The 51,692-nt window shown below is 51.6% G+C and carries 55 protein-coding genes; 23 read left to right on the top strand and 32 right to left on the bottom strand.

What is annotated here, in order from left to right; all coding sequences use genetic code 11:
* The 4 genes from VFG09_02580 to VFG09_02565 form a co-directional block, all read left to right on the top strand.
* A partial coding sequence (locus VFG09_02580) for a hypothetical protein (GenBank protein HET6514019.1) occupies positions 1–196 on the top strand: 196 nt, incomplete at its 5' end.
* Between the two features lie 64 nt (positions 197–260).
* Entirely contained in the window at positions 261–941 is a 681-nt protein-coding gene (locus VFG09_02575) for a hypothetical protein (GenBank protein ID HET6514018.1), read from the top strand.
* Positions 942–946: 5 nt separating this feature from the next.
* On the top strand, positions 947–1,252 hold the full coding sequence (locus tag VFG09_02570) for a restriction endonuclease (protein ID HET6514017.1): 306 nt from the start codon (positions 947–949) through the stop codon (positions 1,250–1,252).
* On the top strand, positions 1,249–1,824 hold the full coding sequence (locus tag VFG09_02565) for a DUF4928 family protein (protein HET6514016.1): 576 nt from the start codon (positions 1,249–1,251) through the stop codon (positions 1,822–1,824). The genes VFG09_02570 and VFG09_02565 overlap by 4 nt, the downstream gene beginning before the upstream one ends.
* 87 nt (positions 1,825–1,911) lie before the next feature.
* Here VFG09_02565 and VFG09_02560 read toward each other — a convergent pair whose 3' ends face one another.
* Positions 1,912–2,088 carry a hypothetical protein gene (locus tag VFG09_02560; protein ID HET6514015.1) on the bottom strand — a complete coding sequence of 59 codons (177 nt, stop codon included), beginning with the start codon at positions 2,086–2,088 and terminating at the stop codon, positions 1,912–1,914.
* Between the two features lie 130 nt (positions 2,089–2,218).
* Here VFG09_02560 and VFG09_02555 point away from each other — a divergent pair, with 130 nt between their 5' ends.
* The gene (locus VFG09_02555; GenBank protein HET6514014.1) at positions 2,219–2,506 is read left to right on the top strand and encodes a hypothetical protein; all 288 of its coding nucleotides are present in this window, start codon (positions 2,219–2,221) and stop codon (positions 2,504–2,506) included.
* The gene (locus VFG09_02550) at positions 2,503–2,955 is read left to right on the top strand and encodes a putative toxin-antitoxin system toxin component, PIN family (GenBank protein HET6514013.1); all 453 of its coding nucleotides are present in this window, start codon (positions 2,503–2,505) and stop codon (positions 2,953–2,955) included. The genes VFG09_02555 and VFG09_02550 overlap by 4 nt, the downstream gene beginning before the upstream one ends.
* Positions 2,956–3,010: 55 nt before the next feature.
* Here VFG09_02550 and VFG09_02545 read toward each other — a convergent pair whose 3' ends face one another.
* The gene (locus tag VFG09_02545; protein ID HET6514012.1) at positions 3,011–3,895 is read right to left on the bottom strand and encodes a phosphoribosylaminoimidazolesuccinocarboxamide synthase; all 885 of its coding nucleotides are present in this window, start codon (positions 3,893–3,895) and stop codon (positions 3,011–3,013) included.
* A 71-nt stretch (positions 3,896–3,966) separates the two neighbouring features.
* On the opposite strand from VFG09_02545, the gene def reads away from it, so the two are divergent.
* From def to VFG09_02495, 10 genes are read left to right on the top strand one after another with little or no spacing between them, the layout of a single operon-like run.
* Complete coding sequence (gene def, locus VFG09_02540) at positions 3,967–4,476, top strand: peptide deformylase (protein ID HET6514011.1); 510 nt, start codon at positions 3,967–3,969, stop codon at positions 4,474–4,476.
* Positions 4,477–4,493: 17 nt separating this feature from the next.
* The gene (gene fmt / locus VFG09_02535) at positions 4,494–5,414 is read left to right on the top strand and encodes a methionyl-tRNA formyltransferase (protein ID HET6514010.1); all 921 of its coding nucleotides are present in this window, start codon (positions 4,494–4,496) and stop codon (positions 5,412–5,414) included.
* Positions 5,411–5,935, top strand: coding sequence for a DUF116 domain-containing protein (locus VFG09_02530; GenBank protein HET6514009.1), 525 nt, complete (start codon positions 5,411–5,413; stop codon positions 5,933–5,935). The genes fmt and VFG09_02530 overlap by 4 nt, the downstream gene beginning before the upstream one ends.
* Before the next feature lie 3 nt (positions 5,936–5,938).
* Positions 5,939–7,285 (top strand): 16S rRNA (cytosine(967)-C(5))-methyltransferase RsmB, encoded by a 1,347-nt coding sequence (gene rsmB, locus VFG09_02525; protein HET6514008.1) that lies wholly within the window; start codon positions 5,939–5,941, stop codon positions 7,283–7,285.
* 11 nt (positions 7,286–7,296) lie between these two features.
* Positions 7,297–7,968 (top strand): PASTA domain-containing protein, encoded by a 672-nt coding sequence (locus tag VFG09_02520; protein HET6514007.1) that lies wholly within the window; start codon positions 7,297–7,299, stop codon positions 7,966–7,968.
* A gap of 7 nt (positions 7,969–7,975) precedes the next feature.
* Positions 7,976–8,635 (top strand): ribulose-phosphate 3-epimerase, encoded by a 660-nt coding sequence (gene rpe / locus VFG09_02515; GenBank protein HET6514006.1) that lies wholly within the window; start codon positions 7,976–7,978, stop codon positions 8,633–8,635.
* Complete coding sequence (locus VFG09_02510) at positions 8,625–9,710, top strand: tetratricopeptide repeat protein (GenBank protein HET6514005.1); 1,086 nt, start codon at positions 8,625–8,627, stop codon at positions 9,708–9,710. The genes rpe and VFG09_02510 overlap by 11 nt, the downstream gene beginning before the upstream one ends.
* A gap of 9 nt (positions 9,711–9,719) precedes the next feature.
* Positions 9,720–10,256, top strand: coding sequence for a CDP-alcohol phosphatidyltransferase family protein (locus VFG09_02505; protein ID HET6514004.1), 537 nt, complete (start codon positions 9,720–9,722; stop codon positions 10,254–10,256).
* Positions 10,249–11,580: a DUF512 domain-containing protein gene (locus VFG09_02500; protein ID HET6514003.1), complete on the top strand. Its 1,332-nt coding sequence runs from the start codon at positions 10,249–10,251 to the stop codon at positions 11,578–11,580. Before VFG09_02505 ends, VFG09_02500 begins: the two co-directional genes overlap by 8 nt.
* Positions 11,577–12,401: a shikimate dehydrogenase gene (locus VFG09_02495; protein HET6514002.1), complete on the top strand. Its 825-nt coding sequence runs from the start codon at positions 11,577–11,579 to the stop codon at positions 12,399–12,401. Before VFG09_02500 ends, VFG09_02495 begins: the two co-directional genes overlap by 4 nt.
* 547 nt (positions 12,402–12,948) lie before the next feature.
* Here the strand turns inward: VFG09_02495 and VFG09_02490 are convergent.
* The 4 genes from VFG09_02490 to VFG09_02475 form a co-directional block, all read right to left on the bottom strand.
* Positions 12,949–13,605: a hypothetical protein gene (locus VFG09_02490; protein ID HET6514001.1), complete on the bottom strand. Its 657-nt coding sequence runs from the start codon at positions 13,603–13,605 to the stop codon at positions 12,949–12,951.
* Between the two features lie 444 nt (positions 13,606–14,049).
* Positions 14,050–14,259, bottom strand: a complete 210-nt coding sequence (locus tag VFG09_02485; protein ID HET6514000.1) for a pyrimidine/purine nucleoside phosphorylase — start codon at positions 14,257–14,259, stop codon at positions 14,050–14,052.
* A 47-nt stretch (positions 14,260–14,306) separates the two neighbouring features.
* Entirely contained in the window at positions 14,307–14,498 is a 192-nt protein-coding gene (locus VFG09_02480) for a hypothetical protein (protein HET6513999.1), read from the bottom strand.
* Between the two features lie 16 nt (positions 14,499–14,514).
* Positions 14,515–15,147 carry a DUF2301 domain-containing membrane protein gene (locus VFG09_02475; GenBank protein ID HET6513998.1) on the bottom strand — a complete coding sequence of 211 codons (633 nt, stop codon included), beginning with the start codon at positions 15,145–15,147 and terminating at the stop codon, positions 14,515–14,517.
* Between the two features lie 98 nt (positions 15,148–15,245).
* On the opposite strand from VFG09_02475, the gene VFG09_02470 reads away from it, so the two are divergent.
* Positions 15,246–17,069, top strand: coding sequence for a M3 family oligoendopeptidase (locus VFG09_02470; GenBank protein HET6513997.1), 1,824 nt, complete (start codon positions 15,246–15,248; stop codon positions 17,067–17,069).
* A gap of 476 nt (positions 17,070–17,545) precedes the next feature.
* Here the strand turns inward: VFG09_02470 and VFG09_02465 are convergent, their stop codons facing one another.
* The 3 genes from VFG09_02465 to rsmD are packed head-to-tail and all read right to left on the bottom strand — an operon-like array spanning position 17,546 to position 19,684.
* On the bottom strand, positions 17,546–18,580 hold the full coding sequence (locus VFG09_02465; protein ID HET6513996.1) for a hypothetical protein: 1,035 nt from the start codon (positions 18,578–18,580) through the stop codon (positions 17,546–17,548).
* A gap of 34 nt (positions 18,581–18,614) precedes the next feature.
* Positions 18,615–19,109 carry a pantetheine-phosphate adenylyltransferase gene (gene coaD / locus VFG09_02460; GenBank protein HET6513995.1) on the bottom strand — a complete coding sequence of 165 codons (495 nt, stop codon included), beginning with the start codon at positions 19,107–19,109 and terminating at the stop codon, positions 18,615–18,617.
* On the bottom strand, positions 19,106–19,684 hold the full coding sequence (rsmD, locus tag VFG09_02455) for a 16S rRNA (guanine(966)-N(2))-methyltransferase RsmD (protein HET6513994.1): 579 nt from the start codon (positions 19,682–19,684) through the stop codon (positions 19,106–19,108). The genes coaD and rsmD overlap by 4 nt, the downstream gene beginning before the upstream one ends.
* A gap of 296 nt (positions 19,685–19,980) precedes the next feature.
* On the opposite strand from rsmD, the gene VFG09_02450 reads away from it, so the two are divergent.
* On the top strand, positions 19,981–20,424 hold the full coding sequence (locus VFG09_02450; GenBank protein HET6513993.1) for an arsenate reductase ArsC: 444 nt from the start codon (positions 19,981–19,983) through the stop codon (positions 20,422–20,424).
* Here the strand turns inward: VFG09_02450 and VFG09_02445 are convergent.
* The 3 genes from VFG09_02445 to VFG09_02435 are packed head-to-tail and all read right to left on the bottom strand — an operon-like array spanning position 20,414 to position 23,626.
* On the bottom strand, positions 20,414–21,178 hold the full coding sequence (locus VFG09_02445) for a DUF3786 domain-containing protein (GenBank protein ID HET6513992.1): 765 nt from the start codon (positions 21,176–21,178) through the stop codon (positions 20,414–20,416). The two genes, VFG09_02450 and VFG09_02445, sit on opposite strands and share 11 nt — an antisense overlap.
* On the bottom strand, positions 21,175–22,716 hold the full coding sequence (locus VFG09_02440; GenBank protein ID HET6513991.1) for a 4Fe-4S binding protein: 1,542 nt from the start codon (positions 22,714–22,716) through the stop codon (positions 21,175–21,177). The genes VFG09_02445 and VFG09_02440 overlap by 4 nt, the downstream gene beginning before the upstream one ends.
* 7 nt (positions 22,717–22,723) lie before the next feature.
* Positions 22,724–23,626, bottom strand: a complete 903-nt coding sequence (locus VFG09_02435) for a DUF362 domain-containing protein (GenBank protein ID HET6513990.1) — start codon at positions 23,624–23,626, stop codon at positions 22,724–22,726.
* Positions 23,627–24,031: 405 nt separating this feature from the next.
* Here VFG09_02435 and VFG09_02430 point away from each other — a divergent pair, with 405 nt between their 5' ends.
* Positions 24,032–24,460, top strand: coding sequence for a LytTR family DNA-binding domain-containing protein (locus VFG09_02430; protein ID HET6513989.1), 429 nt, complete (start codon positions 24,032–24,034; stop codon positions 24,458–24,460).
* 309 nt (positions 24,461–24,769) lie between these two features.
* On the opposite strand, the gene VFG09_02425 is transcribed toward VFG09_02430, so the two are convergent.
* Entirely contained in the window at positions 24,770–24,979 is a 210-nt protein-coding gene (locus tag VFG09_02425; GenBank protein HET6513988.1) for a type II toxin-antitoxin system HicA family toxin, read from the bottom strand.
* A 1-nt stretch (position 24,980) separates the two neighbouring features.
* On the bottom strand, positions 24,981–25,178 hold the full coding sequence (locus VFG09_02420) for a type II toxin-antitoxin system HicB family antitoxin (protein ID HET6513987.1): 198 nt from the start codon (positions 25,176–25,178) through the stop codon (positions 24,981–24,983).
* Positions 25,179–25,996: 818 nt separating this feature from the next.
* On the opposite strand from VFG09_02420, the gene VFG09_02415 reads away from it, so the two are divergent.
* A complete protein-coding gene (locus tag VFG09_02415; protein ID HET6513986.1) occupies positions 25,997–30,055 on the top strand; it encodes a DUF4082 domain-containing protein in 4,059 nt (1,352 codons plus the stop codon).
* Positions 30,056–30,637: 582 nt separating this feature from the next.
* Here VFG09_02415 and VFG09_02410 read toward each other — a convergent pair.
* The 7 genes from VFG09_02410 to galU form a co-directional block, all read right to left on the bottom strand.
* A complete protein-coding gene (locus VFG09_02410; protein HET6513985.1) occupies positions 30,638–31,480 on the bottom strand; it encodes a site-2 protease family protein in 843 nt (280 codons plus the stop codon).
* Positions 31,477–32,868: a 30S ribosomal protein S12 methylthiotransferase RimO gene (gene rimO, locus VFG09_02405; protein HET6513984.1), complete on the bottom strand. Its 1,392-nt coding sequence runs from the start codon at positions 32,866–32,868 to the stop codon at positions 31,477–31,479. The genes VFG09_02410 and rimO overlap by 4 nt, the downstream gene beginning before the upstream one ends.
* Entirely contained in the window at positions 32,861–33,289 is a 429-nt protein-coding gene (locus tag VFG09_02400) for a DUF2062 domain-containing protein (protein ID HET6513983.1), read from the bottom strand. The genes rimO and VFG09_02400 overlap by 8 nt, the downstream gene beginning before the upstream one ends.
* On the bottom strand, positions 33,280–34,263 hold the full coding sequence (gene thiL / locus VFG09_02395; GenBank protein ID HET6513982.1) for a thiamine-phosphate kinase: 984 nt from the start codon (positions 34,261–34,263) through the stop codon (positions 33,280–33,282). The genes VFG09_02400 and thiL overlap by 10 nt, the downstream gene beginning before the upstream one ends.
* A gap of 73 nt (positions 34,264–34,336) precedes the next feature.
* Positions 34,337–36,706 carry an endopeptidase La gene (lon, locus tag VFG09_02390; protein HET6513981.1) on the bottom strand — a complete coding sequence of 790 codons (2,370 nt, stop codon included), beginning with the start codon at positions 36,704–36,706 and terminating at the stop codon, positions 34,337–34,339.
* 23 nt (positions 36,707–36,729) lie between these two features.
* Positions 36,730–37,119 (bottom strand): Hsp20/alpha crystallin family protein, encoded by a 390-nt coding sequence (locus VFG09_02385; protein HET6513980.1) that lies wholly within the window; start codon positions 37,117–37,119, stop codon positions 36,730–36,732.
* 48 nt (positions 37,120–37,167) lie between these two features.
* On the bottom strand, positions 37,168–38,082 hold the full coding sequence (gene galU, locus VFG09_02380; protein HET6513979.1) for a UTP--glucose-1-phosphate uridylyltransferase GalU: 915 nt from the start codon (positions 38,080–38,082) through the stop codon (positions 37,168–37,170).
* A 193-nt stretch (positions 38,083–38,275) separates the two neighbouring features.
* Between galU and VFG09_02375 the strand changes: the two genes are divergently transcribed.
* On the top strand, positions 38,276–38,833 hold the full coding sequence (locus tag VFG09_02375) for a LemA family protein (protein ID HET6513978.1): 558 nt from the start codon (positions 38,276–38,278) through the stop codon (positions 38,831–38,833).
* A 20-nt stretch (positions 38,834–38,853) separates the two neighbouring features.
* Here VFG09_02375 and fabD read toward each other — a convergent pair whose 3' ends face one another.
* The 11 genes from fabD to VFG09_02320 all read right to left on the bottom strand — a co-directional run bounded on the left by fabD (position 38,854) and on the right by VFG09_02320 (position 50,193).
* Positions 38,854–39,789: an ACP S-malonyltransferase gene (fabD, locus tag VFG09_02370; protein HET6513977.1), complete on the bottom strand. Its 936-nt coding sequence runs from the start codon at positions 39,787–39,789 to the stop codon at positions 38,854–38,856.
* Between the two features lie 5 nt (positions 39,790–39,794).
* Positions 39,795–40,997 carry an FAD-binding protein gene (locus tag VFG09_02365; GenBank protein HET6513976.1) on the bottom strand — a complete coding sequence of 401 codons (1,203 nt, stop codon included), beginning with the start codon at positions 40,995–40,997 and terminating at the stop codon, positions 39,795–39,797.
* Positions 40,988–41,770, bottom strand: a complete 783-nt coding sequence (locus tag VFG09_02360; GenBank protein ID HET6513975.1) for an electron transfer flavoprotein subunit beta/FixA family protein — start codon at positions 41,768–41,770, stop codon at positions 40,988–40,990. The genes VFG09_02365 and VFG09_02360 overlap by 10 nt, the downstream gene beginning before the upstream one ends.
* A gap of 326 nt (positions 41,771–42,096) precedes the next feature.
* Positions 42,097–42,627 (bottom strand): NADH-quinone oxidoreductase subunit B family protein, encoded by a 531-nt coding sequence (locus tag VFG09_02355; protein ID HET6513974.1) that lies wholly within the window; start codon positions 42,625–42,627, stop codon positions 42,097–42,099.
* Positions 42,624–44,195: an NADH-quinone oxidoreductase subunit C gene (locus VFG09_02350; GenBank protein HET6513973.1), complete on the bottom strand. Its 1,572-nt coding sequence runs from the start codon at positions 44,193–44,195 to the stop codon at positions 42,624–42,626. The genes VFG09_02355 and VFG09_02350 overlap by 4 nt, the downstream gene beginning before the upstream one ends.
* Entirely contained in the window at positions 44,192–45,640 is a 1,449-nt protein-coding gene (locus tag VFG09_02345) for a hydrogenase 4 subunit F (protein ID HET6513972.1), read from the bottom strand. Before VFG09_02345 ends, VFG09_02350 begins: the two co-directional genes overlap by 4 nt.
* Before the next feature lie 48 nt (positions 45,641–45,688).
* Entirely contained in the window at positions 45,689–46,354 is a 666-nt protein-coding gene (locus VFG09_02340; GenBank protein ID HET6513971.1) for an NADH-quinone oxidoreductase subunit K, read from the bottom strand.
* A 1-nt stretch (position 46,355) separates the two neighbouring features.
* Complete coding sequence (locus VFG09_02335) at positions 46,356–47,270, bottom strand: NADH-quinone oxidoreductase subunit H (GenBank protein HET6513970.1); 915 nt, start codon at positions 47,268–47,270, stop codon at positions 46,356–46,358.
* Positions 47,271–47,296: 26 nt separating this feature from the next.
* Positions 47,297–49,342 (bottom strand): hydrogenase 4 subunit B, encoded by a 2,046-nt coding sequence (hyfB, locus tag VFG09_02330; GenBank protein HET6513969.1) that lies wholly within the window; start codon positions 49,340–49,342, stop codon positions 47,297–47,299.
* A complete protein-coding gene (locus tag VFG09_02325; protein ID HET6513968.1) occupies positions 49,339–49,488 on the bottom strand; it encodes a hypothetical protein in 150 nt (49 codons plus the stop codon). Before VFG09_02325 ends, hyfB begins: the two co-directional genes overlap by 4 nt.
* 297 nt (positions 49,489–49,785) lie before the next feature.
* A complete protein-coding gene (locus tag VFG09_02320; protein HET6513967.1) occupies positions 49,786–50,193 on the bottom strand; it encodes a bacteriohemerythrin in 408 nt (135 codons plus the stop codon).
* A gap of 202 nt (positions 50,194–50,395) precedes the next feature.
* On the opposite strand from VFG09_02320, the gene VFG09_02315 reads away from it, so the two are divergent.
* Both VFG09_02315 and VFG09_02310 read left to right on the top strand, forming a co-directional pair.
* Complete coding sequence (locus VFG09_02315) at positions 50,396–50,971, top strand: rubrerythrin family protein (GenBank protein HET6513966.1); 576 nt, start codon at positions 50,396–50,398, stop codon at positions 50,969–50,971.
* Positions 50,972–51,088: 117 nt separating this feature from the next.
* Positions 51,089–51,436 carry a hypothetical protein gene (locus VFG09_02310; GenBank protein ID HET6513965.1) on the top strand — a complete coding sequence of 116 codons (348 nt, stop codon included), beginning with the start codon at positions 51,089–51,091 and terminating at the stop codon, positions 51,434–51,436.
* Positions 51,437–51,692 lie beyond the last annotated feature (256 nt).

Raw genomic sequence — 51,692 nt, 5'->3', positions numbered from 1 at the left:
GGAAGTCGCCCTGCGCAGGGCGCTTGCGGAAACTGGTCTGCGTCTCAGTGATAACGGAGGGGATAGTCTGCCGGGAAAACCTGATCTTGTAATGCCTGAAGAGCGTATCGCTATTTTCATCGACGGAGATTTTTGGCATGGAGGCCAATGGAGAAAAAGAAAGCTTGCCTCGCTGGAGCAGCAATTTGCCTGGTAAGTAAAGGTTTTCACGAAAAAGAATTCTCAGCCTCTTGGGCTAGTGTTTTAGAATTATGAACGTTGTGAAGGAATTTCACATAGGCGAAGAATACACAAATGATCAAGTTCGATTCGCCTTAGACCTAGAAAATCTCGGTGGGATTCGTCCGTCAGTGGATGCCAGAAAGCATTTGCGCCATTTGGCAATTATGACGGCGGCTGAGGAATCGGGTCGTATACTTTCAGAAAACCCTTATAATGACCGAATAGAAGGCGATATCCTCACCTATACTGCTCAGGGCCGTGAAGGCGACCAACAGCTTTTAGGTAGAAACAAAAGGCTCATCGAGCAATATTCCAATCCGGTGCCCTTCTTCGGATTCATCAATGTGGGCCGCCAAACGTACCGCTTCTTAGGTCTCTTGGAACTTCTCCGTCATTATCAGGAGATTCAGGCTGATAAACGCGGTGTTTTGCGAAAAGTATGGTTGTTTGAATTCCGTATTCATGGGAATCCAAGTATTGTACCTATTGAACAAGCTGCAGCCATCTCCGGCCATCTGCTAAGCGAATCTCGCACGAAGAATACTTTTGCGGACCTTGAACGAGAAGTGGCGGAGATCGACGAAGCCGTTTCCAATAATACACGCGATCTTTACAAGATTGAAAACGTACGAAGTCTGTTAGTACGGGTGCCACCCTACAGCTTTGAGCATCTTGTAAAAGAACTCATGGAGAAAAACGGCTTTCAAGATGTTCCCTAACTGCTATGTCCGGCGATGGAGGTATTGATATTAATGCCTATGTCGATAATGCGAACGATTTTTTTGCCGGTACGCATGTGCAGGCGCAAGTAAAACGCTGGCGACATGCCATTGGTAATGTCGAGATTAACAATTTCAGAGGAGCGCTCAGTACTACAGCTAAAGGCATATTTATCACGACGAGTCATTATACACGCGCCGCTGTTATGGAAGCGCAGCATAAGTCGAAGCTTTCTATAACTCTCATTGATGGGCCGAGGCTTTCATCGATGGTTATCAGGAGCGGCTTAAACGTCGAAACCTTTAGATGAGAGGTGCTTATGTCTCCAACACAGACAGCAGGAAAACAGTTATAAACTTTGATTTGAAGTTGCCGACATGGTATAACGTCCATAATCTTTTGGAAGAGGCACGGAAGAACGGGAAGGAAGGCGAGGCCGCATATCATCTGATCGGTGCGAGCCTCCAAATGACATTTCCTGACATCCTGCTAAGAAATGCACCCTATGACAGCGCCGCTGATACGAGGGGCAAACCCGGAGACTTTTTTGTCGGCGACACTGCCTTTTGTGTGACGGCCTCGCCCTTTATCAGTATTTTTGAGAACTATCGACAGACTCTTGATGATGGCTATAGAGTCTTTGTCCTGGTACCAGACAGGGTTCTCGCCGCGGCCCGTCTAAATGCCGACCTTACGGTGGAAGGCCGCATTGACGTCTGTTCAATAGAGTCGTTTGTCAGTCAAAATATCGAATGGTCCTCATGTTTTGATAGAGACAAGAGGAAAAGTGCTTTCAGACGCCTTCTTGTAACCTATAATGATCGCATCAACACGGCTGAGAAGGACAAGTCGATGTTGGTTGAGATACCAAGGAATTTGTGACGGAAGGTGTAATTGTGAAATTTTGAAATTTAGACAAAAGGCTTCTCTAATTTGCTCTCATACCTTCCTTCCCAAAGCCGCCACCTTCTATCCCGTCAATATCTCCATGATCTCCCTGTACCGCTCAGCAGTCTTTGCTATAATTTCATCGGGAAGGACAGGACCCGGAGGCGTCTTGTCCCAGTCGAGGGTGAGGAGATAGTCACGGACGATCTGCTTGTCAAAACTATCCTGTACCTTGCCGGCCAAGTTTCGTATCTGCAATGATGATGCCCTTCTTCTCCGCCATTTTTCTTACCTTTGAATAGACCTTCAGGCTCAATTCTCTTGCCCAAACAGATTGACTCGGATGACAGTTGTGTACATAATAGAATATACAAAGGAGGACACGGTTATGAAATTCTTGAGCGTTAGAGATTTGAGGGGCAAGTCGGCACAGGTTTGGAAAGAGCTTCCGAAGGAGAGGGAGATGGTCGTCACGAGCAACGGACGCCCAATAGCCATACTTGCGGCTATTAACGAGTCTAATCTTGAAGAGTCGCTTGCGGCTTTCCGCCGGGCGCGCGCGGTCGAGGCGGTCACATCGTTACAACGCAGCTCTGTAGAGCAGGGAAAGGACAAGCTGCTCATGAAAGATATAGATGCGGAAATAAAGACGGTCCGTAAGAAGCGGACTCGATGAACATCGTGCTCGACACTAACGTCCTCGTTGCGGGCCTTCTGTCTCCATTCGGCGCCTGCGGAGAGATTGTACTCATGGTTTCTTCCGGCGAGATCACGCTTTCCTTCGATGCCCGTATAATCTCAGAGTATGCTGAAGTCTTACGCAGGCCGAAGTTCGGCTTTGAGGAAGAGAAGGTTGCCGCGCTTCTCGACTATATTGTTCATCAGGGTAAGGCGGCGGCATCCTCGCCCCTTGCCTTCTCCCTTCCCGATCCCGACGACGAACCGTTCCTTGAGGCCGCTGTGGCGAACGGGGTGGCATGCCTTGTCACGGGAAACCGAGATCATTTTCCTTATGAGAAGTGTCAAGATGTCAATGTTCTTTCGCCTAAAGAATTCCTGACGTTCTACAAGAAAGAAAAACTTAAGAAGGAGCGGAAGAGACCGTCACCGGGGAGGCATAAATAATAAGAGATTCCCTTTCTACGAATCTCTTCCCTTCCTTTCAAACCCCTTCAGCCTTCTATCCCGTCAGTATCTCCATGATCTCCCTGTACCGCTCAGCAGTCTTTGCTATAATTTCATCGGGAAGGACAGGACCCGGAGGTGTCTTGTCCCAGTCGAGGGTGAGGAGATAGTCTCGGACGATCTGCTTGTCAAAACTGTCCTGCCCCTTGCAGGGCCGGTAATCACGGATCGACCAGAACCGGGAAGAGTCGGGGGTGAGGACTTCGTCTATGAGGATCAATTCACCATCATGAATACCGAACTCGAATTTGGTATCGGCAATGATGATGCCCCTCTTCTCGGCAATTTCCCTTGCCCTTGAATAGACACTTAGACTCAATTCTCTTGCCTTCTCGGCGACCTCCTTTCCGACGATCTTCGCGGCCTCTTCAAAGGCGATATTCCTATCATGGCCTTCTTCCGCCTTTGTGCTGGGGGTAAAGATCGGTTCGTCGAGGCGGCCTGATTCAACAAGACCCTTCGGCAGAGAAATACCGCAGACCGTACCGTTGTCCCTGTATTCCTTCCATCCGCTTCCGGAGAGATAGCCTCTTACGATACATTCGATCGCCAGGGGCGCTGCCTTCTTCACGAGCATGCTTCTCCCTTCGAGGATGCCACGATATTTCTGGAGGATCGCCGGAAAGTCGGACACCTCGGTGGCAACGATATGGTTCCCGACGATCCCTTCCATCTGCCTGAACCAGAAGATCGATATCTGCGTCAGAACCCACCCCTTTCCGGGAATTCCGCTCGGAAGGACAACATCGAAGGCAGATATCCTGTCGGTTGCTATAAGGAGGAGATGTTTTCCGAGGTCGTATATATCCCTGACCTTGCCCCTCCTTGGTTCTCCAACATCAGGCATCTCTGTTCGTAATACAATTTTATGGTTGGACATTGTTCCTCCGTCTGCGGATCATGGTGTCTTGCGTCCTCGATTTTAGCGAACTGGTTTTGATATAATACTTTATGGCAGTGCTCGAAATCAAAGAATATCCTGAAAAGGTCCTCTCGCAGAAGGCCGCGCCGATAAGCGAGATTAACAAGGCGGTACAGCGTCTCATAGACGATATGATCGAGACGATGTATGCTGCGCCGGGTATCGGCCTCGCAGCCCCTCAGGTAGGAGTATCAGGCAGGCTGATCGTTATCGATGTAAGCATCAGGGAAGAGGAAAGGACCCCGCTCATCGTATTGATCAATCCCGAGCTCGTCAATGCGCAAGGGGAGATCGAGAGCGAGGAGGGATGCCTCAGCCTTCCCGAATATCACACGACGGTAAAGAGAAGTGAAAGGATTACGGTGAGGGGCCTTAGCAGAGAGGGAAAGGCTGTCGAGATTGAGGCCGAAGGGCTGCTCTCCCGGGCTTTTCAACATGAAATCGATCACCTCAACGGTATATTGCTCATCGACAGAATCAGCAGCATCAAGAGAGAGTTTTTCAAGAAACGCTTCCAGAAGGCCCTTTCGAAGGTCTAATCTCTTCAGGAGGCAAGTTGTCCATCATTTTTTTCGGCACGCCTGACTTTGCCGTTCCCTCACTCAGGGCCTTACTCGGGGAGGGCGAAGATGTGAGCTTTGTGGTCACGCAGACGGATAAGATCAAGGGAAGGGGGCACAAGCTCGCACAGCCAGCCGTGAAGATTGCTGCCCTTGAAGCAGGGCTTCCCGTCATTCAGCCGACATCCCTGAGAGAGGGAAAATTCCTTGAAGAGATAGCATCCTCAAAACCTGAGTTCCTCATTGTAGTTGCTTACGGCAAAATACTTCCAAAAGCACTGCTCGAAACACCTCAAAAGGGCTGCATCAATGTCCATGCTTCACTCCTCCCGAAATACCGGGGGGCAGCGCCCATAGCCTGGGCAATCTTAAGGGGTGAAGAGAAGACTGGAGTCACGACAATGCTCATGGACGAGGGACTCGACACCGGCCCTGTGCTCCTCAAGAGGGAAGTGGCGATAACTGCTGAGGACACGGCAGGGAGTCTCGGTATCAACCTTTCTGAAGTCGGGGCCTCTTTACTTATCGAGACGCTGAAGGGGATACGGGAGGGTTCTCTCAAACCCGTCCCCCAGACAGGAGAGCCGACCTTTGCCCCAATACTGAGAAAAGAAGACGGCAGAATAGATTGGTCACGAACAGCTCTTGAGATCGATCACTTCGTTCGCGGCATGCAGCCATGGCCCGGCGCCTTCTGTTATATGAACGGCGAGATGGTAAGGATCCTCAATGCGCGTCCCTTGCCAGACAAGGGGTCAGCCGGTCTCATAGAGAAAGCTGACGAGAGGGACCTCATTATCGGTACCGGTGAAGGTCTTCTCTCCATCATCGAAATCCAGCCCTCCGGGAAGAGACCCATGTCTGTCTCGGCCTTTTTGCAGGGCAGGAGGCTCGCAAAGGGGATGAAGGTCGGATGATGGAAAGGTGGCCGCGAGGTCTGACACTCAAGGTCCTCCATCCCCTTTTCATGCTCATCGGGTCTTTCTCAAAGGAGCGGAAGGAGGGGCTCCAGGCCCTTATCATAAGTCTCAATAACAGACTGGTGAGAATGGAAAAGCCAAAGGCGAAGAGGATACTCCTTCTCCTTCCCCACTGTCTTCAGATAAACGAATGCGACATACGAATCACTCACAATATCTACAAATGTAAACGGTGCGGAAAATGCGAGATCAAAGACCTCATTCAGATCGCTGATGACAACAAGCTTGATCTCTTCGTGGCGACAGGCGGAAATCTGGCGAGGAAGATCGTGAGGGACCTCCGTCCTGAGGCGATTGTTGCCGTTGCCTGCGAGAGGGACCTCAGCAGCGGCATTGCAGACTCCTATCCGCTCCCGGTCCTCGGCATTTCGAATGAACGTCCCTTTGGGCCCTGTTTCAACACGAAGGTCAGCCTTGAGAGAGTCAAGGAGGCCATTGCGTTTTTCTGTGGACCATAAGGTATGGGGGGATTACCCCGCCCCTATGGTCACAATCTGATGGCGACTTCCAGAGAACTGTCCTTAAGGGCCTTGGAGGATATCGAGGGACAAGGGCGAAAACCAAAGGACGTCCTTGAAGACCTTGCTGTCTCCCTTGACAGCAAGGACAGGGCATTCCTCATGGAACTTACCTACGGGGTTTTGCGGCACCGTGATATCCTTGACTGGATACTGAGGGGGTTCCTTAAAAAGCCGTCCGGTCTCGGGCGCGGAACGCTGAATAACCTGAGACTCGCCCTCTTCCAGGTACTCTTCACGCGGGTTCCGGAATGGGCTGCCGTTCACGAGGCTGTAGAGATGGAGAAGAAGACGGGCAGGCCTGAAGTGGTGAATGGCGTCCTGAGAAACCTCCTCCGCAACATCGACGCCGTGAGGCTTTCACTGGACAACGTCAGTCGTGAAAAGGGCCCCCGGAACATTGCCCTCAGGACGTCCCATCCCGAGTGGCTTATCAGGCGATGGATCAGCCGTTTCGGCGAGGCCGAAGCAGCGGCCCTTGCGGAGGCGAATAACAGGATACCTCCCCTGACGCTGAGGGTGAACACCCTGAGGAGTAAAAGGGAAGAGATGATCAAAAACCTCTCGGAAATGCAGATCGCGGCCGAACCAACGCCCTTCTCTCCCGATGGTATTCGACTGAAGGAATCCTACTCATTCAGGGAACTGCCCTGGAAGGATTCTCTCGTTGTCCAGGATGAGGCATCACAACTCATTTCCTATCTCCTTGGGCCGCAGCGGAACGAGCGGATACTCGATGCATGCGCTGCGCCGGGCGGAAAGACTACTCACATTGCCCAGCTTATTGAAGACGAGGGTGAAATTCTCGCCGTTGACAGTAATCCTTCAAGAATTGTACGTCTCAAGGAAAATGTATCCGTTCTCGGTCTTTCATCAATAAGGACCTTGGTCGCCGATATTGCCGAATATGCTCAGGAAAGACCCTTTGACAGGATTCTCCTTGACGCACCCTGCTCTTCTCTCGGTGTTGTACGCCGCAATCCAGACGTCAAGTACCGCCACACGCCAAAGGACCTCCTGGAATTCAGATCAAGACAGATCGGGCTTTTGCGTTCTGTGTCAAGGATGTTGAAGCGCGGCGGCATCATGGTATACTCGGTCTGTTCGACAGAGACCGAGGAAGGTGAAGCTGTCCTCAGAGAGTTCTTGAAGGATTCGGGAGATTTCTTTATTATAGACAGTGACGTTTCCTTTCTCAGGGGATTTATGAAGAATGGATTCTTCCGGACCTATCCCCACAAGAACGAAATGGATGGTTTCTTCGGGGTGAGACTGTGCAGAAAGGCGTGAAGAAGGTCTTGATGATACCCGTCTATATCTTCGGGTTTCTCCTCATGGGGTTATTGTCAGGCTATCTCACCTTCAAAGTGATGAGCTTTAGCAAGACCGTTGATGTGCCGGACCTGAAGGGAAAGACCGTGATCGAGGCGAACGAACTCCTGAGCAAGAGTGGGTTGTTTCTGAAGGTAGAAGGCGAAGATTACGACCCTATAATACCGTCCGGCCGCATTCTACGGCAGGACATTCCTTCGGGAAACAAAGTCAAGGAAGAGCGGGGGATAAAGGTTTTCCTAAGCAAGGGCCCGAAGGTCCAGTTTGTCCCTGACCTGATAGGCCAGACACTTCAGGAAGCAGAAACGACCCTTGCGAGAAGCGGACTGAAGGTCGAGAAGGTCATCCGCATACATTCGGACACGGTAGCGAGGGACAGGATCCTTTCTCAGCGGCCTGAGCCTGATGAGGCATTGAAGGATTCCCTTTCTCTTGTCGTCAGTTCGGGGCCTTATGATATACTCTATTTTTGCCCCGATTTTCTTGGCAAGAGCAGGGACGATGCTTTGAGTCTCTCTGAAAAACTCGGCCTGAAGGTAGAGTTTACGGGCCAGGGGCAAAGGATCAAGGCACAGAAGCCGAGACAGAATACGCTCTTTCGATCAGGAGAAACCGTCATTCTGCAACTGGAAGGAGAATAACGTCTCGATGATTAAGCTCGCACCCTCGATTCTTTCAGCTGATTTCATGAGGCTGGGCGATGAGATCAAGGCGGCAGAATCAGCCGGCGCCGATATGCTGCACCTTGACATCATGGACGGCCACTTTGTTCCGAACATAACAATAGGACCCTTCATTGTAGAGGCGATCAGGAAGGTCACGAACCTCCCTCTCGATGTCCACCTTATGATCGAAGAGCCCGACAGGTACCTGAAGGACTTTATCAATGCAGGCGCCCACTATCTCACCGTCCATGCAGAGGCCTCAGTCCATCTTCACAGGACCGTGCACTGGATAAGAGAAAGCGGTGCTCAGGCAGGGGTCTCGATAAATCCAGCAACGCCCGTCTGGAGTCTCGACAGCATTCTCTCAGAGGTTGACCTTGTCCTGATCATGTCCGTCAATCCCGGTTTTGGCGGACAGAATTTCATACCCCAGGCGATCGAGAAGGTCCGTATGGTGAAGGGGATGCTCAGTGAAAGGGGGCTTTCTGCAGTCATTGAGGTAGACGGCGGCATCAAATATGAGAACGCGCGGGAAGTGGTCGAAGCGGGCGCCGGAATACTCGTTATGGGCTCAGCCTTCTTTCATGCAAAGAATTACCGGGAACTTGTGGTGAGGCTGAGGGATCGGCTCCATGGTAAATGACCTTTTTCAGAAAGCGGAAGAACTCCGCGAGGACTCAGAGTATCACAAGGCGTTGTTGTTATATCGGAGAGCCCTGAGGATAGCGAGAAAGAACGGAGAGAGAGAGGACGTGCTTGCATGTCTTTTGTCCCTCGGCGATACTTCCCGGATGACAGGAGATTTCGAAAAGGCTGAGAGGGCCTACAGGGAAGCAGTGTCGTTAAGCAGGCGGAAAAAGACGAGGGCCGCGCATGCCGACGCCCTCGTTGGTCTCGGCCTGTCCGTAAGGGCACTTGGGAACTGGAAAGAGGCTTTGGGACTCTTTGCACAAGCCAAGGCAATCTATGAGCATCAATCTGATAAGGACGGGATCGCCTTTGTCCTCTGGGCGGAGGGTGGCGCCTTCAGGGTCGGAGGGGATACAAGGAGGGCTATCGATTCCTTCGAGAAGGCAGAGAGGCTCTTTGAATCCTTTCGGGACGATGAGCATCTGACCGCCATAGGATACTGTCTTTGCGGCCTTGGCGGTGTCTCAAGAGTGTCCGGTCTGTGGGAGGACTCACTCGTGTACTATAGAGAGGCGAACAGGCTGCTCTCCTCACTTCATGACAGGTTTGGCATCGCTTACTCTCACTGCGGAATCGGCAATGCCCTGAGAATGAAGGCTGACTATGCCGGTGCAATGAAACATCTGAAGAGGGCGGAAAAGGAGTACAAAATCATAGGCGATGTCGTGAGCTATTCTTACACCCTCTGGAGCATGGGCATGACCCACATGATGAAGGGAAGGCTGAAGAAGGCGGGAGAATGCTTTGAGATGGCTGCAGAACGGTTCAGGAAGACAAAGGATAAAAGAGGACTCATCTATTCATGGTTGGGTATGGGGCAGGTATCTTTCATGAAGGGTGACAGAGCAGGGGCAGAGAGAATTTTCAGGAAGTCTTACAAGGAATCATCGAACAGGGGTTTTATGATAGAGGCCTGCCATTCAGGCGCACTTCTCAACTTTGTGAGCAATGGAAGGAACGCCGGTGAAGGGTATAAAGAGATCGATTCAGCGCTGAAATTCAACCCGATTCCCTTTAACGTACCGTAAAGGAGGATCATGGAGAGCCTGAACCTTCCGAACACCCTGACGATAGCAAGGATCGTCCTCATACCGCTCTTCGTCACGTCCATCATCTATCGGAGATATGATATCGCGCTCTATCTCTTTGCTGTCGCAGCTCTGACAGATACCTTTGATGGCCTCATCGCCCGCCTCAGGAACCAAAAGACCGCCCTCGGAAAGTTTCTCGATCCCCTTGCCGACAAATTCCTTCTCGTCACGTCCTTCATCCTTTTTTCGGTCTATCATCTCGTTCCGAAATGGCTCACAATTGTTATCATCAGCAGGGACGTAATCGTCGTGACGGGATGGATTGTAATTTACATCGTCGCCGATACAAGCAAAGTCGACACTACGATCTTCGGAAAGACAGCCATTGCCCTGCAACTTCTCCTCCTCTGGTACGTGCTTCTCGTTCTGAATTTCCCTGCTATCCCCGACATTCGCGATCTTCTCATATGGGTGACGGCAATTCTTACGATCATCTCAGGGTTGCATTACATTTATAGGGGGCTTAAGCAGGCAGGTGCATAATCCTGGCGGAGCCGAGATCGAAAGCGTAAGACCCGGCAGTTTGGCCCATGCAGGAGGGATGGCACGGGGAGACGTTATCCTGTCGATCAATGGCAATGAAGTCAATGACGTCATCGACTTTCTCTTTTACGGGAATGATGCCCAGCTCGATATCACTGTCAGGAGAAGAGAGAGGAAACTCTCCTTCAGGCTCTTCCTGAAGGAAGGACAGGACACGGGTATAGAGATCAAACCCTTCAAGATACGGCTTTGCAGGAACAAGTGTCTCTTCTGTTTTGTGAGTCAGCTTCCGAAGGGGCTTCGGAGGACCCTCTATGTCAAAGACGAAGATTACCGCATGTCCTTCCTCTATGGCAATTATATCACGCTCACGAATCTTACGAAGGAGGAGAAGAAGAGGATCGTGGAACAGAGGCTGAGCCCCCTCTATATCTCGATCCACTCCACAGACAGGGCTGTCCGGAACGCCCTCCTTGGTAGTCCGAAGGCGTCCGACGTCCTGAAGGAAATACAGTTCTTCAAGGAGCACAAGATAAAGATGCACTGTCAGATTGTCCTCTGTCCTGGGTATAACGACGGTAAGAACCTGCAGCAGACAATCAGGGACCTCTATAAATTCTATCCCTATGTCTCCTCTATCGCTGTTGTCCCCGTCGGCCTCACCACTCACCGGAAGACCGCACCCAAACTGAAGGCAGTGGAAAAAGATGATGCCCTGAGCGCCATCGGGGTTATCGACTCCTTTCAGAAGAGGTTCAGGAAGAAGCACGGCGATTCCATTGTTTACGCAGCTGATGAACTCTACATAAAGGCTGAAACACCCTTCCCGCCTCTTCGCGCTTATGGAGAGCTTCCCCAGAGAGAAAATGGGGTCGGAATGGTTCCATTTTTTCTTTACCAAGCTAAGAGGATGAAAATGCCGCAACCCTCTCAGGCCACGGAGTCAGGAGACCAGGGGAGAGACAAGACCGGTCACAGATTTGTTACGTTCACCGGAACCTCTTTCTATCCGTACCTGGTCAGATTTGCCGACGGACTCAAGAAAGGCGGCATTGATATAGAAGTGATTCCGATTGAAAACACCTTCTTCGGGAAAAGCGTTACCGTTACCGGGCTTCTCACGGGAAGGGACGTGATGCGAAGTCTGTCGGAATTCGTGAAGAAGGACGATATCCTGCTGATTCCCGATGTTGTCATGAGAGAAGGTCATGAGGTCTTTCTCGATGATGTATCAAAACAGGATATTGAAGATCTCCTCGGAATAAGGCCTTATGTCATTGAATCGACGCCGAAAGGATTATTGGAGGCAGTCACGTCGTTATGAAGATAAGCGGGACAACAAAGATCACCGGTCTCTTCGGCTATCCCGTTGAGCACAGTCTTTCTCCTGCGATGCACAACGCGGCCTTTGAGTATCTGGGCCTTGATTACTGCTACATCACATTTCCGGTGAGGCCTGACTCGTTGGGCGAGGCTGTCAGGGCGATTCGGGCCCTGGACCTCAAAGGGGTGAATGTAACGATCCCTCACAAGGAGAACGTGATCGGGCTCCTTGATGCTGTCCATGAGGAAGCCTCCTTTATCGGCGCCGTCAACACCATAGAGAACAGGGACGGCAGACTAACAGGCTACAACACCGACGGCAGGGGTTTCATGGGATCCTTATCTGAAGCAGGAATTACGGTTGAAGGAAAACGGGTCCTCATAATCGGCGCGGGAGGGGCCTGCAGGGCGATAAGCTACTACCTGAGCCAGAAGGCCGACGGCGTCGCCATATTCGATATCGATGAGGCCAAGGTCGGAAGACTCGTAGGCGATCTGGGCAACATCCGTGCAAACGTGAGGGTCTGTAAAAGCCTTGACAGATTGGAAGGGATCGATATCGTTATTAACGCGACGCCTCTCGGCCTGAAAGAGACCGACCCCCTGCCCTTACACGCCGATCTCATTACTGAAAAAATGGTCATATGCGACGTGATATACAAAAAGACCCCTCTCCTCAAAGCTGCGTCCCTGAAGGGATGCAAGACACTCGATGGCTTGGGCATGCTTCTCCACCAGGGCGTGCTTGCCTTCGAGATATGGACAGGCATCAAACCGCCCGTCGCTATCATGCGCAACGCCATCATGGGATTTAAGAGATGAGTCTCATTCACGGCTGGTCTTCTTTCGGGGATGGCCGCGTGTCTTTCGATTCAGTTGTCCCATCGCGTTCTGGCCGTTACTAAAACTGCTGGCTTGTGTAAGAAACCTTGATAGGTTTATCCATCCTCCCTGAGGTATTGTACTTCCTGCAACTGCCGCGAGTTTCGATAAGAGATAACTAAGGAGTTCGCCCCGTACCTTGGGTGGCCCTTCAGATGTGGGCATGTAGTCTCACATAGATGAACGTCCGAGCCCCACTTTTTCATCGTGTGAAATGGTAGAAGAAACGTTCATCGCTAAGCGACCACAAATGAGTGGTTAGCAACTTTTCGTCGCATGGTATCGCCTCCGCCGACCCCCATTTAGCGGACAACCAAACGCGGTTCAATTATTTACAACAGCAAAGCTTTTTCGCAAGAATCAAGCAGTGCTAACAACAAAATCATGAGCCGAGAAGCGGTCGGCGTGGATCAACTGGTGGTGCGCCGTCGAGTCAGGCTACCGAGTTAAAGCAACTAATTGGCGCTCCGGACTCATTATTCGCAGGTTACTTGCCATTAGCCCAGTAATTAAGCGGATTCATCCATTGATCGACCGCTTTTCTAAACAAGCCATGACCTTCTCCCGTCTCAAACACTATTTCCTTGCCGGTGACCTTGTCACCTGCTGCCGCAAAGAAGTCCTTACAAGTGCCGCGGTCAGGATCGGCCGCGTCGTACATTGAGAGAATTCGGCCCTTCAGTTTCGGTGCGACGCTGTTCGCATAGGTCTCGTAAGACTCCTTTCCCTTCTGGATGCAGCCGGCCAGAACCACGTAGTTTACTTTCGGGTCATCACCGGCAGCTGAGGCCCACAGAGTAATCAACCCTCCCTTTGAGTAGCCAACCACAGTGACATTCTCAGGAGGAACGCCCTTGGTGACGAGAGCCTTGACTTGGCCCGCGACCTTCTTACCGTACTCGCTCACCTTAGTGTCGGGCGAACGCACTTCGCTAATGACGACGAAGCCACGCTGCTGGAGAGCCTTCACGATACCTCTGTAGTCCTCGGACGCTTTCGCGACACCGTACTTTTCGACCCCGACTCCATGCAGGTAAATGACGTACTTAGCATCGGCTTTGGGCGCTTCCAGCACATCAGAAAGCTGCGCTACCGCTGAAATGGGAAGTGCGCATACCAGTGCCATTACAAAAAGTTTCTTCATCGTCAGGTCCTCCCTCCCCTTTAACGTTTTTGCATTTAAAAAAGAGAAATCAAGATTCTCTATGTTCGCAAAGAGGGCAATATCCCTTTTATTACCTTATATCAGAACAAAATACGCTTGTCAAATTGGTTATCGTTTGAAAGATTCAGTTATGAGAACTGCATCAGAAGTGTTGCGTGCGGTGTCCTGGGATGTTGCATCTCGACGTGTTCAACGAGCACTCCCAGAGTGGACGCATCGACATGCCCGCGTGTTTGATGGTGAACTCTTGTTCAGTTGCGCCACGGCGAAACTGCGAATAAGTCGGTATTAATGATACCGAGACTATTTGTGAAGGAATGTCCCTTTCCTAACGAAACGATTAGTCCTGACTTCAGCGTTCACGGTTCGTCATATCAAGTGTCAGCAACAAAGAGCAACAGTAATCAGTCAGCGTCCTTATCTTCAATCTGAATGTTGAGTCGGCAGCAACCTCAAAGGACACCCTCCCCTCACGGTCTTCCAGAGGGTCTCCCCGGGCAGAAGGACTTCGAGTTCTCCGGAGAATATCTCCATCATCTCCTTCTCTCTGGTGCTGAATTCGTATTCGCCGGGCAACATGATTCCGAGCGTTTTTTCGAACCGTCTTAAAGAGGATCGCCCTGCTCGTGTCATTCTGGCTTGACCCGGAATCCAGCGACGTTGTTCTGTTCCCAGGAAAGTCACTGGATACCGGCTTTCGCCGGTATGACCGCAAACGCCAGGACCTCACACTTGGCGTATTCATCCACTGATGCAAGTCTGCACGCTACTGCTCCTTTCATTGAATGCTCTCTGATCCATGCACGGACTGCGGTGAAGAGGTCAAGGAAAACAAGAGAATATGTCTTGTCCTTCCCTGACATGGCTGTCACTCACTGCTTATCCGGACTACGTGTAGGCAGACTTGTCGCCGATGTCGTAATGGATCGGCATGAAGACCTTTCTCAGGGTAAAAAGAGCGAGCATGCCTGCTATGAGGAGAAGACCGTAAGAAATACTCTTTTGTGTCACAACGCCCAGAGAGGTGAGAAGGAGGAAAAGCGGCATGGTCAGGGCAAGGAGATAGCCTTCCATCAGCTGGAAGCAGAAGGCTTCTTTTGCCGTTATGAAACCGAGGCAGCCCGACAGCGGTATGAGGAAGAGCGGACCATAGCCTTTGTGCAGGAGAACTGCTGCTCCATCCCCATTCCCCAGGATGAAAAGCAGCGCAAGCGAGGCAATCGCAACGTAGTAGAGTTTCTTAAGGACCCTGTGGAATTTGCCGACATAGAGATGGATAAAGAAGACGCTCAGCCCAACAGAGATAGAGATACAAACAAGCACTGCATTTAGCGTAAGATTGAGGGCGCCGGTCTCCTCATAACTCCGAAAGCCAAGAGCCATGTAAGCAGCAAGGCAGATAATCAGAGTCGAGAGGACGATCCCTGCTCTATAAAGCACCACCGTGACTCTGTCCTCCCTTGTGAGAGGCTGAAACATCCTCGTCTCGCCCATGCCTAATAATACCAGATCAGGAATCATTAACTCCACAGATACTGCTGCCCGTTGACAACGGTATTTTCCGTTGCTAGAATCTCGCATACACAGCGTCATGACCTGAACGAGAGAGGAGTGGCTCCATGCAAAGAAAAAAGAAGATCAGCAAAAGGACCTTTTCCACATCCTGGGACCTCACGCCCCTTTTTGACCACGACGATGACCCGAAGATAGAAAAGAAGCGCAAGGAGATTGAGAAAAAGAGTTACGAGTTTATTGGTAAATGGAAGGACCGCAGGGACTACCTTAGGGATCCCGTGGTACTGAAGGAGGCCCTTGACGAATATGAGGCCTGGAACAGGCATTGCGGCACCGATGGTGACGAGGGCTTTTACTTTATGCTCAGGACCCAGGAGGATCAGAACAGTCCTGCCCTCAAAGCCAAATTCAACAAGATCGAAGACTTCTCCCACAGGGTCCGCAATGATATCCAGTTCTTTCATCTCAGGGTCAGCAGGATCCCCCGAAAGAGACAGAGGAGGTTCCTCGAGCATGAAGGACTGAAAGAGTACCGCCATTTCCTTGAACGCCTCTTTGCAGAGTCCCGGTACCTTCTCAGCGAACCCGAGGAGAAGATCATGAACCTCAAGTCATCCACCTCCTTCTCCAATTGGGTTAGGATGACGTCGAGCTTCTTGGTAAAAGAAGAGAGGAAGGTACTCCTCGAGGACGGCAGAAGATGCCACAAGCCCTTCACCGAGATATCAAGTCTCATAAACAGTAGAAACAAGAAGGTGAGAGACTCGGCAGCACGGGCATTCAATGAAATCGTGGAGAAACATGCCGATGTCGCCGAGGCCGAGATAAATTCCATCCTTGCAAATAAGAAGACCGACGATGAGCTTCGGAAGCTCTCCCGCCCCGACCTCAGCAGACACCTCTCTGATGACATCGAGAGCGGGATTGTTGACGCCCTTCTCACAGCAGTCTCCGCCCGGTTCTCCATCTCTTCACAGTACTATCGGCTCAAGGCGAACCTTATGGGAGTCAAGCAATTGAAATACCACGAGCGGAACGTTGAATACGGCGACATCGGCAAGAGATATTCCTACGGGAAATCGATCAGGCTCATCGAAAAGGTCTTCAGAAATCTCGATAAAGACTTTTCCGATATCCTTCTGCGCTTTCTTGAAAAAGGCCAGATCGATGTCTATCCGGGAAAAGGGAAGGCAAACGGAGCCTTTTGCGCCCACCATCTCATCTCCCAACCTACCTACATCCTCCTTAATCACACGGACAAGCTTCAGGACGTTTTGACCATCGCTCACGAACTCGGGCACGGAATCAATAACGAGCTCATGAGGAGAAAACAGAACTCCTTGAACTTTGATTCACCCCTTTCGACGGCAGAAGTTGCCAGCACCTTCATGGAAGACTTCGTGCTCCAGGAACTCCTCGGGGAGGCCAATGATGAATTGCGGCTGGTAATTATGATGAACAAGTTAAACGATGATGTATCGACCATATTCAGGCAGGTGGCCTGTTACCGCTTTGAGCAGGAACTCCATGGACTGTTCAGGGAGAAAGGGTATCTGTCAAAGGAAGAAATCGGCAGACTCTTCCAAAAGCGTATGGCCGGATACATGGGAAAGTATGTCGAGCAGTCCCCGGGCTCTGAAAACTGGTGGGTCCATTGGGGACATATCCGTCATTTCTTTTATGTCTATTCCTATGCCAGCGGCCTCCTCATCTCGAAGTCGCTCCAGCATTCTGTCAAGGAAGATCCGGGCTTTATCGAAAAGGTGAAGGAGTTTCTCTCAGCAGGGTTGTCAGACTCCCCAAGGAGGATCTTTGCGAAGCTCGGGATCGATATAGGGGACAGTGACTTTTGGAATAAAGGCCTTGATGAGGTTGAGAAGCTCTTGGAGGAGACGACGGCATTGGCGATGAAGCTGAAGAAGATCTAGGCCAGATTAGTTAGCCGTCTTCTCTTCGGGGCCGATATCCGCTTTTCGGCAAGAGAATAGCCCTCGGTGATTGGTCCGACCACACAATCCTAATATCAGTCCGTCCTGAAGAGATGTTTGCGGTCCGCATGGGCGGACCAGCCAATAACCCCGACTCTTGCCTTCAAATCGGACATCCACCCCGAACTTTATGAATTATTGCTTTTCCTGGCTCCACAAGCTAACGTCGGTCGGCTGCCGGACGCCGGATGAAGAATAATCCTTCCAACCGCACAAAACTATCTTGTTCTGGAAGGCAAGCATGGTGAGAACCTTGTATTGCGATACCTTTGATGGTTGCCTACTACCGCTGTGTGCTCAATGCGGAAGGTCACTTTCGGTCAAGTCCTCGAAGTACCTCATTGCCGGAATCTCACCGCATGTACAAGGCTTCGATCCATGCCTGCCTGACAGCTCTTGCAACATTAAGATAAAGGCTAGCGTTTCATCCCCGGCCAGTCTGCAAGGGGAACTGTCGAGCGGACGATGTGCATGCCTGCGTCAGCAAACCTCAGGAAGGCGGCGTCTGCCGACTCAGTGTAGTCCATAACTCCGGGAACCACGACCGGTGACGTGCAGTCTTCGAGGAGATAGACCTTTTCAGCCAACCGCCTGTCTTGAGCAAGAAGCTCCTCCAGGAGATCATCTATTGTCCAGGCCACACAGTGACTCTTGGCCTGCCCCGCTATGATAACTGCATCAAAGTCCAGGAGCTTCCTCAGAAAAGTGTCACTCTTCTCCCCGAGGGGTTCACCCCCGGGACCCTTCAGCACCTCGGGTCCGAGAACAGAGTAATGCTCGGTAAAGGGCCTGTCTCCCTTGATCTGGAAATCGGGTCGACTGTATCGCGCCACGCTGTGGAAAAAGACAGCCTCCTCGACCACAGCGACAAGGGCGTGTCCGATCCCCCCGAGCATGCCATGAAAGGGCCAGACCGTCAGGTCATACTTGCCCCCTTCTTTCAGTATCCTGGTGTAATGGAGGAGGTATCGCTGCCCATAATCTGCATCGAGGCCGCAGGTGCGCGCGAATTCAGGGTTACACTTCCATCGGCCCTCCTCAATATCTTCCACGGAAACGAGCGTGAAAGGCGCAGGATGCTCTCCTTGCTCATTTACGAGCGACAGGGAATGAAAGATCTGCATCACCCGGTGAGTGTCCATGGTGGGACAGATCTCCGTGATCTTCCCGAGGTTTCTGTAAATGAATTCTGAGAGCCTCCTGCTGTCGTCTATGGCGCCCGTGCCTGAACGTCCCGCAACGTAGAGTTCGAAACCCGGGATACAAAAGGTATTCTGTACGTCAACGGCAACGACGCAGATCCTGAACGTATCATCGCCTGAAGGACCTATACGGTGCTCCTCAGCCCATCTCCTGGCATTCTCAGCGCGTTCCTGATAAGGGACTCTCCAGACCTCGCCGGCCCTATCTGGACGAAAGTGGGGAGGAAGGGGAAGTTCGTCTCGCGTCATCGAGTCCTCGTGTTCGTGGATAAAATATTCTTTCTTACCGTGATCCTGCGGTCTCTCTGAATTTCTCCCTCAGGGCCTTCTCCACGACATCCGGTACGAGTCCCCTGATGGAGCCACCCAATGAGGCAGCCTCTTTTACGATCGTCGATGAAAGAAAGGAGTATTCCTCCGAAGGCATGAGGAAGACCGTCTCGATGTCCACGTCGAGCCTTCTGTTCATGAGCGCCATCTGGAGTTCATACTCAAAGTCAGATATAGCCCTCAATCCCCTGATGATCGCTATACAGCTCTTTGATCTTGCATATTCCACGAGGAGCCCTGAAAACGATTCTACTCTGACATTCTTCAGATCTCTGATGGACTCACGTATCAGATGGAGGCGCTCCTCAATGGAAAAGAGGGGCTCCTTCTTCGGATTGAGGGCTGCAGCGATTATGACTTCGTCAAAGATCCTCTGAGCCCTCAATACGAGGTCGAGGTGGCCATTCGTTATGGGATCGAAGGTGCCGGGGCAGATCGCTAGTCTCACGTCTTCACCTTCTGGTAAAGTGAGAGCGAAGTATCACCGTACCGGTAGACCTTCAAAAGATGAAGCCCGTTGATGATGTCCGGAAGGGATCGCTTGAAGAAATGCTCGACGAGGACTAAGCCTTTATCCTTAACGATGCCGCCTTCTCCGATAAGGGGAAGGATCTTCATGAGTTCTTCCGAAGAATAAGGCGGGTCAAGGAAGACGATATCATACCCCCCGTGGTCACGCGGAGTTTTTTCGACGAAGTCGTACGCCTTTGCCTTTGTAACTCTTGAACGCGCCTCAAAATGAAATTCTGAGATAAGCTCTCTGATGAGCTTCACCCGCAGGTCATTGGACTCGACAAAAACAACTCTCCCCGCTCCTCGGCTCAGCGCCTCGATGCCTACTGCTCCTGTTCCGGCATAGAGGTCGAGGAAGGAGGAACCGGTAAGGTTACTCTGCAAGATGTCGCCAATCGCCTCTCTCACCTTCGATGATGTTGGTCTCAGTTCATCATCGCCGGTTTTACGAGAAAAAGCCTTTCTCGCTCCGACCTTTCTTCCCTTTGCCGACCCACCGGAAATCCTCATGGCAGCGCCCTCTCCTCCTCTTGACAAGTCTCTTCTGAGAGCAGATAGTAATAGTATACTTTACCGTGCAAACAGCTGTCAGGCAGGCACGTATTGGAAGCCCGGTATATGCGATGAGATTCCTGTAATGAGGTACATGGAGGACTTTGCCGAGAATGCCCTCGCGCGTCGAGCAAACAGCGGCAGTCCGCAACCATCAACAGTATCGCAATACAAGGCTTCTCACCACGCCTGCCTTCCAGGACTCAATAGTTTACGCGATTGGAAATGAATAGTATGAAAAGGATACCCCAAATATGCCCGCGAAAGCAAATTTGAAGGTACTGTTTTTATGCACAGCCAACTCCTGCAGGAGCCAGATGGCCGAGGGGCTTGCCAGAGAACTCGGGAAAGGGCTTTTGGAACCTTACAGCGCCGGCCTCATCGCCGCAGGTGTGCATCCGAGGGCCGTTGCAGCAATGAAGGAGATCGGAATAGATATATCGGGGCAGAGTTCCAAAGGAGTCGATTATAATCTCCTCAACGCCGTGGATGTCGTCGTTACCCTCTGCACTCAGGCTGAAGAAGTCTGCCCTCCGTTGCCACCCCATATAAGGCGTCTGCATTGGCCCATAAAAGACCCTGTGGGTACGATGGGCCCAGAAGAAAGGATTATGAAGGAGTTCAGACGTGCAAGGGATGAGATAAAGAAAAGAGTGCTTCAGCTGTTGAAAGAGATCAGAGGAACGCTCACTTCTTAAGAAGCGTCGTCAAGGTGTGAACGAGTCCCTCACAGAGAAAGACGAGAGATTCCACATCGATAAACTGACCGGTAATGCCGTCGAAGAGGATGTTCAGGGATGAAGGGAATTCCTCATCTGCCGAACGATAGATTATGAGACACCTCACCCTGGGCAGCAGATCGATGCTCCATGCATGATCCGCCGGGTAGCCGGCAACGGGACGTGCCTTTAGACCTTCGAGGGCCGCAACCACCCCTTCAGAATTCCCGTCCATAAGTTCCCTTAACGGCTCTTCGCACTCTCTAATGAAGGAGGCCGCCTTGACAAACCCTCCCTTCAGTTCAGAAAAAGATATCCATTTGCCGGTAAAGTCGCCCTTTCCCATGTTTCTTATATAATTGAGGAGGAGTATCGTGATCCATTTATTTCCCCCGTCAGGCACGATTGTGCCGTCCTTCTCCATGGCATAATCAACGCCGATGCACCGGATGATAATTCTCTTATCCCTGATATTCCCTCCGATATCTTTCGCGATCTCCTCAAGGTCAAGACCGGATATCTCTCTTCTCAGGGAGCCAATGAGCTCGTCACGCCAGTCGCTCTGTACAAGCGTAGACTGCAACTTGCCGAGATTCGCTGGTTCGACGTACCTGCACTGGTCGATGGCCTCGGGGTTGGTCTTGAGAAAAAGGGCGAAGGACATGCAGGTCTTCGAGACACACTCCCCGCAGTTTTTCTTCGGCAGGAGCTTATAAATTTCGAGGGAGTTCATGACAATAAGAGTTGATTCTCCTTTGACCTCGACTCGCCGACGCTCGTTACGTATATCGCGGGCCGATCGATTACAGGACATTTTGCCTCACATATTCCACACCCGATGCAGAGTTCCAGATCTACCTTCGGCTGCTTCACTGCTATCTCTTGCCCTGCTCTGTCCTTTACGGTAGCGTTCTCAAGCCATATGGCCTTCTTCGGCGTCGGACATACCTCTTCACAGACAATGCACGGTCTTGCGTGGGCGTAAGGAAGGCATCGCCCCTTGTCGATCATGGCAAGGCCGATCTTTGTCCTGGCCTTCTCCTCCAGACTCAATCTCTTTATTGCGCCCGTGGGGCAGACCTGGCCGCAGAGAGTGCAGCGGTACTCACAATACCCCATCCTCGGTACGAGGAGAGGAGACCATATTCCCTCAAGGCCTGCCTCAAAAAGCGCGGGTTGTAATCCGTTCGTGATGCAGACCTTCATGCACTCGCCGCATTTTACGCATCTCTTGAGGAACTCCTTTTCACTGAGAGACCCTGGAGGCCTTACAAGCGTGGGATTGGAATAGGCTGTTTTCGAGAAGGGGTTCGACCGTATGAAAGGCACCGCCACAATTCCTGAAAGCATCGATGTGATCACCCTCCTTCTCCCGAGATCCATACCTGCCGTCTTCCGTCTCACAAACCCAAAACCAACTGCCTTCTGTGGACAGATGTCGTCACAGTTCCAGCAGTAAAGACATTCAGACATCCTCCACTTCTCCTTCCTGTCAGGCATTGCATTGCCTTGACAGACTGTGGCGCATACGCCGCATGAATTGCACCCCTCACTCACGGAACGCTTGAGAAGGGAGGACCGCGAGAGGATGCCGAGAAATGCTCCCAGCGGGCAGAGGTATCTGCACCAGAATCTCTTTTCGATGAGATTGAGACCGAGGATTGCAAGAAAAATAACGCCGATAAAGAGGTTCTGCTTATAGAAGGGCTGCTGGAAAGAAAGGACTGTTTTTTTTATAAGGGAATAGGCCGATTCAGAGACCCTCACTAGGCCCTTGACGTCTGAGTTATAGACCCCATCAAAAAAAGCCCTTGTGCCGTAATTAAACAAGGGATAAACGCTTATCGAAAAAGATCTGATGAGAAGTGAGAGGGGGTCCATGATGCCGACCAGCTGCATGGTAAGGAGGGAGGATGCAAGAAGAAAGATGAGGATAAGATACTTCAGCCTGTACCAGTCCCTGCCGAATGGTCGGGATCGCCTTGTTTTCAAAGAAGCGACAAGGTTGTTCAATGTTCCCAGGGGGCATACCCATCCGCAGAAGACCCTTCCGAGAAGGAGCGTGGCAGCTATCATAGTAACGGAAAGATAAAAGGCCTTTGCAACGGCATGAGCTGAGAGGATTGTCGTCGAGAAGATGAGGGGATCGAAATCAAGAAAGAACCTAACCGGATAACCCAGTTCGTCATTTCCCTTCGCCTCGGTCTGGACGAAAAGGAAGAGGAAAAAAAGCAGGAATGCTGCCTGCGTAACTCTCCTGAGGTTCTGCATGATCGCCCTAAAGGTTAATCTTCCTGATCTTCAGCTTCCCAAGGTCCATGGTGCCGAGACCGCGCTTGTCGGCAATTCTCACATATCCCAAATCGCTCCCCTTCATGCCGAAGAGCGTTGCCCCATACGAATCGATCGCCACCTGATCAACGCCGACAACTACGGTATCGAGCCTTTTTACGTCCGTAAGGTCTCCGCCCTGCGGACCATTTGCCGTGAGTATCCTCACCGCATCGAGGACCGTAAGCGTGGGCTTGATAACCAGGGTAAGGTCTGCAAGGCTCTCATCGAGCCTCTGGTGTATGGATCTCCGCAGTCCACCCATAACGCCCATCCAGTTCTTCATTGACATCGTAAGATTTGCAAGGCTGTGATGCTTTGCGATCGGGATATTGATGATTTTATCGGCTTCAAAAATGTCCGCATAGAGAGGCCAGGACTTGATCGCCTCACCTCCTATCTTCATCTCCCTGAATTTCCTGTCGTCTGTGTATTCGACCTCGGCCCCAAAAGCTTTGACGGCCTCAGGAATGCCGCTCTGAACATAGCTTCTCCTCGGGTCATTGACAGGTCTGTCGAAGAGCTTCACCTTCTTTGCTCCTGCCTCGTAACAGAGGGCCACAACCGTCGCCACAACCTCAGGGTTCGTATTCGCCGCCTGCTCGGGCAGCCTGTCCCAGGCCATGTTCGGCTTCACAACGACGATGTCCCCTCTCGAAACAAACCTCTTCATTCCTCCCACCGCATCAAGAGCGGCCCTCGTAATCCTTGCGGGAGATGTACCGTGAGCAACTACAAGGTCCGTATTCATGGCAGCCTCTGTGGTATCGTACAAGGTGTCGAGACCGAGGGGAAGGGAAAGACCGATACCGCTCGCTGCAGCCAGCTTCAAAAACTCCCGCCTGTTCACAGATGCTCCTTTCAGGTGCAGGTTCTTTTTGTTCGTTCCTTGTGTTAACGATATCTTCCCTATGATACACCCTGCAGTTCTCGTAAGACAATCGTAAGGGACCGTGCCCATTCGGTTACAAGCCTGCCTGTCGAAAGGCTAATGTTGCATATGATGAGTCTTTTCCGTCATTCCGGGCTTGACCCGGAATCCAGCGACGTTCTTCTATTCCGGGGAAAGTCACTGGATACCGACCTTCGCCGGTATGACTGCAAAGGCCCAAACAGGACTTCACATTTGGTGCATTCCTCCACTGATGCAAATCTGAAAGCAAATGGGCAATGTTCAAGGGTTCTTGAGTTTTCATACAAAAATCATATGCAACTATAGAGAAAAGGCTAACCATTAATCTTCCTCCGGCTTGATTTGAAGACCTCTCCCCCGACCCGTCTCTTTGTCGCGACCCTCTCAGAAGTGACGCCGCCAAAGCACTTCCCGAAGCGGAGAGTGACGGACCACGTCAGGCTGCCCATCGTCGAGAAAGGCGGTGTGTCCTTTGTTGACCCTGAGACGGTCTGCTTCATCGGCTGCGAGGGCAACTACTGCAGGATCTCTACCGATGAAAAGACATTCCACATCCGGGGCGTTCTTAAAGAGATTATCAAGAAGTACGCAGGAGCAAGTCTCCTTAGGGTCCACCGAAGTTATGCCCTGAATCCGGACCGCGTAGCTCTGCTGAGAAAGGAAGCGAATGGGACAGGGACAGCCTTCTTCGACAGCAAGAAGCTTGGCCCTGTTCCCGTTTCAAAGAGGGCTATGGGTCTCCTTAGGGAGCGTTGGAAGGGGAAGGGTTAGGACTTACTTATGAGAGCCAGAAACTTTGACAGGGAGATGACGGTAATGCGGCGGTTCCAAGAGGAGCTACCAAGGCGGAAACCCAAATGTTTGTGTCTACGACAGCCTTAACAGGCACGTCTTCTTCTGCGAACTTCTTTTACAGCTTCTTCGACATCCGCTTCGATTTTCTCTGTCGAAAATCCTGCGGTCTTGGCGCGTATGGCCTTGAGCGCTTTGTCAAACCTTATAAGCCAGTCCTTATCATCCCCTCACCCTTGGAGGGGATGTGCGGGTAGCAAGGGGATAACGTTCGAACAGAGTTTGGAGCTAAAGAAGTTCTTTGAATTCCTCGTCGGTCAGCCCGGCATCTTTGATGATAGCTTTGAGGGTATAGGGATTCAGTCTTTTATGGTCAGGAATCGTTATACGGTGAGTCCCGTCGGACATGCCGATGTGCTTGCCGCGAGTGACTGTTCTGAATCCAACCTTGCTGAATGCTCTTACTGCCCGCTCAGCAGAGACATCAGTGAAAATCACGCTATGCGGGTACCTCTACATGATACACAGTGGAGTCCTTTGTCTCCTCTTCAATCATGTGAAGGTACGTCGTGATGGCATCTTTGATATTCTCGATGGCTTCTTCAAGCGTTTCACCTTGGCTGTGGCATCCGGGCAACGCCGGACAGTGTACATCATATCCGTATTCGGTCTTGTTAACGACTACTGTGTATTTCATAGTAGAAATTTAGCACATCAAGAATCTCCCTGTCAAAACGCAGGAACAGGTTCTCAGCAAACTGGAGCAAGAGACAGGAATAAAGGATTATCTCCGGGTCTTCGTGTGAATTCATTCGTTTAATAGAAGGTAGGGAGACACCATTAAAGATGACCGATGCGGACAGGGACGAGAAGGGAACCCTCGTCAAGTCCGTTCGTCACCGAAAACCGCCCGTTCGTCACAAGAAAGTTGCGAGAAGAGTTGATATTGAGTAAGCTGATCTTAAATGGGGAGAAGTCACTGGTCGTATAGCCAGCGCTCTCAGACGCCGCCGGTGGAAGACCTTAAGCTCAGCGTCGTGAGATATCCTCAGGGGGAGTGAAAGACCTGACTAAGCACAACTTCTGAACATGATTGTTGTGAGCGAAGCCACAGCAAACTTCAGCTACACCGGTCTTTGCGAAGGGACAGTTTTGAACATCAAGGTCAAAAGAGAGAGATAGGAGATGAGAAGAAAAGCATTCATTAGGCCGACTTTCTGTTTTCCAACTGAGGAGGGGGCGGAAAGCAGCGGATCTTTTTAAAAAGATGGCCGAGCTGCCGAAGGGGTAACCTGAGGTATGCTCGGTTTTTTTGTTTCTCTTGATGTGAAGGGGGAGCCAAGCGTTGATCAAGAGTAGCCCGAAAACTGATGGAAAGATGGCGTTCAAAATTCATCGGGAATTCCTAACTTCTTGTTGTTTCACCATCATCAGCAACATGGGCACTTTGCGATGTCAGCGATGCACTGAGTGACACTTATAGCCAATATAGAACGATGCAAGGGGGATGAAGACATGAAAAGGGGAAAAGAGGAAATGGGAGGAAGTGTTCTTTACAGTAATCTATGCCCGGCGACATCAGCCAGAGCAAAAACCGCTATTCCAGGGAAGAAGGAAGCTCTCACAGGCCCCACCATGCGAGGGAGAAAGATCTGGCGCAGATTTCTGTCATTAAACACAGCTCGTAGGCTTACGTTTTCGTCACTTGTATCTTACTGTGGAGTGGCTTTATTCAAGGCGGTTTTCTTGCGCATGGCAGAAGCAATTCTCCTTGCTTTATTCATCAGTGGAATAATGAATGCGGATGTATCGGCCACGTCGATTCAGTATGTCAGCACCCTTGGGGAGAGTGGTATTTCCGGTTCTGACAACAGCCATTTTAATCTTCCGTCAGGAGTGGCGGTGGACAACTCCGGCAATCTCTATGTTGCGGATACGTATAACTGGCGCATCCAGAAATTCAATTCGGCTGGGGTCTATGTCAGCACCTTGGGTTTCTTTAATGATCCACTGGGAGTGGCGGTGGATAACTCCGGCAATCTCTATGTCGCCGATACAATTAACGATAGAATCGAGAAATTCAATTCCACAGGGGTTTATCTCAGCACGCTTGGTATTTCCGGTTCTGACGACAGCCATTTTAATCTTCCATCAGGAGTGGCGGTGGACAACTCGGGCAATCTCTATGTTGCCGACACGTGGAACCAGCGAATCCAGAAGTTTAACTCTGTGGGGGCCTATCTCGGCACCCTTGGGGTGACTGGTGCTGCCGGTTATGACAACTGCCATTTTTATTATCCGTCGGGAGTGGCGGTGGACAACTCCGGCAATCTCTATGTTGCCGATACGTTTAACCATCGCATCCAGAAGTTCGATGGGGCCTTCGGCATTTTGAAAACTGGGACGCCGCCAATCATTGACGGGGACTTATCAGAGTACCAGGATGCAAATACCATGGCGCTCTCTTTTCCCACAGGTGGGAATACCGCTACCGTCAGAGCCCTTTGGGATGATCAGGCGCTCTATCTCGCTTATGAGGTAACCGACACGCAATTAAATGCTTCGGTTACGACGAGAGACGGTGGTGTCTGGAATGACGACTCGGTAGAATGGTTCATAGACACCCTCGGTGACGGTGGAGGATCAGGCAATCCTAATGTGCCTTACATGCTTCCTGATGATTATCATGGCATCGTGAACATCTTGAATACCCAATATGATTCTCGGGGCACCGCTTCGGGGACGCCCACTTCATCATGGAACGGCACCTGGCAGTCAGCGGTCAAAGTATACGGGACGATCAACAACAATACGGACACTGATACAAAGTATACTGTTGAGATAAGAATCCCTTGGACTTCTATCGGACTTTCCAATGCGCCGGCAGCTGATTCAGCCCTACGAATGAGTTTTGCTGTCAATGATAAAAATGCCGACTCTTACACATCTGTTATGTGGCCGAACATTACTACAGGCGCTTTTGAGAATGCGTCTCTCTGGCAGACCGTTAAACTTTCAAGCGTTCTTGCGAGTGGAGGCATTACAGGGCGAGTGACTGATGCGAACGGCATAGGTATACAAGACGTGTATGTTGATATATACGATGGCGTCTCGACGTATTACGGTGCTTGGACAGATGCGAATGGCTATTACAGTGCAGTTCTTCCGAATGGAAGCTATATAGTCAGGTTTGATAAACTGGGATATTTAACAGAATGGTACAATGACAAGGCAGATCAAAGTAGTGCCGACTTGATCACTGTAACTGCGCCATATGCAACAACAGGGATAGATGCCGTATTAAGAAGGCTCGGCAGTATATCTGGAAGGGTCACAAATGCCGACGGCCTTGGCATCCCTGTTCAGATATCCGCTTATAACGGTACAGCATGGTATTCGACTAAAGCTGACGAGCAGGGCTATTACACAATCTTGGGGATACCGACGGGAAGCTATAAGGTCTTTTTTCAAGAAGGTCATGGATTCAATCCTTATACCCCCCCCCCACAATACAAATATAAGGGCCAATGGTACAACAACAAGACGAATTTCCCAGACGCCGACCTTGTGACAGTTACTGAGCCATATGATAAAGGAGGAATCAATGCTGTACTGGAATCCTTGACGAAGACATCGGCTGCAACCCTGTTTGTAGCGCCACAGGGTTCGTGTGGCGGGAACACGCCATGTTTTTCCTCGATTCAGACTGCACTTGACAGCATTGATTGGTCCGTCTCTGGGTCAAGAACAATTAAGGTTGCTCAAGGGATATACTATGAATATATACAGTTGGGCGGAATAGGTGCGACTCTTGAAGGCGGTTGGGATTCTACATTTACATCAAGGTCTCAAGACCCCTCTCTAACTATTATCGATGGCCTTAAAGACACAGTCTTTGATATTTTCGACGTCACCGTTAGTGTCAGTGGTTTTACAATCCGAAATGGAAGTATCGGAATACTTTGTAACAATGCTGGCCTTTCACTAACTAATAGTATTATTACCGGCCATACCAATTACGGTATAGTCATCTCTTCATTTTTTGAGCCTGCGATAGGACCCAAAACCGCGCTTGGAACCCTCACTAACAGCGTCATATATGGAAACGGTGTAGGGATATATGTCACATCGTACAGGGGAGGCGACTCTTATACGGGCGTGACTTTGGTGAACAACACAATTGTTAAGAACTCCTCCAATGGGGTTGAAACATTGGGTTGGTTTGATGAACACGGTCATTACGGTCTGCGAGAGGGGCTCGAAATGACCGCCGTTAATAGCATAATATGGGGCAATAGCGCGCATAACTTATTCATAAATGATGTTTGCCAACCGTGGTCAACTTGTCCGCCAAGTATAACCATCTCATACTCCGACATAGGAGATATCACAGGAGCAACCTATACTGACTCAGGAGGCAATATCAGTGCAGATCCACTCTTTGTAAACGCTGCTGCAGGCGACTTCCGATTGACCGCGGGCTCACCCTGCATCGATACTGGGACAAATGATGGTGCTCCCACATCTGATATTATGGGATACCCCAGACCATCGGATGGAAACGGTGATGGTATGGCCATAACAGATATGGGTGCCTACGAGTACCCTACAATTCTTCCGTTCACTATAACCACTGCTCCTTCCGGAATCCTGATCACTGTGGATGGCACTACCTATACAGCCCCTAAGACCTTCTACTGGCCAGAAGGCTCTAACCACGCGCTCAGTGTAACCTCTCCCAAAGATGGTGGGCCAGGAACACAATATGCATTTTCTTCATGGAGTGACAATGGTCCACAAACGCATACGATTATAACGCCAGCATCGGCGATGACGTACACTGCCAATTTTACGACTCAATATGAACTTACCACCTCAGTAAGCCCGTCGGGGGCTGGTAGTATTAGCCCCAGCAGCGGCTTTTATGATTCAAGTGCGGCGCTTAGCCTGAGCGCTGCGTCCAACACCGGCTATGTCTTCAGTTCTTGGAGCGGAGACTGTTCCGGTACAAGCAATTCAACAATGGTAACTATGACCGCTCCCAAGACATGCACCGCCACCTTTACCCTCAGGACCTCTACGTATAGCATCTGGAGTAACACAGTGACACCGACCTACACATCGGTCAATGACCTCAATGCCGTGGAAGTGGGGGTGAAATTCCGGTCTGATACGAACGGCTATATCACAGGAATACGCTTTTACAAGGGAGCGGGGAACACCGGCACCCATATCGGCAATCTCTGGACGAGCACGGGAACACTCCTTGGGAGCGTGACCTTCACCAATGAGACAACCTCAGGCTGGCAGCAGGCTACCTTGACGAACCCTGTTGCGATCACGGCGAACATGACGTATGTTGCATCCTATCATACGAATACCGGGCATTATGCCTGGGACGGTACGTCATTCGCCACTTCCAGCGTTTACAATCCACCCCTTCGGGCCTTGCAGGACGGGACGGATGGCTACAACGGTGTCTATAAATACAGTTCAAGCAGCAGTTTCCCGAATCAGCCGACGGCCGGTAAAGGTGGAGCCAACTACTGGGTGGATGTCGTGTTTACGCCTTAGGTGAAAAATGTGAAGAGCTTCGAGTCTGACAGTGGCAGAGAAATGATGGATCACGGACTCCTCGTGAAGCGATTACAGAACTTACCAGCAAGAAGGGTTGAAAATCTTCTCGATAGTACTGTTACAGTGCGTGTTTGTGGTTTCTTTGGTATTGGTGCTTCTACCATAGTCAGCAGCCCAGGCGTCGAGAGAGCCCAGTTTGAAGCCGACGACCAAGGGGACTATGTATCCTGTCGCTTTACACGCCTGTTTAAGAAATTCACGCCTCGATGTGCAAGAAGCACAAACCGGATCATTCATGTCGCCCTCCATGGCCAATGTTGTTCAATGAATCCTCACCTTCTCCTTCAATCCAAAGTCGCCAACCATCACCCCATACACACCATATCATTTACAATTGCCTCTTGTCAAGACTTTTCTTTATTCACTATGGATTAGCCTGCCAGGCTTAACCCATCGCTTTCATCTCTTGTCTCAAGCAGGTAGGAAGCCGGCTTTTTTAACTGTTTCGTATGTGCGATTACACGAAGATTCCACCCCTGACGTGGATGTGCGATCTCCATATGGTCAAAAATGTGACGCTCAATCCGCGAGTTTGAAGGGAGAGGGCATGAAGGTGATGACGAAGATGATCAGTGTGAGAACGCCGATCAGCCTCCTCCTGTGGTCCAGGGGGACCTCCCAGTAAATCACCGGAGGGTGTTTCAATCCGAGGACGAGCATAATAGCCCCCCAGATAAGCCATCCCTCCCAGAAAAAGAATCCGACGAGGAGAAGGGTCACAACGAGCGTTACTGACAGAAGCCTCTGCCTTTCGCCAAGAAAGGCATACGCTATATGCCCTCCGTCGAGCTGACCTATAGGAATGAGATTGAGTGAGGTAACGAAGAGACCGATCCAGCCAGCAAAGGCGACAGGATGGAGGAGTATCTCATGGGTCTCCGGAGGAACGCCGAGCACAGCACGCGAAATGAGAGAAAAGAGCAGAGAGTCTCCGAGACCGAGAACAGCCTCTTTCGTTTCTGTGAGAGGGACCACCGTAGAGTAGTTCAGTCCGATGATTGCGGCAATGACGGAGAGGACAAAGCCGGCAATCGGGCCTGAAGCGCCTATGTCTATCAACGCCTTTCTTGTAACGATCGGAGACTTCATCTTGATAAAAGCGCCGAAGGTTCCTATGAATGAAGGGGCAGGAATAAAATAGGGCAGCGTGGCCTTCGTATGGTGTCTCCTCGAGGCGAAGTAGTGGGAGAGTTCATGACTGAGGAGAATGGTCATGAGGGTCAGAGAAAAAGGGAGTCCCTCGAATACCCGCAAGGGTTCTTTCAGGATATCGATCCCCTTCTGAAGAAGTGCACCTGCCACCATCGTCGAGATGAAGGTCAGAATGAAAAGGAGCATGTGAAGGTAGGGAAATTTTTTCATCTCTGGTCCGTGATTTCAGATTGACGGTTTCCCTCTTCGTATTTCATGGGACCATCAAGCAAAACCCCCTTCAGGTCATAATCAAAGGCATTCACAATTTCTACAGCCCTGAAATCGCCAGGTTTCAGACGGTACGTCTTGGATTGTGAAGGGTCATCCGGCCCGCCATCTCCAAGAAAGACGACGCCGTCTATTTCAGGGGCCTGGGAAGAGAGTCTTCCGATGGTTATCCCTCCCTCAACATCATCGACGAGGGCCCTGAACCTCTTCCCCACAAGGGCCTTATTCTTCTCGAGTGATATAACGGACTGGATACGCATAATCTCGTCGCGCCTTCTCTCTCTGATCTTCTTCGGGACATTGCCCTTCATCCCGTATGCCGCTGACCCTTCTTCTCTCGAGTACGTGAAGACCCCGAGCCTCTCGAACCTAACCTCTTCGACAAAATCCTTCAGGCCATCAAAATCCTCTTCAGTCTCTCCGGGGAAGCCAACGATCAGAGTTGTTCTGAGAGTAATATCAGGGATCGATTCCCTTATCTTCTCGATTTCGGCCTTATGCCATTTCCTCGTTCCGCCTCTTCCCATGGCCCTTAGAATCCTGTCTTCCGAGTGTTGTAGAGGAATGTCGAGGTACTTGCAGATCTTCGGCTCATAAGCGACGACAGACAAGAGCTCATCACTGATGGCCGTTGGATAAAGATAGAGGAGGCGAATCCAGAAATCTCCGCTTATAGACGAGATATCTTTCAAAAGAGACGGCAGCGTGTACCCTCCGAACTCCCTTCCGTAATTTCCTATGTCCTGTGCAACGAGAACAAGCTCCCTGACGCCTGAGAGGATAAAACTCTCAGCCCTTCTCAGGATATCATCGGGTCTCATGCTCCTGAAGGGGCCCCTTATGGACGGTATGACGCAGAAGGTACAGCCCCGATTGCAGCCGTCAGCTATCTTGAGATAGGCAAAGGAAGATACGCCAGAAGATGAGGCAGCAGGACGGGACATGGCCTTCGCGCAGCCGGACTCGAACCCTTCATCTCTCCCCTTTATGTTTCTGCAATACTCGAGGATCTTCCCTTCCTCACCCACGCCCCACAGGCCATCAATTTCAGGGATCTCTGTCAAAAGGTCGTCCCTGTATCTTTGGGCAAGACAGCCAAAGACGAGGAGTTGTTTCCCTTTTTCCTTGAGTGCCTTCAGCTTAAGGATCTCCTCAATTGACTCCCTCTTCGCATCCTCGATAAAGCCGCAGGTATTCACGAAGACAAGATCAGCATCCTCAGGTTCCGGGGTATGAATGAAACCCTCTTCCCTGAGATGTTTGAGAAGGTCCTCAGAATCTACGCGGTTTTTTGGACATCCCAGGCTGACGATCGATATCTTATCCATCTGTCCTCTTTGCTATCCTGAAGATAATGATATATCCCAAAACCGAAGAGATCGCCCCTATGAGAAGAGTCCCTGTAACAAAAGGCTTAAGGAGGGGGCGAAGATCTCCCAACAAGAGGCTGAAGGTCATATGGCTCCAGTCAACATCGGGGAGTATTCTGTTCATGCCGAGACACTTTGCCCCGACCCATGTGCTGAAAGTATATATGGGGACGATCGTCCAGGGGTTCGTTACGTAGACACCCACGATAGTCGCAATCCTGTTCAGCCTGAAGATCCAAGCGATCAGAATCCCCATAACGGTGTGAACCCCGAGGAGGGGGGACATGCCGATGAAAACGCCGAGGGCGAAGGCCAGGGCCAACCTGTGTGGGGTGTCCTTGATGCTGAAGAGTAACTTGAGCCTGTCACCTAATGCCAATGTTCGTATCCCTCCGGAGTCAACGGTTTCTCAGTACCATCGATGTCGATAACAATTCGCTCCGACTCGGTGATCTCTCCAATGCAGCAGGCATTTATCTTCTTCTCAGGACGTGCCGTGAAGAGGAGCTCATAGTCTTCTCCCCCTGACGAAGCGAGGCCGTAAGGCTCCAGACCCAAAGCTGAAGCAGCCTTCCTCATCTCGGGCGAAAGCGGAATCTCCTTCAGACAGACCAAGGCCCCGACCCTGCTCTCATCACAGAGCCTCGAAAGATCTATGAACAGCCCATCGCTGACGTCTATCATTGCCGTAGCATGTCTCGAGAAGGGGCCGGGATTTCTGGCTTCCGGCAAGAGATGTCTTGCCAGGAGAGGTTTCATCGTCCTCCATTTCATCGGCCTGTCTATCCTAGCGCCCGACTCTACAGGGACAGGCCTCTTTATGCTTTTCAGGAGGTGAAGACCGCATGCCGAGTCACCGAGGTTGCCGGAAACATATATCCGGTCACCCGGTCGGGCGCCGGAACGCAGAATGGGTCTCTTCGAGTATCCAAGAAGCGTCCCTGCTGTCACGATGCCTCTCCTGGATGCGGAAAGGTCGCCGCCCACAAGTTTCACTCCATACCGTGCCATAGCATCCCCGACACCGTCAAGAAAGTCTTCGAGAAATCTCTTGTCCATATCGCTACCCATAGCTACGTCGAGGAGGAGAAACCTCGGCCTGCCTCCCGTCGCGTAAATGTCGCTGACATTGACAGATACGATCTTGAAGCCCAGCTGATAGGGAGTGATGAGCCGGCGGTCGAAATGGACCCCTTCGACCATCATATCGGTAGTCAGGAGAAGGTTCCCATAGGAAGGACGCAAAACAGCACAGTCATCGCCGATACCGGCGATAATACCCCGTGATGGCGCCCCGAATTTCTCCCGTATCCCTCTAAGAAGGGACACTTCCCCTATTTCAGCGATCTTCATTGTCACATGACGTACAGCAACGAGGCCAGGGGGAAGCGAGGGAATCCCTTCATTGCCAACTGCCTGCCACGGACTATCGATCTTTCCCCTTTCTGTTCACCTTCAGGGAAACCTTCAGGACGTCCTCCATGGTATCAGCAAAGATAAATTCCATATCTTTCTTTATGTATTTCGGGATGTCTTCAAGGTCCTTCCTGTTCCTCGAAGGTATGACAACTCTCTTGATCCCCATCCTCTTTGCAGCCAGTGTCTTCTCCTTGAGTCCGCCGATAGGCAGAACCCTCCCTCGGAGTGTCACCTCACCGGTCATGGCGATGTGTTTGCTCACGGGTTTTCCCGTGAAGGCCGAGGCAATGGCTGTTGCCATGGTTATCCCGGCAGAAGGTCCGTCCTTCGGAATCGCGCCGGCAGGCACATGGATGTGTATATCTGTTTTTGAAAAGACATCATCGCTGATACCGAGGCTTTTGGCGCGGGAACGCACATAACTGAGTGCTGCCTGCGCAGACTCCTTCATCACATCTCCCAACTGTCCAGTCAGCGTCAGACTGCCTTTGCCCTTCATTGTTGTCGCCTCGATGTAGATAATGTCACCCCCCGTTTCTGTCCAGGCAAGGCCTGTGGACACGCCCACCTCATCCTTTTCCATCTCTTCTTCAGGAAGATATTTCGGTACCCCCAAAAACCTGTGAAGGTTCTTCGTCGTCACCACAAACTTCTTGGACTGTCCTTCTGCTATCCTCTTTGCAACCTTTCTGCATAGGTTTGCTATCTCCCGCTCGAGGTTCCGAACGCCCGCTTCCCTTGTATACTGCGAGATCACCTGAAGGATCGCCTTGTCGCTGAGCTTCAGGATCTTCCTGGTGATCCCGTGTTCCTCCAACTGTTTTGGCACAAGATAATTCTCGGCGATACCGAGTTTCTCCTCGGCAGTATATCCCGACAGATAGATGATCTCCATCCTGTCACGGAGCGGCCCCGGTATGGTGTCAACGAGATTGCCTGTCGTGATAAACATCACGTTTGACAGGTCGAACGGCACGGCAAGGTAATGATCAACAAAGGAAAAGTTCTGCTCGGGATCGAGGACTTCAAGGAGGGCCGATGAAGGGTCTCCCCTAAAATCCATGCCGATCTTGTCTATTTCATCGAGCATAAAGACGGGGTTATTCGTGCCGGCCTGTTTCATGCCCTGTATAATCCTTCCCGGCAGCGCTCCAACGTAGGTCCTCCTGTGACCCCTTATCTCTGCCTCGTCCCTTACACCTCCCAGGGACATCCTCACGAACTCCCTGCCGAGGGAGCGCGCTATGGACTTGCCGAGCGACGTCTTTCCAACTCCGGGAGGACCGATGAAGCAGAGAATCGGCCCTTTCATCTTCTCCTTCAGCTTTCTGACGCTAAGATATTCGAGGATCCTCTCCTTCACCTTTTCGAGGTCGTAGTGGTCCTTGTTCAGGACCTTCTCAGCAGCCTTTATGTTGAGGTTGTCCTTTGTCGTCTTCGACCAGGGAATCTCGACGATCCACTCAAGATAGGTCCTCACCGTCGCGGCCTCGGCACTGTCAGGGTGCATTTTTTCGAGACGCCTCAGCTGCTTCTCAGCCTCCTTCATGACTTTCTCAGGTATCTTGGCTTCTTCGATCTTCTTCTTGAACTCCCGTATCTCTTCCGCCCTTTCGTCTATCTCGCCCAACTCCTTCTGTATCGCCTTCAGCTGCTCCCTGAGGAAGTATTCCCTCTGGGTCTTGTCGATCTCTCCTCTCGCCTCTGTCTGGATCTTTTGCTGGACCATGAGCAATTCAATCTCTCTGTTGAGGATCTCGCTCACGCGTTTCAGCCTCTGAATTGGATCGGTGATCTCCAGGACTTCCTGGGCCTGCTCGGTCTTCAATCCGAGGTTCGACGCAACAAGATCTGCCAGCCTTCCGGGATCTTCCAGGTTCTCGACGACGACCATAATATCAGGCAGGATTGTCTTGCCAAGGGACACGGCCTTGTCGAGCTGTTCTTTTACGGTCCGTATAATCGCCTCAACCTCGATGGTCATCTCTTCCACCTTCTGGTCCGTCATCCTCTCGATTGTAACCGTGCTAAAGGGCTCTGTCTGCGTAAACTCCAGCACCCTGGCCTTGCTGAGACCCTGAACGAGTATCTTCACCCTTCCGTCAGGAAGCTTGAGCATCCTCATAATGATACCGACAGTCCCTGTGGTATAGAGTTCTTCCGGTGTGGGGTTCTCGACATTCAGGTCCCTCTGCGTGAGAAGCATGACCATCCTGTTTGTACTCAGTGCATGGTCAATGGCCTTGATAGACATCTCCCGGCCCACAAACAACGGCAGGATCATGTAAGGGAAGACCACAATATCTCGTACCGGGAGCACCGGCAAGGTATCAGGAATCTCGACTTCTTGCTCATCTTTCTGTTCTAGTTCAGCCATGTCCCTCACTCTCGTTTCCGTGGTCAACGACCAAGAAACCCTCCTTGGTTAGGTTCTATTCGTATCTTGATGACCTTGTTCCTAATCTTGGGAAACCGTAAGATCACAACTCCTTCGCTGTAAGACGCCTTTCCCGCCACGGTGTTCACCGGTGTCGGGATCTTGAGCATCCTCCTGAAACTCGAAAACTTTCTTTCCATGCACAGGTAATTTGTCCTCATTCCTTCGCGCCGCTCTCTTTTGACACCCTCGATGATGACAAAATCGTCGAGAACCTTGATGAGAACATCTTCAGGGTTGATTCCCGGTAATTCTATTTCGAAGACGAGATTGTCATCTGCCTCATAGACGTCTACAAACGGCTGGTAACGGGCCGTTTCATTCTCAAAATAGACGACACTTCTCAGTGACATATTCGCAACACCTTCTTGATCACGCCGGAAACATCACAGAACTACCGGTCATAAGGCCCTGCCTCTCACAGCCCTTTCCCTGACCTTCCCTGATGATAGCCCTTCAGCCACTTCTTTGATGTAAGCCGTGAAAGGACCGGAGACTTCAGGGTTCTTTAAGGCAAAATCGACGGTGGCCTTTAAGAAACCGACCTTATCTCCGGCGTCATATCTCCTGCCCTTGATCGGGTAGCCGAAGATGGACCGTTTCTTGAGGAGCTCTTTTAAGGCATCAGTGAGCTGAATCTCCCCGCCGGCGCCGGCCCTCTGTCTCTCGAGGATCCTGAAGATGTCGGGGGTGAGGATATACCGCCCTATGATAGCGAGATTGGAAGGAGCCTCTTCTTTTTTCGGTTTTTCGACAAGACTTGAAATCCTGTAAACATCGCCTTCCGGAACGCCGTCAATGATGCCGTAGCGCGAGACATCGGAATCGGGCACCTCCTCCAGCGCGATGACAGGACAGTCTACTTCCTCATAGACCCTGATCATGTCCTTCAGGAGGTGGTAATCAGGTTCGATGACATCATCGCTCAGGATCACGGCAAAGGGTTCGTCGCGGACAAAGGGTTTTGCACAGAGTATCGCATGGCCAAGGCCGAGGGCAACGCCCTGACGGATATAGGCGAGATTAATATGGCTCAGCTTTTTGACCTCATCGAGGAGTTTCTTCTTCCCGTCGACCTTGAGCTTCTCTTCAAGTTCGTAGGCAGAGTCAAAGTGGTCCTCTATGGCGCGCTTGTGCTTACCGGTTATAACGATGATTTCCTCGATACCGCAGTATATCGCCTCCTCCACGGCGTACTGGATCATGGGCTTGTCCACAATGGGCAGCATCTCCTTCGGCGAAGCCTTTGTAGCCGGTAAAAACCTTGTGCCCAGTCCGGCAGCTGGAAATATCGCCTTTTTCACTCGGTATTCCATGGTCTTTCTCTTGCCCTTTCTTTCATTACTGACACCCCTGATCCTGGCCGGATGGCTGCACTATCCGGGCCCTGCATGTCTCCCTGTATTTTACGCAAAAATCCTTGATAAATCAAGGAGACTGGATGTGACTTTACCCTTCTCCTGAAATCTGCTAAGATTTCCCTGTCATCTATCGAGAAGGGGGAAAGCAATGGAAGGAACAGCGGCATTATTCGGAATCTTCACAGGTTTCACGGTTCTTCTTGCGGCTCTCAGCATAGCGATCTATAACAAAATGGCCTTTCTGAGAAATGCTGCAAAATCCTCATGGATCGATCTCAACGTCCTGTTGCAAGTAAGGTATGACCTTGTGCCCGATCTTGGCGAAGTGGTCAAAAGTCATGCCCCACATGAGATGGCAGCTATCGAGAACCTATCGAAAGCTCGGTCAGCAGCGATGAAGGCATCATCGCCTGCCGAGAAAGGGACAACCGAAAAAATCTTTGCGGAGACCCTGAAGACTCTTTTTTCTCTTGCTGAGGCATATCCAGAACTTGCGGCATATACCGGCTTCCTCCGGATCCGGCGTCAATGGGAAGAGACTGGTAAGAAGATAGAAAAGGCGGGAAGAGTTTACAATGCCATTGTTAGGGATCTGAATGCTATCATCGAATCTTTCCCTTCAAGCATGATCGCAACGCTGTTCAGATTTCACAAGGCCGAGTCCTTTGGACCTGAGACGCAAGCAATAAAGGCGGAGCCACGATGAAGCTGGTAAGACCTCGGCGGTCAGCTGTTCGTCATGAGAGCCGTCACGGTCTTATCGAGGCTGCTGACATTTTCGACGTTGTAGATTTTGGCCGAAGAAGTTATCCGTTTAATTAACCCGGACAGGACCTTGCCCGGACCAACTTCCACAAAGGTGTCTGTCCCTGAGTCAACGATGGCCAGTACCGAATCCTCCCACAAGAGGGGGCTGTCGAGCTGCCGCACGAGGGAAGCCCTGATGCTATCGGCGGTAGTGAGCACGGCAGCCTCCGCATTATTAACGAGGGGAATCGACGGACTCTTTAATTCTATCCCCTTCAAATATTCCTCCAGCCTTCTTGATGCCTCTGCCATTAAGGTGCAGTGAGATGGGACGCTTACCGCAAGGGCCACGACCCTCTTCGCCCCTTCGTCCTTTGCACGATTCATCGCCTCCTCAACGGCCATCTTCTCTCCGGCGATAACGATCTGACCGGGACAATTGTAGTTGGCCGGTGACGCGTATCCTGATCGGAGCGAAAGACATATCTCGTTGACCGTGCTTCTCGGAAGTCCCATAACAGCAGCCATGAGACCCTTGCCTTCGGGAACAGCCTCCTGCATGAAATGGCCCCTCTTCTCGGTAAGAACCACAGCGTCTCTGAACGGGAGTACTCCGGCAGCGACAAGGGCCGAATACTCGCCGAGGCTATGGCCTGCGACTACCGATGGTCGTATTCCCCTTGAAGAGAGTACCTTGAAAAGCGATGTACTCACGGTCAAGAGGGAGGGCTGCGTCCTGTACGTCTTATTCAACTCTCCAGAAGGACCGTCGAAGCATAGACGGGCAATGTCATATCCGAGGGCATCGCCGGCTTCCTCAAATAGGCTCCGGACTTCCCCGTAATTCTCATAAATCTCTTTGCCCATCCCGACATGCTGCGACCCCTGACCGGGAAAGACGAAACAGATTCCCATCTCCTCTACCGCCCTTTCATTTCGTTTATCTTCCTGATCATCATCGGCACAATCTCATAGACATCACCGACGATACCGTAAGTTGCCACAGTGAAGATAGGGGCATCGGGGTTTTTATTGATGGCGATTATGATGTCTGAGGACTGCATTCCGACGAGGTGCTGGACAGCACCGGAGATGCCGCAGGCGATGTAGATCTTGGGGCATACCGTCTTCCCCGTCTGGCCAACCTGGTGGCTGTATGGTATCCAGCCTTCGTCGACAGCGGCCCTCGAAGCGCCGAGAGTTCCCCCGAGAGCCTCGGCCAGTTCTCCGAGGATCTTGAAGCCCTTCGGGTCTCCCAATCCCCTTCCGCCGGATACGATAATATCGGCCTCCTGCAGGTTGACCGCTGTTTCCGACACTTCTTTAACGGTGTCGACGACCTTTGTGCGTGAAAAAAGGCCTTCAGCATCGATGTGGATAATATCTCCAGTCTTATTCTGATCATACCGCCCTCGCTTCATCACGCGGGGCCTCACCGTGGCCATTTGCGGTCTGTTGTAAGGGCAGAGTATCGTTGCCATGATATTTCCGCCAAAGGCAGGCCGCACCTGGAGGAGGTTCCCGGTGTCCCTGTCGATCTCGAGGGACGTGCAATCAGCGGTAAGGCCGGTCCGGAGCTTTGCAGCCACCCTCGGGAAGAAAGAGCGGCCGATTGGAGTCGCCCCGGCAAGTACAATCTCGGGACGATGCTCTTTTATGAGGAGGCCGAGGAGATCTGCATGGGGCTCATCATTGTAGCTTTCGAAGATTGGGTCCGTGCAGAGATATACCCTGTCCGCTTCCCATCGGATGAGTTCCTGGGCCTCAGCATCGGAGGCGCCAAAGAGCAGAGCCGAAAGCTGAGCGTTGCGCTCGTCCGCAAGTCTTCTGCCAGCTCCCAGAAGTTCATACGCCACTGAGGCCACTTTTCCGCCCCTCCGCTCAGCGAAGACCCACACGCCGGTGTACTCATGAAGGGGTAAGTTCTGAGCAGCAGGCTGCTGACCTTCTTCGAGGACCTCCTTGATGACACCCTCAGGACATACACTGAGGCATGCCCTGCAAAGCTGGCAATATTCCGTGATAACAGCCTTGCCCTCCTTCATGACAATGGAAGAGAAGGGACACGATTCGATGCAGGTCTCACAACCGGTGCATTTATCCTGCGACACAACTATACGCACTTCAGACTCCTCAACTCATGGACGAGGGTATCAATCTGCTCTTCCATGCTCCCTTCAAGGATTTTGCGGTCCTTCCTCGCTTCCGGCGCGAAGATCTTTAGAACCTGAGTCGGTGAACCTTTCAGACCTATTTTTTCGGCATCAGCCTCAAGGTCGACTGCCGACAGCTTCCTGATCTCCACCTTCTTTGCCGCCATCTTTCCCTTGAGTGACGGCAGCCTCGGTTCATTCAGTTCTCTCACAACAGTGAAGAGGACCGGCAGGGATGATTCGACGATATCATAACCGTCGTCCATTAACCTCTGGAGGCGGATCGAACCTTCACTCACATCCTCAATCCTCCTGACGTAGGAAACGTGGGGGATATTAAGAAATTCAGCCATCTCAGGACCGACCTGCGCCGTGTCGCCGTCGATGGCCTGTTTGCCACATATGATTATGTGTGCGTCGAGCTTCTCCACGGCCTTGAAAAGGGTATAGGAGGTGGCCCATGTGTCGGATCCTGCAAAGGCCTTGTCGGTGAGAAGAACAGCCTCATCGGCGCCCATGGCCACGGCATCCCTCAGCGCAGACTCTGCCTGGGGAGGTCCCATGGTAATCACGATAACTTTGCCGCCAGCCTTCTCCCTTATCTGGAGCGCTGCTTCTATGGCATGCATGTCATAGGGGTTGATGATGCTCGGTACGCCTTCCCGAATGAGTGTGTTTGTCTCGGGATTGATCCTCACCTCGGAGGTGTCAGGAACCTGCTTGATACAGACCACGATGTTCACTCTTTCGTCCTCCCTTGATTCTCAAAGAGACGCAGCGCCATCTCTGTTCATTCGGGTTGATATTATACGATGTCGGACCTCAGCATGTAAAGAAAATGGCCCTTCAAGAGACAATGCTGGATGAGGCCTCGATGAAACAAAAGCAGTCCACCATGACAGAGCGAAATGATCGAAGGGGTTGTCAGGAGGTCTCTTCTTTGTCACCTTTTCGAGAAGGTGAAGAACGACGCATCATTGTCTTCACGCTGCTACTTCTTGAGGCAGATTCAAGAATTGCGCGATCACTCTTCAAAGAGATCCCTGGGTAAACACGTTGATCCATAACCTCACTTACCCGCCTTTTTCGGATACCCGTCAATCGCGGACAGTATGCCCTTCAGCAAGGCGATAGGCGTAGGAGGACACCCGGGTATCCGGACGTCAACGGGTATGACTCTATCAACGCCTCCGAGCGATGCATAACTCTGTCCGAAGATACCGCCGTGGCACCCACAGTCGCCGGCCGCAACAACAATTTTGGGAGTGGGTGTGGCGTCGTACGTCCTGCGAAGCGCAACTTCCATGTTCCGCGATACCGGTCCTGTAACGAGAAGCATGTCGGCAAATCTCGGGGAGGCAGTAAAATGGATACCGAATCTCTCGCAATTGTAAAAAGGGTTGTTGAGTGCGTGGATCTCAAGTTCGCACCCGTTGCATGACCCCGCGTCAACTTCCCTTATGGTCAGACTTCTGCTGAAATGGTCTCTGATAGCCTTTTCCAGCCTTGTCGCCACCAGCGTTGCTTCCTCTTCAGCAAGAGGCGGAAGGGGCTCAGTAACGATACCGGTTCGAAAAATCTGGCGAAGGATGCGTATCATAAATCGTGTCCCGAGTACGATTGATTAAAGCTCTTATTGCAGAGGGGAAAGTCAGGGACGATGTCCCCCGGGATCGCCTGTTCGAGTCCAAGCCAGTTGACACTGGACGGGTCCCTTACCATACACCTGTTTATCTCGCCCCTGGGGCCTGCCTGAATCCAGCAGACGATCTCGCCGCGCCATCCCTCAACCGTCGCAAAACCTGCGCTATCCGGCGAAGGCATAACTATATCTGTGCTTGTCGAACCGTCAGGGATATTCTCAAGAATATATCGTATAAGGCGGATTGATTCCCGTATCTCCTCTACTCTTACCCATACCCTCGCATGGACGTCTCCGGATATGAGGACCGGAACATTCAGCTCGATCCGGTCATAAGGCGGAAAAGGGTTCTGCAACCTGCAGTCGAGGTTCAAGCCGCTTGCGCGTGCAACGATACCCACTGCACATAACTCCCTTGCCTTTTCAGGAGCGAGGACCCCCGTGTCTCTCACCCTGTCTTCGAGCGACGAGTTTTCGTCGTAGATGACGACGAGCCGTTCAAATTCCCTGGAGACCGTGTCAAGCTCAAACAGTATCTCTCTCTTTCCGTCGTTGTCAATATCGGCTGTCACGCCTCCTGGGAAGACCCTGTCCATGATGAATCTGTGGCCGAACAACCTGTGGTTGGTACGGAGCATCAGCTCCCTGAGTCGCGCAAGCTGGTATAGCATGAAGGCGAAGGCGGCATCATTGCAAATGGCGCCTATATCGCCGAAATGGTTTGCTATGCGTTCCCGTTCAAGGAAAAGCGCTCTGAGCCAATGCGCTCTTTCGGGGACGGTACCGCCGGCCATGGACTCCACGGCCATGGAATAGGCAATGCTGTGCGCGACGGTTGTGTCGCCCGATATCCGGCCTGCCAGCCTCCCCCCCTCCTTCCATGGAAGTGATTCAAACAGCTTTTCTATACCTTTATGGACATATCCTAACCGTTCCTCAAGGTTCACGACCATCTCTCCCACTGCCTGGAAACGGAAATGGCCCGGCTCGATTACCCCGGCGTGCACAGGTCCGACCGGAATTTCATATATACCTTCGCCGTCGGCCCTCGCCCATTGATACTCACCCTTGACCCTCGGAAGGGGTTTTGATGCCTCAAAGGTCTTTCTGAGGGGAAATGCGTCCTGAGGCCAGTCTTCGAACTTTATCCATGGCCGCATATCCGGATGGCCTGACGGTTTGACACCCATGAGACTATGGATTTGTCTCTCGAACCTGTAGGCAGGAACATACTTCTTTGTGAGGCTCGGGAACCGGGGATCGTCCGAAGAGAGTTCAGCCCGCACAATCAGGTATTCACTGCCCCATCTGTAGCAGGCAAAGACGCCGAAGCCCCTTCCAAAGGGTATTTCGTCAGTAGTCCATTCCGCCGCGAGTAAGGCATATGCTTTTTTCAATACCTTCGCCGCTTCCGCGAACCGTTCCACCGGAACAGTGCAGCAAACTACTGAGGACGGATGCTGCCAGTTTTCAAACCGCACATCGTTTTCCAGCGAAGCCGTCAGGGCGTCGGTCAACATGCTCATTTCAGCAAACCCACCGCTGTGTAAAACCACCGGTTAAGGAACTCGGGGAGATAAAGCCCTATTCCCAAGACAATCGCCATATGAAGCACGACAGGCACATGGGCCACTTTCATCGGGTGCTGATACGTCGGCACTTCTCCTGCCACCATCGGCTGGACCCTCCTGAAAAGTGCGGCAAAGGCCACACCCACTCCTAAAAGGAGGAATGGCGTCAGCAGAGGCGCATCCTTTATGGTCGCAGTGAGGATGAGAAACTCGCTCGTAAAGATGCCGAAGGGCGGCATGCCGACGATCGCCATGACTCCGAACATCATCCCCCAGCCGACAAGAGGGTTGCCTTTAAAAAGGCCTTTTATCTTGTCCATCTCCTGTGTCCAGTGCATCTGCGAGGCATGGCCCACGGTAAAGAATATCGCAGACTTTGCCAGGCTATGGACGAGCATGTGAAGGAGCGCGCCGAATGTCGCTATCGGGCCGCCGAGGCCGAAGGCAAAGGTCGCGATCCCCATGTGCTCTATGGATGAATAGGAGAACATGCGCTTGATGTCCTTCTGTCGCAGGAGGGAGAAGGAGGCGACAAGGATCGAGAGAAGACCGAATCCCATCATGATATTCCCCGCGTGGTGAGTGTGCGTAGAACCGTCAACAAGCACCTTACACCTCACGAGGGCATAGAGCGCGATATTCAAGAGAAGGCCCGACAGTACGGCGGAGATCGGTGTGGGACCCTCGCTGTGGGCGTCAGGAAGCCAGTTGTGGAGCGGCACGAGCCCAACCTTTGTCCCATACCCTACCATGAGAAAGACAAAGGCAAGGGAGAGAACGGTCGGTTCAAGCTTGTCGCTCACCTGGCTCAGGTTTGTCCAGAGGAGTGCATCGCCGCCTTCGCCGAGAATCTTTTCAGCGGCAAAATACAGGAGGACTGTCCCAAAGAGGGCCTGTGCAATGCCGACGCCACAGAGGATGAAATATTTCCATGCCGCCTCGATGGCGGTAGGCGTCCGGTAGAGAGAGACAAGGAGGACCGTTGACAGGGTTGCCAGTTCCATTGCTATCCAGAGGATGCCGATATTATTCGTCAGAAGGCATAGGAGCATGGCGAAGATGAAGAGCTGGAACATCGCGTGATAGAAGCGCATTCCGACGTGTCCTACCCGTCCATGCTCCCTCTCCCTCCTCATATATCTCCGGCTGAAGATCGCCGTTGTCATCGATACAAACGAGGTCAGAACAGCGAGATAGACATTGAAGGCATCGACAAAAAAGAATTTCCCCCCCGCCATCATCGGTCCCTGCTCATAAACCTGCAGTGCCAGGCCGAGACCTGCGGCACACGTTGCTGCCGATCCGAGAATGTTTATTTCGGGCGCAATTTTCCGGTCACCGATAAAGGCGAGGACAGTCGCTGCAACAACCGGGACACAAAGCAAAATGAGGAGTATCATAACGTATCTTCTCCGTCTCTTCTGATGGGCCCACGGATCAACGGCATCTCACTCCTCCTCCTTCAGTCTCGCCATCTGTTCGACGTCGAGAGTGTCAAAGGTCGTATGGATATGAAAGAAGAAAATCCCAAAAATAAACGCTGCAATCAGCACGTCAAGGGCTACGCCCAGTTCTACTACGAGCGGCATGCCATAGGTCGCACTTGTTGCAGCAAGAAACAGGCCGTTTTCCATGGCAAGGAATCCGATGATCTGCGTGACTGCGTGCCTCCTCGTAATCATCATCAGGAGTCCGATCATGACCGTTGCGAGGGCAACAGCGAGCGTTGATCGCGTTATCAGCGTCGAAAGCTCCCTTACGGGAGACATGAGATGGTAAGACAATATTACAAGAGCTATACCAATAAGCATCGTAAGGGGAATGTTCATGACCGTCTCCACTTCCTTGCGGATCTTGAGACGGGCGATGAGGACATGAAGGATATAGGGCAGGAGGAACACCTTCAATGAGAGCGTCAGGATTGACGATATGTACAGATGATGCTTGCTTGCGACAAAACCGACGAGGGCGGTATTGATCGACAGGAAAAGCCCCTGCCACGCAAAGAGATTAATAAGGCCATACAGCCTCTTCTGCACAAGCATGGCAAAGGCGGCGAGAAGCACGAAGGCAGCGAGAAAACTGTTTATTTGAGCAGCAGCCTGCAGATTCATGTCACTCCAGGATATAGAAGGCCAACATCCCCAGCGTTGCCATCAGAAAAGCGACGCCGAGGAATTCGGTTAATCTGAACAGCCTCATTTTTGCAAGGCCTGTCTCTATCAGGATCAGGGCAATACCAACAATGCCCAACTTCAACACCATCACAAAGAAAGCACCAATTATTTCCACAAAACCTTCGGTCCCTGCAATTCCCCACGGAGCAAAAGAGGCTATGCCGAGCATGACGAAGAGAAAGAGCTTCATCATACCCGCCCATTCGATCAGTGCGAGGTGTCTGCCGGAATACTCGAGGATCATCGCTTCATGTATCATGGTTAGTTCGAGGTGCGTGGCAGGGTTGTCAACGGGAATCCTTCCGGTTTCCGTTAGGGCGATCAGAATAAAGGCGAGGAATGCAAAGGCAAGGGACGGTCTCACGACCGACTGGCCGCTGAAGATAACCTGCACGATATGGGAAAGAGATGTAGACCTGTTCGCGAGTGACACGGTAAAAATGGACATGAGCATGGCCGGCTCCGCCAGTGAGGCGATCGTCATTTCGCGGCTCGATCCCATGCCTCCAAAGGCGGTCCCTATGTCCATCCCTGCCAGGGCAGTGAAAAAGCGGGAGATTGCAAAAAGTCCCACGAGCACGATAACATCGGCAGTCGGCGCCAGGGGCAGGTCAACGGAGAGTATGGGTATGATCCCTCCGGCCAGGACAGCCGTGCCGAAGACGAGGTAAGGCGTAAAGCGGAATATCCACGATGCATTTTCAGCGATGATCATGTCCTTGGAGAAGAGCTTCGCAAGGTCCCAGTAGGGCTGAAATATGCTCGCGGAAGATCTGCCCTGAGACCAGCATTTCAGCATCCTCACCCATCCGATAAAAAGGGGAGCGAGGCCGAGGAGCGTGACCACCTGCATGACCTCTACAAAGAACGAGTGGAGAGTCATCCTACGAACACCAGCAGGATAATGATTGTGATGAATGAGTAAATCAGGTATGCCTGTATGCGGCCTCGCTGGAGACCGCCAACCCTGCGGGACGCCCAGAAGCTCACCTCAACGATCGGTCGGTAAATCCAGTTCCAGAAACGGTCTTTGACACGAAGACGGTAGTGCAACCTCCTCGGAAATGCTCCATGCGCGCTCTGGGGCGCAAGCGTGACCTCCTCCTTCACCCTAAAGAGGAAGCCGAATATCCTCCGGATGGGCATCGAAAAGGATGTGGCGTTGTACTGCATCCGCTCGTTAATCTTTTCGAACCCGCAGTCCCAGATCGGCCCTCGGCGTATCTTTCCAGCCTTTACATGGAGGATGAGATAGGCTGCCGCGAAAATCAGAATAAAGCCGCAGAACACGACAGGCCCTGAATATGACGCGCGCTCCTCCGAAAGAGGGGTCAGCCACATCCATCCGAAGGCTCCGGCAGAAGTGCTGAGCTTGTAGCCGATGAGTTGCTCAGGGACGATATCCATCCATTCAATGAAAAGCGTGGGTAATATCCCGAGGAGAAGACATACAATTGCACCCATCAACATGCCTGACCGCATAAGCCAGTCTGCCTCTTGAACCCTGGGACGAGGATGCCCCCTCCAGTGACCGAGGAAGGTAACGCCAAAGGCCTTGACAAAGCAGGCAGCGGCAAGGGCACCCGTTAGGGCAAGAAGAGCAGCGCCAAGAGGCATGAGTAATTTCACGAGCGGTATGGGAAGGGATGGCGAAAGCAGGAAGGCCTGAAAGATAAGCCATTCGGATACGAAGCCGTTGAAAGGAGGAAGCGCAGAAATGGAGACACAACCCACAAGGAAGAGCGCCGCTGTCCAGGGCATCCGGTGAATGAGCCCGCCCATTTCCTCCATATTCCTCTCGTGTGTTGCGTGAAGTACCGCTCCTGCGCCCATGAACAGCAGGCCCTTAAACATCGCATGGTTCATGGTATGATAAAGCCCTGCGATGAGCGCAAGGGATGCCAGTACCGTGAGATGAGAAGACGTGAATATCATGGCCAGGCCGATCCCGATGAGAATGATTCCGATATTCTCAACAGAGTGATATGCGAGAAGCCTCTTTAAGTCATGCTGCATCAGGGCATAGAGAACGCCCATAACCGCTGAAACCAGTCCCAGAACAAGTACGATAGCCCCCCACCACCAGGGGAATACCTTGAGAAGATCAAAGGTGATGCGCACGATACCGTATATGGCAGTCTTAAGCATAACTCCGCTCATCAAGGCAGAAACATTGGAGGGGGCAACAGGATGCGCCTCAGGAAGCCAGACATGAAGCGGCACAACGCCTGCCTTTGCAGCAAAACCGAAGAACGCAAGGAGGAATGCAACCGTTGCCCATTCAAGGGGAATTTTTGCCTGCCGCATTGCGTCAAAGGTATATCCGCCGAAACTCTCAAATCCCGTGGCGATGCCTGCCATAACTCCGAAGGAGAGGAGAATCGCCATCGCGCCGACGTGAGCAATTACGAGATAAAGGAAAGCGGCCCTGCGGTTCTCCTGACTTTCGTCCTCGAACATCACCAGAAAATAGGAGGCTGCTGCCATCGCTTCCCATGAGATGAGGAAAAACAGCGCGTCATCCGCAAGCACCACCATGAACATCCCTGCTATGAAAAGGTTGTAGAATACCACGAGCCTCGTCACCGGTCTGTGTCCAAGAAAACCCCTGAGATAGCCTGCCGAATAAATCGACACGAAGAGCGAAAGTAAACCGATGACCGTCAGGAAAAACCCCGCGAGAGGATCGAGCCTGAGATGAAAGGGAAGACTTGGAAGTCCGAGCAAGAGAACGACGCGTTCGACCGAGGCGCTTCCAACCGCCATGACACCGGCAACAGTCCCCATGAACGAAGCAGCGGATGCAAATACGGAACAGATTGCGATCAGCAGGCGCTGATTGCGTCCGAGCAGCGCAGCCGCCGGCACAAGCAGCATGAGCAGCACAACGGACGAAGAGGCGATCTCAATGGGTGAGACAATCACTGCAAGGTCCGCCCGAATGTCTCGGCCTCTTTCTGCAAGAAGACTTCACCGGCCAGCCGTCCCGAAAGAGGCATAGTCTTATTCTGAATCCTCCGGTAAATCGTCTTTCCCGGCATGTTCAACATCCCTGCCACGTCCTTTTTCACATTCATTTTCTTGGCGCCAGAGGCCGGACTCGAACCGGCACGGAGTAGAACTCTGAGAGATTTAAGACCTCGGAGAGGTATTGCTCCTTCATCGGCAGTCCGTTGATTTTACTCGCAGACATGGCTCACTGTCAAGGCTCCGACAATGGCTCAGCCTAGCTGAACTTCAGGCGGAGTGACCTACTCAAACGGGGAGTGACAGGGCTTGCAGGTGCAGAAGTGTATTCCGGAAAGGACCTTTCAGCAGCAGAGGAGCCTTCGATTAAGGACCGAGAGCTCCCCCGCCTGAATGATCTCCTACGACACTCCTTTACTGATCAGAAAGGGGCCGTATTTCTGATCAGTGCCTTTTATGTGTTTCGCGAGCCAATCCTTCAGGAATCTCATGATCTCCACGGAAACAACTGATTTCCCTGACTTGAAATCCTCATGAAAGCTCAGCACCTCTTTTGTTAGTCCGTCATGCTCTTTCTTGTGCGTCAGGTATCCGGGATAGGTGTGGGCCGTCATCAGCCGCTCTTCAGTCGCAAAGTGGGTCTTTGTGTATTCGATGAGTTCATCAAGGATTTTTCCCATGATTTCCTTTCCTTTGCCTGAACTCATGGCATCATGAAGGCTGTTGACCAGGGAGACGAGTCTCTTGTGCTGCTCGTCGATGGACCCGATGTTAACGCTCAAATCATTCGACCAGGTAATGAGTGACATAATTCCTCCTTTTCGAAACGTTTTTGTAGTTCCTTTGCTGCGAAAGGATCTTAACCATTCATATCGGCAAGAGTCCGAAAAACTTTAGTAAGGACCTTGGGTTTGTAGCCGGCCTTATCCTGTGATAGAATTGACTATGGAATAAGAAGGAGAATAAAGCTCCCTCTCAAAGGGTAGCAATGATCATGACTGAGGTGACGAGATGAACAGTTTGAAAGGGACAAAGACAGAGAAGAACCTCCTTACCGCCTTTGCCGGTGAGTCGCAGGCGAGGAACCGCTATACATACTTTGCTTCACAGGCAAAGAAAGAGGGGTACGAACAGATTGCAGGATTCTTTGTCGAGACGGCGGACAACGAAAAGGAGCACGCCAAGAGGCTCTTCAAGTTCCTAGAAGGAGGCGATGCTGAGGTGACGGCGACCTTTCCCGCAGGCATAATCGGTAACACGAGCGTCAACCTCAAGGCTGCAGCTGCAGGGGAAAACTACGAGCACAGCGTTATGTACCCTGGATTCGCAGCGATAGCCGCTGAAGAAGGCTTCCCCATCATTGCTGCCGCTTTCAGGGCAATAGCCGTCGCGGAGAAGCAGCACGAAAAGCGCTATCTCGGTCTCTTGGAAAACATCGAAAAGAGCCGTGTCTTCAGGCGGGAAGAGCCGAAGAAATGGAAATGCCGGAATTGCGGCTACATCCACGAGGGAACGGACACACCGGCCAAATGCCCTGCATGCGACCATGCCCAGGCGCACTTTGAGCTTCTGGAGGAGAACTGGTAGGAGAGAAGTTTTTGATCCGCGCGATCTTCGAAGGTCTGCCTGGTGACGACCCTTGAAGACAGAGGGCCACTCTTGGCCATATTGACATAGCTCTGCTTTAGTGATAGCTTAGGAGTTATGGATAAAAAAGTTTTTGCCCAGATAGCCATTCTGTTTCTCGTTCTTCTTGCGATCCCGTCTTTCGGTCGGGCTCAGGAAGATCCATGCAGTCAACAGGGCATCATCGTCAGAAATGCGACCATGGTTGACCTCTGGTATAAGGAAGATGGTGGGGAATGTATCATCTGGACTCATGAGCATCTCTTGACGGTAAGGCCGGGAGTCAGCATCGATATATTCTCGGATCGAGACTGTCAGATACCGTATTGCAAGGATAATCCTGCTTACAAAAACTATAAGTCTGTTGACTCCAATGGAAATTGCCGGGTCAGGATGCTTCCCCTTTGCAATCTTTCAGATATGTGATCAGGGATCGCTTTCTATAGCCTTAGGAACTACTCCACTTTTAATTGCAGCCTCAAATATTCTCTGCTAAACTGAAACTGGGAAGGGACACCACACTGCTTGAATCGTCGGCAACGAAGAGAATGACATAGTTATTAACGGTCTCAAGATAATATTTACAGATGTGCTCCCTATTATTGGTCATGCCCGAGATCCTTAGTCGGGCATCCATTCTGTTCAAAGTGGATTCCCGCCTTCGCGGGAATGACGGCCAAGA

The sequence above is a fragment of the Thermodesulfovibrionales bacterium genome (genome assembly GCA_035686305.1).
In the GTDB taxonomy this organism is placed as follows: Bacteria; Nitrospirota; Thermodesulfovibrionia; order Thermodesulfovibrionales; family UBA9159; genus DASRZP01.
The sequence above is the reverse complement of the archived record's forward strand: the minus strand, read 5'-3'. Positions and strand labels throughout refer to the sequence as shown.

Bases quoted from the DNA above. Each gene is read 5' to 3' on its own strand.
- VFG09_02450 (HET6513993.1), top strand. From the start codon at position 19,981: ATGCCCGCGAAAGCAAATTTGAAGGTACTGTTTTTATGCACAGCCAAC.
- VFG09_02530 (HET6514009.1), top strand. From the start codon at position 5,411: ATGATGGAAAGGTGGCCGCGAGGTCTGACACTCAAGGTCCTCCATCCC.
- lon (HET6513981.1), bottom strand. From the start codon at position 36,706: ATGGCTGAACTAGAACAGAAAGATGAGCAAGAAGTCGAGATTCCTGAT.
- VFG09_02415 (HET6513986.1), top strand. From the start codon at position 25,997: ATGAAAAGGGGAAAAGAGGAAATGGGAGGAAGTGTTCTTTACAGTAAT.
- VFG09_02440 (HET6513991.1), bottom strand. From the start codon at position 22,716: ATGCAGAACCTCAGGAGAGTTACGCAGGCAGCATTCCTGCTTTTTTTC.
- VFG09_02310 (HET6513965.1), top strand. From the start codon at position 51,089: ATGGATAAAAAAGTTTTTGCCCAGATAGCCATTCTGTTTCTCGTTCTT.
- VFG09_02410 (HET6513985.1), bottom strand. From the start codon at position 31,480: ATGAAAAAATTTCCCTACCTTCACATGCTCCTTTTCATTCTGACCTTC.
- def (HET6514011.1), top strand. From the start codon at position 3,967: ATGGCAGTGCTCGAAATCAAAGAATATCCTGAAAAGGTCCTCTCGCAG.
- VFG09_02375 (HET6513978.1), top strand. From the start codon at position 38,276: ATGGAAGGAACAGCGGCATTATTCGGAATCTTCACAGGTTTCACGGTT.
- fabD (HET6513977.1), bottom strand. From the start codon at position 39,789: ATGGGAATCTGTTTCGTCTTTCCCGGTCAGGGGTCGCAGCATGTCGGG.
- VFG09_02550 (HET6514013.1), top strand. From the start codon at position 2,503: ATGAACATCGTGCTCGACACTAACGTCCTCGTTGCGGGCCTTCTGTCT.
- VFG09_02320 (HET6513967.1), bottom strand. From the start codon at position 50,193: ATGTCACTCATTACCTGGTCGAATGATTTGAGCGTTAACATCGGGTCC.
- thiL (HET6513982.1), bottom strand. From the start codon at position 34,263: ATGAAGATCGCTGAAATAGGGGAAGTGTCCCTTCTTAGAGGGATACGG.
- VFG09_02350 (HET6513973.1), bottom strand. From the start codon at position 44,195: ATGAGCATGTTGACCGACGCCCTGACGGCTTCGCTGGAAAACGATGTG.
- VFG09_02555 (HET6514014.1), top strand. From the start codon at position 2,219: ATGAAATTCTTGAGCGTTAGAGATTTGAGGGGCAAGTCGGCACAGGTT.
- VFG09_02490 (HET6514001.1), bottom strand. From the start codon at position 13,605: ATGAAGAAACTTTTTGTAATGGCACTGGTATGCGCACTTCCCATTTCA.
- rsmB (HET6514008.1), top strand. From the start codon at position 5,939: ATGGGGGGATTACCCCGCCCCTATGGTCACAATCTGATGGCGACTTCC.
- VFG09_02520 (HET6514007.1), top strand. From the start codon at position 7,297: ATGATACCCGTCTATATCTTCGGGTTTCTCCTCATGGGGTTATTGTCA.
- galU (HET6513979.1), bottom strand. From the start codon at position 38,082: ATGGAATACCGAGTGAAAAAGGCGATATTTCCAGCTGCCGGACTGGGC.
- VFG09_02385 (HET6513980.1), bottom strand. From the start codon at position 37,119: ATGTCACTGAGAAGTGTCGTCTATTTTGAGAATGAAACGGCCCGTTAC.
- VFG09_02335 (HET6513970.1), bottom strand. From the start codon at position 47,270: ATGCAGGTGGTCACGCTCCTCGGCCTCGCTCCCCTTTTTATCGGATGG.
- rimO (HET6513984.1), bottom strand. From the start codon at position 32,868: ATGGATAAGATATCGATCGTCAGCCTGGGATGTCCAAAAAACCGCGTA.
- VFG09_02505 (HET6514004.1), top strand. From the start codon at position 9,720: ATGGAGAGCCTGAACCTTCCGAACACCCTGACGATAGCAAGGATCGTC.
- VFG09_02315 (HET6513966.1), top strand. From the start codon at position 50,396: ATGAACAGTTTGAAAGGGACAAAGACAGAGAAGAACCTCCTTACCGCC.
- VFG09_02495 (HET6514002.1), top strand. From the start codon at position 11,577: ATGAAGATAAGCGGGACAACAAAGATCACCGGTCTCTTCGGCTATCCC.
- VFG09_02475 (HET6513998.1), bottom strand. From the start codon at position 15,147: ATGATTCCTGATCTGGTATTATTAGGCATGGGCGAGACGAGGATGTTT.
- VFG09_02420 (HET6513987.1), bottom strand. From the start codon at position 25,178: ATGAAATACACAGTAGTCGTTAACAAGACCGAATACGGATATGATGTA.
- VFG09_02465 (HET6513996.1), bottom strand. From the start codon at position 18,580: ATGACGCGAGACGAACTTCCCCTTCCTCCCCACTTTCGTCCAGATAGG.
- VFG09_02570 (HET6514017.1), top strand. From the start codon at position 947: ATGTCCGGCGATGGAGGTATTGATATTAATGCCTATGTCGATAATGCG.
- VFG09_02470 (HET6513997.1), top strand. From the start codon at position 15,246: ATGCAAAGAAAAAAGAAGATCAGCAAAAGGACCTTTTCCACATCCTGG.
- VFG09_02510 (HET6514005.1), top strand. From the start codon at position 8,625: ATGGTAAATGACCTTTTTCAGAAAGCGGAAGAACTCCGCGAGGACTCA.
- VFG09_02340 (HET6513971.1), bottom strand. From the start codon at position 46,354: ATGAATCTGCAGGCTGCTGCTCAAATAAACAGTTTTCTCGCTGCCTTC.
- rsmD (HET6513994.1), bottom strand. From the start codon at position 19,684: ATGAGGATTTCCGGTGGGTCGGCAAAGGGAAGAAAGGTCGGAGCGAGA.
- VFG09_02485 (HET6514000.1), bottom strand. From the start codon at position 14,259: ATGACACGAGCAGGGCGATCCTCTTTAAGACGGTTCGAAAAAACGCTC.
- VFG09_02345 (HET6513972.1), bottom strand. From the start codon at position 45,640: ATGATACTCCTCATTTTGCTTTGTGTCCCGGTTGTTGCAGCGACTGTC.
- VFG09_02445 (HET6513992.1), bottom strand. From the start codon at position 21,178: ATGAACTCCCTCGAAATTTATAAGCTCCTGCCGAAGAAAAACTGCGGG.
- rpe (HET6514006.1), top strand. From the start codon at position 7,976: ATGATTAAGCTCGCACCCTCGATTCTTTCAGCTGATTTCATGAGGCTG.
- VFG09_02545 (HET6514012.1), bottom strand. From the start codon at position 3,895: ATGTCCAACCATAAAATTGTATTACGAACAGAGATGCCTGATGTTGGA.
- VFG09_02565 (HET6514016.1), top strand. From the start codon at position 1,249: ATGAGAGGTGCTTATGTCTCCAACACAGACAGCAGGAAAACAGTTATA.
- VFG09_02355 (HET6513974.1), bottom strand. From the start codon at position 42,627: ATGATACGCATCCTTCGCCAGATTTTTCGAACCGGTATCGTTACTGAG.